This is a genomic window from Nonomuraea sp. NPDC047529 (assembly GCF_040642995.1).
In the GTDB taxonomy this organism is placed as follows: domain Bacteria; phylum Actinomycetota; class Actinomycetes; order Streptosporangiales; family Streptosporangiaceae; genus Nonomuraea.
Genome location: NZ_JBEYTJ010000015.1, coordinates 57672 through 113678 on the forward strand (window position 1 = coordinate 57672; position 56007 = coordinate 113678).

The window sequence follows — 56007 nt, forward strand, 5'->3', positions numbered from 1 at the left end:
GCAGACCGAAGATCGCCGCCTTGACGCCGGTGAAGCCGGTCGACCACGCCAGGTAGACCACATCGCCGAAGGCCATCACCAGCGACATCACCAGCTTCGCCGCCATCGCCGACCACACCACCGCACCCCAGACCAGCAGCGCCGTACGTAGCGGGGCACGTCCGCGCGCGACCGTCCACGCGAGCACTCCGACCCCCGTCAGCAGCAGCGGCACATAGACGGCCGGCGCGGCCAGCTGCCAGAGCCCGGCGACGGGCAGCAGATCGGCGCCGGTCCAGGTGTACGGCGCGGCCAGCCCTGACGGATCGAACGCCGCCCCCACCGCGATGACGGCGGCCAGCACCACGACGGCGATCGGTGACAACCAGCGGTTCCTCATAGTGTCGGCGACCATACATGAGCATTGCTCATAAAAGAAGGGCTGAGAACCACGACGGCACCGGGTCGTGCTCGGCGGTGATGTCCGCGCCGGTCTCGCGCATGCTCCTGATCGCCGTGTCGAGCGACACGATGTGCTGCCCGTTTCCCCGGACGGCCATCCGCGCGGCCGTCACCGCCTTGACGGCCGCGACGGCGTTCCGTTCGATGCACGGGATCTGCACGAGACCGCCGACCGGGTCGCAGGTCATGCCGAGATGGTGTTCCAGCGCCTTCTCGGCGGCGTCCTCGGCCTGGCCCGCGGTGCCGCCCATCGCCTCGGCCAGCCCGGCGGCGGCGGCCACGCCATCGCCTTCGACGCACTGACCTACCTCCTCGCCGCGGGATGCCTTGCCCGCCTGTCCCTCACCGCGGCGCCGGCCTCGCCCGCCTCCGGGATCCTGGCCGACATCCGCGACGGCTGGACCGAGTTCCGCCGCATCCGCTGGGTGTGGACGGTGTCCGTGTGCTTCTGCGTGGTCAACCTGGTTCAGGTCGGCACCTGGCAGATCCTGGGGCCTGTCCTGACCAGGCGGCTCAGCGGCGAGGAGACGTGGGGGTTCGTGCTCAGCGCCCGCGGCGTCGGCATGCTGGTCATGAGCGCGCTGGTCTACCGGCTGGTGGTCAGGCACCTGCTGCGGCTGGGCCAGCTGATGAGCGCGCTCGGCGCCGTCCCCCTGCTCGCACTCGGCGCGCACCTGGACGCCCTCTGGCTGATCGCGATCCCCATCGGCCAGCTGGGCGTGGGACTGCTCGCCGACAGGTTCGACGGCTACCAGGTGGCCGCGACCGCCGGCATCGTCTACGCCGCGGCGGCCGTGCTCCCGCTGGCCTCCGCCGCCGTACGCCGGCTCCCGCACGCCCAGGACGACCATGCCCTCAGCAGTCGCTAGAACACGGCTCGGTGTGCCGGCAGAACACAACCGACTCGGCCCGGGTTCGGTGGAGACCACACGCGAGCCCCGGCTCTCGCGGTGGGTTCGGAGGGGTTCCGATCTCAGCCGTGCGCCTCGCCGGCGGGGATGAGCAGGGTCTTGCCGGGTTCATTGGACGCGTGGGACAGGCCCGTCATCGTGGAGCGTGACCCGCCGGCGCTTTGCAGGCCGTCGGGACGGATCGGGGCACCGCAGGGTCACGCCAGACCGTCGGATCAGCCGGGGACGAGGCCCGCGTAGCGAGGGTCTCGGGCGCCCGCATAGACAACGACCATCGTCAAGTGGGCCGGTTCCGGGCCTTGGCTGCTGTAGGCGTGCGGGCGGTCGCCTCGCATCCGGAGTGCGTCTCCCGCGGCGAGTTGAAAGAGTGCCCCGCCGACGGTGACCGTAACCCTGCCCGAGTGGAGCTGCAACAGTTCCCGGGTGCCGGGCGGATGCGCGGGCGTGGAGATCTTGTCGCCGGCAGGCAGCCGGAACTCCCAGAGCTCGGTGAAAGGCGGCTGGCTGTCGTTGATCAAAAGCCTGGTGCGGCCTTCGGAGCGAACCACGGCGTCGGCGGCACGGGAGACGCGGCCGAGCTCCTCCGGGGGCTCCACCAACTCGCCGATCGAAACACCGAGCGTGGCGCTGATCCGAGCGAGCGTCGCGATGCTGGGGTTGGTGCGCATGGTCTCGATCTGCTGGAGCATGCCGCGGCTGACGCCGGACCGTGTGGCCAGCTCTTCCAGCCGCCAGCCTCGGTCTTGACGTGCGGCGCGCAGGTTTGCGGCGAGGGTGTGGCCTACGGCCTCGGCGGGATCGGTCATGGCGCAATGCTCCCCTAGAGTGCAAAATAGTGCGACTATGACACAAGATACTGGTCGCACCGAGCGTCGAGCGGTGCGGCGGCTGCTCGGCGCCAGCTTCGTGGACTTCCTTGGCTCAGGGCTCTTCCTGGCCTTCTCGGCCGTCTACTTCACCGGCGTGGTCGGGCTCGCCGCAGGCCAGGTCGGGCTGGGCATGAGCATCGCGGGGGCCGCGGCCATAGCCGCCGCGATACCGCTGGGCCGGGCGGCCGACCGCTACGGTGTCCGGCGGGCACTGGTGCTGGTGCATGCCCTGCGCGCTGCCGGAACCGCCGCTTACGCCTTCGTCGGAGACTGGTGGGGGTACCTCGTGGTCGTCACGATCATCACGGTCGCCGACCAGATCGCGACTGCGCTGACCCAGGCGTACGTGGCGGAGATCGTCGAAGGAGACAGCCGGGTAAGGGTGCTGGCCTCGTATCGGACGGTGATCAATCTGGCGATCAGCGTCGGCGGTCCACTCGGGGGGCTGCTGGCCGGCACCGGTCTCTTCCGGACCATCATCCTGGCCAACGCGGCAGCCTATCTGCTGGTCACCGCGGCCTTCGCCACCCTGCCCCAACCGGTTCGAACCGAAGAGCCCGCCCCGGTCCGGCGAGGCTTGGGCGTGCTACGTGACCTGCGGCTACTCTCGCTGGCTGGTGTGGATGGCGTACTGCAGCTCTGGCAACCGATCCTCAACCTCGCCTTTCCGCTGTGGCTCGCCCAAGCGACCACATTGCCGGACGGCTTACTCGGGGTGCTGTACGCCATCAACACAGTCCTCGCGCTCGCCTTTCAAGCTCTCATTGCACGCCACATCACGAGCCTCAGAGCTGCGCGGCGATGTCAGCCCGTCGCTGCGGCATTCGCCGCGGCTGCCTGTCTGTTGTTCTGGTACGCGGCCCAGTCGATACCTCTTGCACTCTTCTGTGCTGCGCTGGTGATGCTCACCGCGGCGGAATTGATCGCTGTCCCCGCGTCCTGGACATTGTCGTACGCCTTCGCTCCGGATGATCAGAGAGGCGAGTACCTGGCGGCGTTCGGCATGGGTCGCTCGGTCAGCCGCTACGTTCTCGGCCCCGTCCTGATCACCGGCATGCTCCAACTGGTGGGCGGTTGGACCTGGGGCGTCCTGGCGCTGCTCTTCGTCGTCGCAGGCATCATCGCACCCCTGGCCATCAGGTACGCAGATGCAACGCGGCCGGCCGCAAGCTGACCGATCTCTGCCCGGCCGTACGGCCGGCAGGCCGGCCATGCCTTTCGCGGAGACGTCGACATGTGATCCGTCCTGCCCCCTGAACGGTTGCGACGATCGCTCGCCCATAGACAGATGACCGGCATATATTGATCACATGAGGCAGATGCAGGAGCCGACCTTCCTGATCCTGACCGCGCTGGCCGCCGGTCCACAACACGGGTACGGCGTCATCACCGACGTGGAGCGCATCTCCGAGGGCCAGGTTCGCCTGCGCGCCGGCACCTTGTACGCCGCTTTCGACCGGCTCCAGGAAGAGGGCCTGATCACCGAGGACCGAGAGGAGATCGTCGACGGCCGGGTACGCCGCTACTACCGGCTGACCGGCGACGGCGCGGCGAGACTGGCGGCGGAGGCCGAGCGGATGCGCAGGCACGCCAAAGCTGCCACCGCACGCCTGCGCGCGATCGGCTCGGGAGGCGCGGCATGAGCCCGCTCGAATCCCGCTACCGGCGGCTGCTGGCCTGTTATCCCCGCGACCACCGGGCGCGGCACGAAGCGGAGATGATGGGCGTGCTGCAGGCAGGGGCACGGCCCGGACAGACCCGCCCGGACCTGGCTGACGTGGCCGACCTGCTGCGGGGCGCGGCGCTGGTGCACGCCCGGCGGGCCTTCGGGCCGGTCTCGGCGGGCGCCTGGCGCGACGGGCCGGCCGTCGCCGTGGCGCTGTGGCCGTTCCTGATGCTGGTCTCCGAGGTGGCGACCGTGTCGCTGCGGGTCGCCGAGTCCCTCCGTCACGGCGCGGCCTTTCTGGAGCAACCAAGCTCGATCCGTTTCCTGACCGAGCCGGCCCTGGTCGCGGCCCTGCCCGCGCTGGCCGTGCTGTTCGGCCGCCGGTGGATCGCCGTGCTCGCCGTGGTCGCGTTCGCGCTGCGTCAGGCCGGCCACCCGGGCCCTGAACTGAATCTGGACCTGCTGTTCCTCCCGAACCACGGTCCCCTTCTGGTGGCCGAGGTGATGGCGCTGGTCATCGCCTTCATGCCGGTGGCCTACCGTGCGGTCGGGCTGATCCCCCGGGGCGCCTTCCTGTTGTGGGGGCCGCTCGCCCTGGTGGGGCTCATCGCCGGCAAGGCCGTCGTGCGCGCGCGCTGGGTGGACGCGATCGCCGACCACCTCAGCACGAGCTGGAAGCCGGTGCCGTGGCTGATCGTGGTCGCGCTGGCGGCAGGGTACGCGTGCCGGTCGACCGTGGGTCGGCGGGCGGCGCTGCTGCTGTTCCTGCCCGCAGCGGCCCTGGGCGACCTCGGGGACCTGCCGTCGGTGCCCACCTCCACGGCCCTTGCCCAGCTCGGGTGTGCGGTCCTGGCCTTCGCCGCCGCGGCTGCCCTGACCCGGCGGCGGAGCGGCCAGAGACGAGCCCCGGCCACGTGAGGAAGAACGTCCAGCGCATCAACGACCAGGCAGCCTGGAACGGCCCTCACCTTGTACGGCCCGCCGGCCACCCCGCTGCCCTCGGTCGTCACGATCAGCCCTTCACCGCGCAGGGCCTGCCGTACGGCCATCGGCCCGACCCCCTGGATCTGCTGGAGCCGCGTCTCCGACGGGATCCTGTCCCCGGGCTTCAACCGTCCGGCCTTGATGTCGGCGCGGATGATGTCGGCCGGCTGCCCGTGAAGCGGCCGGTCCGCCCCGAAGTCGATCACGACATCCTGGGCACCTCCCCCATCTACCTGGTCTGCTCCCATTCCGGGGCAAGAATCGAATGCACGACGGAGTCCCGCCAACCGGATGCGAGTTTCAGGTGCCCGCGGATGACGCCCTCCTCGACCATCCCCAGCTTGCTCATGACCCGCCCGGACGCCTCGTTGACCGGGCTTCGCGCGCCCCAGATGCGGTGGACGTCGAGCTGCTCGAACCCGAGCCGCAGGAGCAGGCGTACGACTTCGGCGCCCAGCCCCTGCCGCCACCGGTCCGAGCGCAGCGCGAACCCGATCTGGGCGCTGTTCTGGAGCGGATGGCCGAGGTCGATCGAGAGGCGCGCGTACGCGACCAGCTCGCCGCCGTCCGGCAGCACCGCGGCGAGGGAGTAGTCCGTCCGCGGTTCGTTCCGGGCCGACTCGACCACGCCGGCGATGGCGCCTTCGACCTGCTCACGGTTCCGGGGCTCGAAGCTCATGTGCTCGGTGACCCGCGGGTCGCCGTAGATGGCCAGAAGCCCGTCAACGTCTGTCGGGACGAATTCCCGGAGGGTGAGCCTCGGGGAGGAGAACGTTACCGGGTACATGGACGCCGACCCTACTGGCCGGCCTGCACGGGCACCCGGGCGAACTCCTGGATCTCTTGCTGTAGGTGCCTGGCAGCGATGGTCATCTTGGCCGATCAAGCCGGTTCAGCGCTGGACGCCTTCCCTGAAACGTTCCGTCTTGGACGTACCAGCTGGCTGCTGCGGGGCGCCGGCACGCGAGGGCAGCAGCACGGCGATGAGTACGGCGCCGAGCGCCACGCAGACCGCGCCCGCCATGAGCCCGCCTGAGTAGCCCATGACGGCCAACGCGGCCACCCCGATGGCACCGCCGATCTGCTGGACGGAGGTGAACAGGGCCGAGCCGAGACCGGCGTCCTCCTCGGTGGTGCCGTCGACCGCGGCCACCGCCATGACGGGCAGGCTCAGCCCGTTGCCCACGCTCAGTATGAGCATGCCGGGCAGGACGTGGGCGATGTAGGAGTCGCCCGCCGCCACGCCGGACAGCAGCAGCAGGCCGGCGATGTTGACCAGGAACGCCAGCAGGAGCGCCCAGCGTGTCCCGATCCTGAGTGAGACGCGGGAGGACAGCCACATGCCCGCCAGGATGCCGGCGCCGTAGGGCAGGTAGGCGAGGCCGGCCAGGAGCGGGCTGTAGCCCAGAACGGTCTGCACCTGGATCATCAGCAGGAACGACATCGCGTACATCGCCATCGAGAACAGCAGGGTCGCGCCGCCCGCGACCGCCCGCGTCCGCGAGGCCAGGAACGATGCGGGCACCAGCGGTGCCGCCGCCCGCGACTCGGCCACCAGGAACGCCGTCCCCAAGGCAGCGGACAGCACGACGGCGCCGATGGCGATCGGGTCGCTCCAGCCGGTCTCTCCGGCCCGCAGCAGCCCGTACACCAGCGACACCGCGGCGCCGGTGACCAGGACCGCGCCGGGAACGTCGAGGCGGCGCCGGCCGGGCGCGCGGGACTCGGGGACCAGCCGGGGGAGCAGCGCCAGGGCCACGGCGACGACGGGCAGGTTGATCAGGAAGATCCCGCGCCAGGACACCAGATCGGTCAGCGCCCCGGACAGCACCAGGCCCGAGGTCCCGCCCAGGGCCGCGATACCGCCCCAGATGCCCAGAGCCTTGGTTCGCTCCGCCGGCCCCGGATACAGCAACGTGATCATCGACATCGCCGCCGGGCCGGCCATCGCAGCACCGCCGCCCTGCACGAACCGCCCGATCACGAGCTGCCACGGTTCCTGCGCGAGCCCGCAGGCCAGGCTGGCCACCCCGAACAGCGCCACCCCGATGAGGAAGACGCGGCGACGGCCGAGCAGATCAGCCAGCCGGCCGCACAGCAGCAGCAGCCCGCCGAAGGCCAGGAAGTAGGCATTGACGACCCAGGGCAAGCCGGACGCGCTGAAGCCCAGCTCATAGCGGATGCTGGGCAGGGCCACGTTCACGACGGTGTCATCGAGCACGAGCATGAACTGAACAAGACACAACACAATCATCGGCACCCGACGACGCTATGACCCGCCACATTTGGCCACAATCCGCGATGAGGCCAGACTATGTCGCATGGAGGACATGAGCGCGATCATCGTCGGCCACTTCCCGCTCGCCTCGGGGGAGTGGATCCCCCCGCACAGCCACACCCACCACCAGCTCGCCTGGACCCGGCGCGGCGTCCTGAGCGTCGGCGTGGGCGAGGTGTACTGGGTCCTGCCTCCCACCAGGGCGCTGTGGCTGCCCGCGGGTGTCACCCATGCCACCGGTGCGACCCGCGACGCGGTGTTGTGCAGCCTGTACCTGGCGCCGGAGCGCTGCCCGCTGGACTGGCCCGAGCCGACGGCGGTCGGCGTCGACGGCTTGCTCGCCGAACTGATCGGGTACCTGGCCCGCACCGATCTCCCCGACGACGCGCGGCTGCGCGCCGAGGCGGTGCTGCCCGACCTGCTGCGCCCGCTGCCCACCCGGCCCATCGACGTGCCGCAGCCCACCGACGAGCGCGTCCAGGTGGTGGCGGCCTCCCTGCTGGCGCACCCGGCCGACCCGCGCAGCCTGGAGGCTCACGCCCGTGCGGCCGGCGTCAGCAGGCGGACGTTGACGCGGCTGTTCGCGCGCGACACGGGCATGAGCTTCGACCAATGGCGCACGCAGGTACGGCTACGCGCCGCCCTGCCGCTGCTGGCCGAGGGGCAGCCGGTGTCCCGGGTGGCGCACGACGTCGGATACGCCACGGCGAGCGCGTTCCTGGCGGCCTTCCGCCGTACGGTCGGCACCACGCCCCGGCGCTACCTGCTCAGTCGTTGACCTTGATCTCCCTCCTCGCCGGCCCGGTCTGGCGAACTTGGGCGGATCGCTGCATGCCTGTCTGCCAAGTGCTGCGGATTCGCGCTGCCCGGGAGGCCTGGACCCGGTGCTCAGCGCAAGTCGGAGAGAATGGCCTTCGTGCTGTCTCCCCGTGCGTCCCTGCTTCGCCGAACGAGGACTCTGGCAGTTCTGGAGTTCGTCAACATTCCGCTGATCGCCGGGGTGCTGACCGGTTTGCTGGGCATGCCCCTGACCGTAGCCAACTCGGCAGGACTTGTGCTGGTCCTGGTCGTCCTGGCTGAGGGCGGTGTGTACTGGTGGTTGAAGTTCGCCCAGCTCTCTTCGCGAGCACCCGTTCCGGCAGGGATGGCGATGTATCGCATGATTTCTCGGATCAATGTCTGCCTGCTGGTGGCGGGGGCCGTCGTGGTGGGTGCCGGCCTGGTCATGGGCGGTTCCGGCGCGCAGGTCTGGCCGGGGGCGGCGCTGGTGGTGTTCGCGCTGCTTGAGCACGTGAACTACTTCCATCTGCAGCTCATGCATGACACTCGCGCTGACCTGGGCCACTTGGTGAGGACCGGCCGCCTGCGCCGCTCGCATCTGGCTCTCGACATAGCCCGCGCTTCCAGGGAGCCAGGGGTTGGGAGCCTCCGACAATGAGGGTCATCCCAGCCAGCCGTTCCCCGGACATCGCCGGGCCGGATCCGGGTCAGACGAAGTGATGGTAGCCGGCGGCTTCGGCCTCCTTCTCCTTGCAGTAGAACCTGTGGTCGAACGGTGTCACCGAGTAGTACTCATCGCCGGGGACGCCCCCGTAGCGCGAGGATCAGCGCGACCAAGCCCAGCGCGGGCAGGCCCATGACGTACGCGGCAAGCCACGCGCTCGCGCGTTGAAATGACCTCATGCGTGGTGTGACGATCAGGATCGTGGGTTGGTTCTCAGGCAGGACCAGAGGATTCCCAGCGAGGTCGCCTTCGGCCGGCACACCACCCTGACCCGTAGCGCCCGATGCCGGCGGCTCACGTCGTCGCGGGCGAGCGCCGCACCTCTGCCTTGGAGGGGATGGGACAACTCGGATGTTCCGCCGCCTACGCGGGGAAGGCCACCAGAGCTGCGGCAACGGGGAGCACGGCCAGGGCTCGATATCAGTGATGCGCAAATAGGTATTTTGGGCGGAACTTCGTCCGTGATGAGCGCATCAAACCCAGCGTGTTGATCGAAGGAGACCCTCAGCGGCTCGGTCGTTACTGGCTGGCCGGGCGGCTCGGCGCCGGCGGCCAGGGCGTGGTGTACGAGGCCTACGCCGAGGACGGCCGCCGGGTGGCGATCAAGGTGCTGCACGGTGATCAGGTGGCCCAGCTCGGCCGGGAGGCGGCGGCCGCCCAGCGGGTGGCCTCGTTCTGCACCGCGCCGATCATCGAGGCCAAGCTGGAGGGCCCGCGCCCCTACATCGTCAGCGAGTACGTGGAAGGCCCGAGCCTGCGCACGGCGGGCAGGACCTTCGCGGGCGACGACCTGCACCGCCTGGCCACCGCCATCGCGACGGCGCTGACCGCCATCCACGACGCCGGGGTGATCCACCGCGACCTCAAGCCCGACAACGTGCTGCTGGGCCCGGACGGTCCCCGCGTGATCGACTTCGGTATCGCCAGGACCGCCGAGATGTCGCTCACCGCGACCGGCGTGGTGAGCGGCACGCCCACCTACATGGCCCCCGAGGTGTTCATCGGCCAGCGGGCGGACGCCTCGGCGGACGTGTTCGCCTGGGGAGCCGTCATCGTCTTCGCCGCCACCGGCCGTGATCCGTTCCACGCCGAGAACCTGGGAAGCGTCATGCACCAGGTGTTGTCCGCCACTCCCGACCTGTCCGCGCTGCCCAGGACGCTGCGCCGGCTGGTCTCCTCGGCACTGTCCAAGGAGCCGGCCCAGCGGCCGACCGCCCGCGAGCTGCTGCTGGCGCTGGTCAGCGGCGACGGCGACCTCGACACCGCCCGTCTGCTCGCCCAGGGCGGCCACCGGGCCGCCGGGATCGGCGCGCAGGGGCACGATCCCGCGCTCGGCACGCTGGCCGAGCAGGCGTACACGATGCTCGATCCGGCCGAGCGCGAGCTGGTCCCCGAGGTGTTCCTGCGGCTGGTGACCGTGGACGAGGCGGGCGAGCTGTCGGCCCGGCACGCCGAGCTGGCCGAGCTCGTCGAGGGGCGGGGGCCGCACGAGGTGGCCGCCGTGCGGAGGATCCTCGCCGTGTTCGGCTACCTCCTGGCCAGGCAGGACGGCGGCGTACGGCTGGCCAGGCCGGCGCTGCCCCAGGCCTGGCCGCGTTACCGCCGGTGGATCGAGACCAACCGCGACGGCCTGGCCGTACACCGGCAGATCCTCGCCGCGGCGCGACGCTGGGAGACGGCGGGACGCCGGGACGGCGACCTGTTCCAGGGCAGCAGCCTGGAGAACGCGTTGGAGTGGGCGGCCACCGCCCGCCGCGACATCACCCTGTCGCCCGTCGAACGCGATTTCCTGTCCGCGGCGGCCGTCCTGACCAGGCGCAGGGCCAGGCGGGCCCGGCTGACGTCGCTGAGCCTGGGCGGGCTGCTGGTGATCGCGCTGGTGGCCGGCGGGCTGGCCGTCCAGCAGAGCGCGGTGGCCGACGACCGGGCCGAGCAGATCGCCGGGCAGCTGACCAGGTCGGAGGCGGCCAGGCTGGCGGGGGTGGCGACCGCGACGCGCGGGAGCGACCCGCACCAGGCGATGCTGGCGAGCCTGGTGGCCTGGCGGCTGGACCGGACGCCGGCCACCAGGGCGGCCCTGGTGGCCTCGCTGGCGCAGCGCGAGACGGCGATGTTCCGCGACCCGTCGACCGCGGGCGACACGGTACGCACGCTCGGCGCCGACGGCCGCACGCTGATCAGCGCCGATTCCACCGCCACGCGCGTGTGGGACGTGCGCAACGGCCGGCGCCTGCGGACGCTCGGCATCCGGCCGGCCGAGCCGATGGACAGCGTGACGCTGAGCCCGTCGGGCAAGGTGCTGGTGACCGTGACGGCCAGGCGCGCCACCGCGGTGGACCTCGTCAGCGGCAGGCCGATCGGCGACCACGCCTTTCCCACTGCCAAGGACTTCACGAACGAGTGGGTCGACGTGACGTTCGAGCGGGACGATTCCGTCCTGCTCCAGGAGGCTGACCGGCGTACCCGCTGGGACCTGCGAACCGGCGCGGCCGAGGCGCTCGGGCCCGCCCCCGCGGGCACGTTCAGCCGGGACGGGGTCTGGCGGGCCGCACGGCGCGGTCGGCTGCTGGAGCTGACCAACCTGCGGACCGGGGCGAAGGACTTCATCGGCGACACGGACGGCGCCGGCACCCAGGGCAGGTGGAACGGCGGCGCGGCCGTGTTCGGCCCCGGCCTCGTCGCGACGGTGACCTCGCGATCCATCCAGTTCTGGCGCAGGTCGGACACGCATCTGCTCACCACGGTCCAGGTACGGGGGGACCAGGAGACAGCGCAGGGCGCCTTCGACGGAAGCACGTTCCGCTACCTGGTGGGCGACCAGGTTTTCTCGGTGGACGTGGCCGACCTGACCACCGAGAACGACGATCACCTTGTGGGCATGGCGGCGCTGAGCGGCGACGGGCGGCTCGTGGTCCGCGACGGCGAGCTGTCGGCCGTCGGCGGGAGGAAGATCGGCGCGGTGCCGGAGGCGGAGTACGCGGTATTCAGCCCGGACTCCCGTTTCGTCGCCACGTTGGGTCCCGGGGTGCGGATCGTGGACACTGCCTCGGCCGCCGTCCAGGGCACGTTGCGCACGTCGGCCGTCCAGGCGGCCTTCTCTCCCGACGGCACCAGGCTGGCCGTGGTCACCGAGAAGGGCGGGGTCGAGCTGTGGGACCGGCAGACCAGGCGGCGCTTGTGGTCGGCCGAGGCGGGCGCGGCGAAGTACGCGGCCTTCTCCTCCGACGGGCGGACGCTGGTGGTGGCGGGCGACCGCATTCACCTGCTGGAGACGGCCGGCGGCAAGGCTACGGGGCCGGCGTTCGGTGGCGGCGGCAGGGACGCCGAGGGGGTGCGCGCGTATTTCACCCGCTCCGGCAAGGCGGTCGTGGTGCTCGACGCGCGGCGCCGGATGACGGTCTGGGACGTGGCCACGCGCCGCAGGCTCGCCACCGCGCGAGGGTTCGGCGACCCCGCCGCCTACTCGCCGCGCGAGGACCTGCTCGCCACCCTCCAGGTGGGGGGCAGGGTGCGGCTCGTGGACGTGATGTCGGGCACGGACCTGGGCGCGCTGCTCGACGAGGGCGGCGGGCAGGACCCGGAGATCGGGCAGCCGCTCGACGTGGCGTTCACCGCCGACGGGTCGGCGGTGCTGACCGTGGACGGCAACGGCGTCGTCAGGCGGCACGCCGTGGGCGGGGAGGCGTTGGCGGCTGCGGTGTGCGCGAAGGCGGGCGGGCTGAGCGCGGCCCAGTGGCGGGTGATCGTACCCACGCTGCCGTACAGAAAGGCGTGTCCCTAGCGTCGGTGTCCGGCTGGCAAGGCCCGGCACAGCGGACGTGCTGACCTGCCGATGTCACAGCGGTAGACGCTCGGCCCCGAAGACGAGCCTCGCCCGGTCCGCGTGAGGACCAGGCGAGGACTCCGCGTGGTACCCGTCATCAGGCGGCGGCCAGCTCCACCAGCGCCTCCAAGGACGCCAGCTCGAAGGGCATCCCCACCGGGACCCGGCCCGCACGCGCGTCCTCGGCCTCGCCGGCCCAGTGACGCAGCGCCCGCAGCGGGGTCATGCCGTTGGCCTTGGCCCAGCGCAGGCGCTGCGTCCAGGCGACGGCGGCGTCGAAGGCGGCGTCACCGGCCTGCCCGCGCGGCACGTACCGGGCCGCGTCGTCCGTGGTCGCGGCCCACAGGTAGCCGATGACGACCCCGTTCTTGAGGATCGGGACGTAGCGGACCGCGGCGGACGTCGTGCGCGGATAGGAGTCCGGCGCCCGGACGGTCCGGAAGACGGGCTGGTCCTTCAGTGACAAGAGGTCGTCTCCTCCATCAGCGGCCGGTCTCCTCCGGCGTCAGCACCCGGGCGTAGATGTGCCATTCGCCGCGACGCAGCCGTACGTCCTCCCCGAACCACGGCAGGCCCGGGCCCAGCAGCAGTTCCTCCTCGTCCGGGATCTTGCTGATCAGCTTCAGGAAGAAGGCCGGGGTGCCCGCGGGCACCCGCAGGTGCAGGTGCACGTCCCCCAGGTACTTCGCCTCGTCGCCGAGGCTGGTCGAGAGGAATCCCGGCTCGCGTTGCACGGTTCCGACGAGCTCCTCGATGGGCACGCCGAACAGGTCCGGATGGAAGGTCAGCATCCGGATCACGTCGATCGTCTCGGGGACCGGCTGACGTTGCACGAGCGAGGTCAGCATCTCGACCTGCTCGATGGTCCGCGCCCGCTCCGCCGGGATCTCGTGTTCGGCGAAGTGCTGGAAGGCGTCGTCGCCCATGCGCAGGAACCGGTTGATCAAGCTGTGCCTGCCCGAGGCGAAGCGCCGGGCCGTGTCCAGCTCGGCCGGCGACATGTCGTCGCGGACTCCCGTCCAGACCACGTCCCCGAACGTGGGGCTGACGAATCGGCTGCCGAAGGGCGCGTCCAGCGGGACGTGCGGGGCGGGCGCGGTGTAGTACAGGCCCGACCCGGATCGGCGGATGGTCTGCCCCAGGCCCGGATGCCCCGACCCCGGCCCGGTGTGCGCGGCGGGGGGCGCGCCCCCGTCGTCGTGGAAGCGGGCCAGCAGGTCGGGGAGGGCCCTGGCCAGGGCCGGGTGCAGGTCGCCCTGGTTCGCCATCGCGGCGAGCTCCTTGAGCGTGAACCACTTGGCGCCACTGACCTCGAACGAGTCGAGCCTCGGGGTGAACATCGGCCCGTCGGCGGCCAGGTTGGTGTACCTCCAGCCGGTGTCGCCGACCTCCGTCGCGTGCTCGCCCCTGAGCTTCAGCCGGTCGAGGTAGCGCTGGCCGACGCCCAGTTCCTCACTGAGCTCGCGGGCGGCGGCGTGCACGGGACGTTCGAGGCTGTCGAGGGCTCCGCCGGGCAGTTGCCACTTGCCGGGGTTGGAGACGTGCTGGCTCTGCTGCATGAGCAGGTACCGCGGCTGCCCCTGCTCGTCCATGCCCCTGATCAGGACGCCTGCCGCGCCGTACCTGCCCCACAGGTTCCCGTTCACGTAACCGTCGCCGGGCCGGCCGGAGTACTCCAGGAGCTGGAACGGGCTGTGGCCGGACAGCGTGGTGTCGCCCGCGTGGGAGGAACCGGGCCGCTCCATGCTCCGGGAGCCGTTGATCAGGGCGTCGACGCCGGCTTCGCTCCTGAACGACACGTCCTGCCTGGCCCCGGCGTCGGCGAGCGTGGTGCCGTCACCGTCAGCTCTCCCGTGGACCCGCGGGCCGGAGTTCTCCGGGCGCGGATGCCCGACCGGCCCCGGGCCCGGCTTGCCCTGCGCGAACGGGCTCCAGCTCGCCCAGTGGGCGTCCGCGCCGCCCAGCACGCCCGAGGTGAAGCTCTTCAACAGCCTGTCCAGGTCGAGCGGCTGCCCGCTGCTGAGCTGCGTGGTCAGGTCGGCGGCGCTGCTCGCCAGGCCGGACCGGCCCATCAGCCCCCACATGGACCGGGCGGGCACGATCCCCGTGAAGCCTGTCAGAAAGGCGCCCAGGAGTGCGCCCGTGCCGGCCGACGCCATGATCTGTTCCCAGTCGAGATGGTCGCGCCGGGACTGGGACGCCTGCACCGCGAGGTCCATGCCGCCCATCAGGCCGCCGAACAGGGCGATGTTGATCAGCAGCCGCTTGGCGAGCTGGGCGATGGCCAGCCGGGTCAGCTGCACCCGGGCGCCGACCATGGCCGCGGCCGCCGGTCCCCAGGGGCCTGCGGTGGCGGCCAGCAACCACATGATCTGGAAGATCAGGAACCAGACCGAGACCTCGATCATCCGCTTGGTGTACTGGACCTGGACGCCGAGATCGTTGTACCGGAGCGCAGCCGAGACGAGCTGCTCGATCAGCTTGACCAGCGCCGGGTCCGACACCGACCGGACCCGCGTGACGAACTCCTTCAGCGCGTCGCCGTCCCAGTCGTCGCCGAGCCGGGTGAAGTCCGCCAGGCCCCAGCCGTCCAGGACGTCCTGCGCGGTGGCCGCGCACGCGTCGGCGAGCCGGAAACAGCCGTCCTCGTCACCCTCGGGCCAGTCCATGCCGACGGCGTAGCCGACGAACGGTTTGGCCCAGTCGGGCACGAGGAAACCGTCGAATCCCACGGCGGCTCACCCGCCCCGCGGGTAGGCCGGGCCGTCACCGGTGGCGTACCCGGGATCCCCGTAGCCCTCGGCGGCCTGGTAGTTGGTCGCGCTGGCCCGTAATCCGTCGCGCAGGTCCTCCAGTTCGGCGATGTACTCGTCGAAGGCCACGAGGATGCCGTTCTCGATGATCCACTGGTTCTTCTCCAGCTCCGCGCCGTACTGGTCGTCGCCGAGCGGGTTGCCCTCGCGGGCGAAGACGGCGGACAGCCGGTCCTTCAGCTCCCACGCGTGCTCGACGCTGTCGTCCAACTGCGCGGACCGTGACCGCAGGCCGCTGAAGACGGCCAGGTAGCCGCCGGCGCGGGTGTCACCCACGCACGTTCCCGTCCTCGGCCGGCAGCTCCACCGGCCGGGGCAGGAACGCGTCGATGCTCGCCCCCTCGCCCAGGACCTCCTCCAGAGGCAGCCCCTCCGGCATGAACGGCGCCATGAGCTCCTTCGTCCGCTCGGCGACCTGTTCCGTGGCGGCGCCGATCTGCTGCATGATCTCGCGGGAGAGTTGCGACGGCGCGAGCTTGCGGTACACCCGGGGGTCGAGTTCGATCTCCTGCACCTGACCGCGCGGGCCCACCGTCACGCGGACCAGGCGGTCTGCGGACTCGGCGGTCCCCGTCAGCTCGGAGAGCCTGCCGTAGGCCGCGCGCAGCTCTCCGGCCTGCCGGTTGTACTCCTTGGCCAACCCTTCGATGGTCAGCCGGAACTCGTCGTTCAAGCAGCGCGCCTCTCGTCACCTGAGCATCATGCGTTGCATTTTGTCACTTCCGTTACGCAGACGACATACCGTACTAAATCTGCGTAACGGGCAGCGGCCGGTGACCGGAAGACGCCACGGCGCCTGCCGACCGGTCAGCCGGCGAACGCCGGATACGACGGCAGGGCGGGGCAGTCCCACTTCTCCGTCGCGGCGAGCAGGCCGCGCATGGCCTCTGCGACGGCGGAGCCGGGCGGGAGGTCGGCCAGGAGGGCCTGCCAGCGGTGGCGCAACAGCTGACGCATGCTCGGAGCCCGCCGCGTGGGATGCAGCGGCCGGTCCCCGGTCAGCACGCGCGGCACCAGCGTCGTCATCTGCACCGTGAGCGCGATCGTGCCCAGCCGCATGCCCGCCCGCCACACCTCGTCGTCGAGCAGGTCGGGGTGGCCCTTCGCCACCTCGGACCGGTACGCGGACTCGATCTCCTCCTGGATCGCCGGGGGCAGCCGGAAGACGCACCAGCAGGTGGAGAACGGCATGCGGGTGTAGACGGCGTCGAGGAACACGGAGTGGAAGCCGGCGCCCTCGAAGTCCAGCAGACGCATGCCGTCCGGGAAGATGAGGTTGTTGTCCGGGCAGATGTCGCCGGGGGAGTAGACCGGGTAGGGGCCCTTGTCCAGATCGGCGATCGGTGCCAACTCCGCGGCCAGACCGGGCGGGGTGGTCACGCCGAGCGCGTCGAGCACGGCGGGCAGCGCCTCGGCCGCCGCGCGGAGCTCGGGGTCCTCGCCCCACTGCTGCTCTCCCCGGTCGTAGCGGGCGCGCAGCGCGGCGAGCTCGTCCTCGCGCCCGGTGGTCTCGGCGGCGAGCCGGCCGTAGGCGATCGCCCAGGCGAGCAGGGCCGCGCGGGCGGTTTCGGGGCTCTCCCCGAGCAGCGCGTCGGCCAGGCTCGGCGCCTCGCCGAGGTCCTCCATGACGAGCAGCGGGTACTCGGTGTCCACCGCGAGCAACCTCGGGCCCGAGCCCGCGCCGAGCGCCAGCCCGGCGGCCTCCGCGGTGAAAGACCGAAAGGCGTCCGGTTTGTACGCCTTGATCACCACGTTCCGCCCGTCACCCGTACGGCACCGGATCACCGTGGACCGCGAAGAACCCCCCAGATCGACCGCCTCCGAGAGCGGCACACCCAATGACTCCGACGCTTTACGAAGAATCACATCCATGGCTGTCATCTCACCACGAACCAGAAAAACGGCGTGTACGGCCTACCAGGGCAGCGCGGAGAAGTCGATCGGCCGGGGCGCGAGTGCCGCCGTGCGGACGGCCAGGTCACGCATCCGGCGGGCGAACTCCCCGGCGGGCAGCCGCCTGCGGTCGCCGTGGCCGGGCAGCAGCCACTCGAAGCGGATCCGCGGCGCCGTACGGGCCAGCGACGCGGCCAGTTCGGTGATGGAGTACCAGGTGACCGACTCCGCGACGGCGAGGTCGCCGAGGGTCCGGGACCAGTAGAAACTGTCGCCGCTGAAGCAGTACGTCTCGTCGGCGACGTACAGCGCGCTGCCCTCGGTGTGTCCGGGCAGCGGGTGGGCTGTCACGCCGTCGGCGATCTCGACCGGCTCGTCGCCCCGGAGAACGCGGTCGGCGTCCGGGGCGGCGGACAGGTCTCCCTCATGGATCCACAGACGGGCGCCGAAACGGTCGGCGTACTGGCGGCCGTGCGCGGCGTGGTCGCGATGGGTGAGCAGCACGTCGCTGATCGGGCCGAGCGCGGCGTATTTGGCGGCCAGGGTGCTGCTCCAGCGCGGCGTGTCGATCATCATCAGGTTCCCGGCCGGACGGCGCAGCAAATAGGCGTTCGCGCCGGCGGTGTGCGGCGAATTGTGCCCGCACAGGTGCACGTGCTCGGCGAGCGGCAGCGGAAAAGGATCGAGCGCGGGGTCCGGCCCGCGGGTGCCGCGCCGGATCGATCGGGTGTGGCAGGCGAACGCCGCGGCGTACATCGCCTTTTCCTCCGCCTCTGTGCGCGGCTGGCGGACGACCGAGGAACGTCCGCCGACCTCGGCGAGGAGTTCCGGGGCCAGCTGCCGGGCGGTGTCGCAGTTGGTGCAGCGGCGATCGACCTGCCAGGCGGCGTGGGGCGACGGCTCGTTCATGGCGTGGTCCTTCCGGGAATGGCAGGGATTGACGCCAATTTTGATATCACGCATTACGGGGAGAGGCCAAACGAAAAGTGTTGTTGACTTTTATGGGGATCGCTGCTCTGAAATTCAGAGCAAATGTGTGAGTTTTGTAGATGGCCATTTCGGAACATTGTCAAGCCGAACCCGAAAAGTAGCCGTCCGCCCTCAACAGAGGTGGAAGTGCGGAAGGATGGGGGATATGACCACCAACAAGGTGCTGGACGGCGCGGTGCTCGCCGTTCGACGCGACATGGAGGCGACCGGTGTCCCCGGGCGGCTCGGTTTCGACTCCCCGGAGTGGGACGACCTGGGCCACCTGCGCGTCGAGTACAAGGGGCAGTACTCCAGCGACGGGCTGCGTGAGGACGAAGCGTACGAGCCGGTCGCCACCCTCGTGCTGATCGCCGATCTCGCGCAGGGGGTGATCGCCGAGCAGGAGGGCGAGATCTGGCCGACCTGCCCGGCGCACTCCTTCGGGTTGCATCCGGAGCGGGCGGGTGGGGCGGCGCTGTGGACGTGCAAGGCCGCGGGCGGCCACACCGTGGCCGCGATCGGAGCCCTGGCGGACGGCTCCTGACCACGAGAGACGCGCCTCGGGCGTCCTGAGCGAACAGGGCACGCCCCGAGGCCGCCCTTCTTCGGGAACGCCCGAGTCGGACGTCGGACGTGCGCTACGACGACAGCCGGGCAAGCATCGTGGTGACCTCATCGGCGAGTGACTCGTCGACAGGCGCGTGGCGGTTCATCAACCGGTACCACATCGCGCCGAACACCATGTCGACCGCCAGCTCCAGATCCACGTCCGCCGACAGCGTCCTGACGAGCACGGCACGCAGCGCCTGCCGGCGGGAGTCTATGAACCCGCGCATGTGCACGGCGAACGCCTCGTCGCTCTGCGCGTCGGCCATCAGGCCCACGACCACGCCGCCCATCGCGCCGCCGCTCAGCCGGAAGGTCTCCAGGAGGAACGTGCGCAGGTCCTCGCTGCCTGTGGGCGCCTCGACGAACGCGGTCAGCGCTTCAAGCATCACCTCCGCCTTGGTCGGCCACCAGCGGTAGACGGTCTGTCTGCCGGTGCCCGCGGCCTGCGCGATGCCCTTCAGCGTGACGTTCTGATACCCGTCGCGCTCACACAGATCCAGGGCCGCGCGCAGGATCGCGCGCCTGGACGCCTCGCTTCTCGGTCTGCCTGCCATGGCCCCCACTTTACAAGACACAATGTCTCGATTTATGATTTCGAGGCAAGGTGACTCGAAAGAAGGTCTGAACAATGCGTACTGTGATCATTGGCGGAACCACCGGCGTGGGCCTGGCCACCGCGAAGCTGCTGAGCGAGCAGGGCCATGAAGTGATCGTCACCGGGCGCACTCCCGAACGGGTGGAGCAGGCGGCCAAGGAGACCGATGGCACGGGTTACGTCGTGGACGCCAGAGACGAGCAGGCCACACGCGACTTCTTCGACCGGATCGGCCCGGTTGACAACGTGGTGATCAATGTCAGCGGGCGCGGCCAGGCCGCCGGGCCGCTCTCCGCGATCACCGCGGACGCGCTGCGCCAGGCCGTTGAAGACAAGCTGATCCCGCACTTCCTGACCGCGAAGGCGGCGGCGACGGCATTGTCGGAGCGCGGCTCGATCACCTTCATCGCCGCCGCCTCGGCGGGCGCGGCCTTCCCCGGGTCCAGCGGGCTGGCCGCGATCAACGGTGCGATCGAGGCCATCGTCCCCGGCCTGGCCGTGGAACTGGCGCCGGTCAGGGTGAACGCGGTCTCGCCGGGGGTGGTGGACACCGAGTGGTGGAGCTGGCTGGACGAGGCGGTCAGGGCCGAGGCCATGAAGGGCTTCGCCGCCGCCTCACCACTCAACCGCGTGGCCGAGCCGGCTGACATCGCCTCCGCGATCGCGTTCGTGGTCGGCAACGCCTTCACCACGGGGACAGTCCTCACCGTCGACGGCGGAGGGAAGCTGAAGGCATGAGGACGATCCTGGCCACCGGTGCGACCTCCGGTCTCGGGCCGGAGCCGGCCGACCGGCCTCAGGCTGCACCGTGCAGAGAATCTCGGAGCGCCGGCGCGTCGCCCTGACCGTCCAGTCGCCTGGCCACTGTGTCGAGTGTCGGCCACGGAGGACCCTCGCGCAGCAGGCGCAGCAACTCCTCCCCGAATCGCCTCCCGTTCGGAAACTGGTCGCCGAGTTCCCAACGCCACGCGGCGACCATCGCGATGACGAGCTGCCGGCACTCGTCCAGAAGCCCTTGGTCAAGGCTCGGGTAGTGCTCGCAGACCGCCTCGGGAACATGGGCGAGATCGAACTCGACGGGGCCGCGGCAGCACGTCTCAAGGTCGATGAACAAAGGGCCGTTCTTCGTGCTGAGCACATTGCCCGGATGTGGCTCGCCGTGGAGCAGCTGCTCCACGGCGCCGCGGTCGTCGATCGCCCGGCGCAGGCCTGCCAGCCTGCCGCTGAGGAACCCGCGGTCCGCGTCGGCGAGCTCCGGCGAGCGATCCGGGTCGGCGACGATCTCCTCCGCCTCCGTGATCCGGTCCGTGAACCTCGGGCTCGGCACATCGACCTTGCGCATGCCGGCGTGCAGCTGCTCCAGCGCCGTGGCGTAGTCGACCGGTGAGGTGTGAGGTGTCACGGGCTCGTAGTAGGTCCACAGTGTCACGGCGAAGCCATCGCGCGTGTACACACGCGGGTCCGCACGAGGCTCCAGGGGGCACACCGGGCATCCGGCCTCGGCGAGCCGCTGAGCGAGCTGGACCTCGAACTGTGCGACCTCCTGGCCCACCGGGGCGACCCGGGCGAAGACGTCGCATGGCGTCAGCCGAAGTGCCAGCTTGTTCGAGTTGTGGACAACGATCGCGTCGTCGGCCGGCAGGTCGAGCGAGTCGGCGACCGCGATCGCAGCCGAGATCGCGCGCGTGACATCGGTCATCTCCACTCTCGCAATCCTGGCATGGATGAGGTGCTTGATCCACTTGGGCGGGGATCAGTAGGTTGGGCGCTTTCCTCCTCACCCCGTCCCGGAGTGCCTCATGCGCCGCCATCGTTTCGGCCGGCTCGCCGCCGGATTCGCGGCCCTCTACCTGGCCGTCGTGATCGTCCTCGCCGTCGTCGGACTGGTCACCGGCGACCTCGTCCCTCTGTGGAGAGTCGTCGCGGACCCGGGCGGACACTCGGCGGACGAGATCCGGGCGTGGCCGTGGCTGCCCGCCCTGCTGGTGCCGATCGCGGCGGTGCAGGCGTGGGCGTACCAGGAGGTGCTGCGCGGGCGGTTGCGCGGGGAACCGGCGCTGCACGGCCGGGAGGCGCGACTGCTGCGGGTCGCTCTCTACGCCATGGTCGTGTACGTCCTGACCTGGCAGCTGCCGATCCCCTACCTGTGGTGGATGTCGCTGGTCGCCGATGTGATCGAGCTCGTGGTGATATGGCTGTTCTTCCGCGTGCTGCGGGGGAGCGGTCGCCGATGGCCGCAGGTGCTCATGCTCGTGACCGGCACGCTCAGCGTGATGCATGACGCCGTCACCACCATCGCGTACCAGACGGGCGACTACCGCTTCGCCATGCAGAACTGGACGTGGGCGCTGGACGTCCTGTGGTCGGTGTGGCTGGCGTCGCTGCTGGTGGCGCAGGCGCGGGATCCGCGCTGGAGCGGCGCGACGGTACGGGTCGGCGTGATCGCGGTCCTCTTCTCCCTCCTCTCGTCCGGCTCGGTCTCGATCGTGGCGTTCGGTGGCGCGGACGAGGTGGCGTGGAAGCTGCTGATGCCCTCGCTCCTGGGCGCGGTTTCGGTCTTCTCGCTGGTCTGGTGGGCGAGGTCCGCACACGACCTGGGCACGCTCCAGCCTCCCGCGCCCCGGACGCAGCCCGTGCGGGTGCGCGTCAGGTGGTGGCCGCTGCCGACCCTGGCGATCGTGCTCCCGCTGGTCCCCGCGGCCGTCAACCTCGCGCGGGGGGTGCCGTTCTGGCTCGGACCGAAGAACGTGCTGGGCGACGCGGTACGCGACTACACCGGCTCGGAGGCCACCGCGTACTGGTTCGTGCTCGACCTCCTCGTCGGCGTCGGCGCGCCGGCGGTGCTGATCCTGGTGGCCGTGCGGCGGCGGAGGCTCACGTTATTGCGCGCCACGACGCTGAGCCTGTTCCTGCTGGGCGGGATCGGCGCCGTGAGCGCGTTCACTTCGGAGCACTCCACCTTCTTCGGGGAGCTGTGGCTCTACCCGGAAAGCCTCTACGTCGAGCGGGGCGCCGTCGTCCCCTACGACGGCACCGAGCTCCTGTCTCCCGGCATCTCCCCCCTCTGGTACGCCCTCGCGCTCACCGCCTCCGGCCTCATCCTGCTCCTTCTGTACGGCGCCCCGCCCGATCACCGCGTCCGCCACCACGTCCTCCTGGCGGGGCTCGCCTCGGCCGTGGCCCTGTGCCTGCTGCCCGCGGCGGACATGGCCCGCGGCCCCGTCACGGACTGCGAACTGCCCGAGCCGTGGGAGATCGACACGGGCCAGGCCGAGCCGCGCGAGCTGACGGCCGAGCAGAAGTTCGTGTGCTCCCTGCGCGGCGACCGCGGCGCACGGAGCCTGCACGCGTTCCCCGACACCACGCCCGACCAGGTCGTGCTCGCCTACGGGCGCCACCTGTGCGGCGTCCACACCCGCGACGACCCACGGGAGCTGGCCCGGTTGAAGGTCGACCGCGATTCCCTCACCTATCCTCTGGCCGGCATCTGTCCCAGCGCCACCACCATCGTCCAGGCCGCGAAGGCCAAGCAGGACCAGGAGATCGCGGCGATGCGGGCCGACTCCCAAGCCATGTGCGACGCCACGCCGCGCCACCGCCCGCGCACCAGGCCGGTCCGGGCCATCCGGATGAAGGAGCCGCAGTGGACCGACTACGGGGTGCTGCAGACGTACGAGGGGGAAGGCGAGGAGGAGACCGAGCCGGACTTGGACCCCGGCAACGGGCTGGTCTCCTCCGCGCGCGGCATCCTGGCCGTCATGACCCACTCCGACTTCGACCTCTGCGTCACCCTGGAGACCTACACCCGCCGGCCGCCCGTCGAGACCAAGGGCTGGGACAAGGTGGTCGAGGTCGGCTACTACAGCCCGGGCGGCCAGATCGTGCTCTTCGACAACCTCAGCGGCACCGAGCTGCCCAACCTCGCTCTCGACGGGCGCAAGGGGCACTACCGCATCCGCGTGCACTACGCCTGGTTCCCCTGGAAGGGCGAGGCGCAGAGCGGGCAGCGGCTGCTGATCATGGCGTATCCGGGCAAGGGCGACAGGGAGATCGTCCACCGGAACCGTAAGTGACCTGTTTCTCCTGCTGCCGAAAGGTCTCCGCCGCAGTGCTCAGGTTCTGACGCCTGTGGCCAGGACGCGTCCGACGAGGAGGTCGGTGAACCTGTCCGGCTGCTCGAACAGCGACCGGTGCCCGGCGCCGGGCAGGACGGCGCGTTCCTTGTGGGGCGCCAGGAGGGTGGCGTACCAGTCGTCCAGCAGCCGGCTGCGTGCCGGGACCTCGTCGGCGCCGTCGATGAAGTAGGCGGGGACGGCGAGCCGCGGGACACGGGCCCGCAGGTCGAGGTCGCGGGCCCGCGGGTAGTAGCGATCGTAGGCGTCGAGGAAGCCGGTGACGAGGTGCACTTTGTCCAGCAAGGAGTATTCGGGCGCCGCCAGGCTCTCGTCGAGGCCGCCCTGGCCGTTCCCGGTCGCGTAGACCTTGCTCTCGGCGAGCAGCATCGGCTCGTAGCCGTACATGCCGGCATAGGGCGGGGGGCCGACGGCTTCCAGCGCGGCGGCGAGGTCGCGGTCCCGGTGGCCGCGCGCCCAGGCGAGGGTGTCGGCGTACTGGACGCGGTCGGCGGCGCCGGTGTTCACTGCTTGACCGACGCCGACGTAGGCGTGGAACAGCTCGGGCCGCCGTTGCACGGCGAGCACCGCGGGCAGGGTGCCCCCGGAGTGTGCCAGGAGGTAGATGCGGTCCTTGCCGAATCGGGTTCTGAGGTAGTTCGCGGCGGCGAGGATGTCGCCGGTCTCGCTCGCCGGGGTCAGCGTGGCGGTGGGTTCGAGCGTCGGGTAGGAGCTGCCGCCGCCGCGTCGGTCGAGGGTGGCGACGACGACGTGGTCCTCCAGTGCGGACAGGTGCCTGCGCACCGCTCCGCGTTCGGCCGCGCCGGGCGCGCCGGGGACGAACAACAGGACCGGCTTGGCCGTGTCCCGGCCGCGGATCATCAGCCCGAGCCGGTGGGAGCCGCTCGGGATGGCCGTCAGCTCGGCGACGGCCCGCTCACCGGTGATCGGGGCGGTGCTCGCGGGCAGCGCGACGCCGATCGCCAGCAGGGCGACGATCATCGCGAGCACGCCGATCAGCGTCCGGCCGAGCAGGCGCCGGACGCGGCCCGCTACCGAGCCTGATCGGGCAAGGCCGGCTCCCTGTCCTGATCGGGCAAGGCCGGTTTCCTGTCCTGATCGGGCAAGGCCGGCTCCGCAGGCGGCGCCGACGAGCATCGGAAGCAACGCGAGCAGCCCGTGCACGCCCCGCCCGGCGAGGAACGCGAGCACTCCGAACAGCCCGCCCTGCGGCGCGTCGACGCTCGGCCCTTCCGCGCCGGTCCGGACGATCTCGAAGACCATGGCGAACACCGCCGGCGCCGCGATCATCGCCCATCGCGACCTGGCGAGGTATCCGGCGACCCCGCCCACGACCAGGCTGAGCCCGATGCTGGTCAGCGCCGCTGCCGGGGTCAGCGGCCCGCGCGGCGTGCTCACCCCCGCGACCGCACCCCACATCAGCGGTGCGAGCACGGGCGCCATCCTGTTCCCCATCATCGCCGCCCCCTTCGCATGTAGCAGTCGCTACATGCCTATGAATGTAGCATGCGCTACATATGCGGGGGAGGCTGCTACGGTCGAGCCATGGATCGTCGTGCCGAGCTGGCCGAGCAAGTGCTGGACTACGTGCTCGAACACGGTCTCATCGGGTTGTCGCTGCGTCCGCTGGCCGCCGCCCTGAACACCAGCGACCGCATGCTGATCTACCACTTCGGCAGCAAGGAACGGCTCGTCGGCGCCGCCCTCGCGCTCGCGCAGCAGCGGCTGGCCGCGGCGGCCGAACCTCCTGGCGAGGCGGTGCGCAGCGTCGCCGACCTCGTCAGGCATCTGTGGTCCAGCCTCGCGCACCCGAGCGGCACGCAGACCACCCGGCTCTATCTTGACCTTTCCGTCCTCGCCACCAAGGAACCCGAACGCTGGAGGGCCGCCGTCGAACAACTGCGCGGGCCGTGGCGCGAGCCGTTGCGGGGCGGCCTCCTCGCCCTGGGGGTCGCGGCGGGCGAGGCGGAGCCGCTCGCCGACCTCATCCTCGCCACACTCGACGGCCTGGCGCTCGACCGTATGGTCGCCGCGGACCCGGCGCGCGCCGACAACGCGGCGGCGGCCTTCGCCGACCTGCTCGACCGCCACCCCGGCTGCCCGCCGCCCTCACACTCGCGAGGGCGGGCACAGGCGCCTGACCCGGTCAACAGCTCTGACCAGCACGCGAATCGAGGCTAGCCGTTCATGAGCAGGGTCAGGCGGTCCCAAGCGGGGGATGAGGCTCCAGGCTGGGATCGCGCGGCCAGCCGAGCGATGGCGGGGTTGGGGACGCGACGGGTCTCGGAGCAGCCGTGGTGGTTGGTGAACCACTTCCGGGTCCGGTCCGCGAGCGCGGGAAGGCGGGGATCGTCCTCGGTCCAGTCGTAGGCGGCGTCGTGTTCGAGGTAGAGGGCGCGGAACTCGGGATCAGCCATGAGCTCGCGCTTCTCGGCGACCCACAAGGAGGCGTCCTCGGGGGAGGCGGTCTGCATGAGGATCCAGCCGCCGCGCTCCAGGTGTATCTGGCGCTCGCTCACACCGAGTTGACGCAGACCGTCCAGGTAGTCGGCGACTTCCTGGGAGACGAAGAGCCGGTCGCCGCCGCGCAGCTGGGCCAGTTGATCGCGGGTTCGCAGCAGCTGCGCGATGCGGTCTTCGAGGTTGTGGTCGATCTCGGCGATGGCTGCCGCGAGCGCGTCCGGGTCGGCGTCGAGAAGGTCCTTGACGCGGGCCAGTGGCACGCCCGCACGGGCCAGGGTCCTGATCTTGACGAGGTCGACGGCGTCGTCGGCGGTGTAGCGCCGGTAACCGGAGGAGTCGCGGTCGGGCTCGGCGAGCAAACCGCGTTCGTGGTAGTGACGGATGGCTTTTGTGGTCACCCCGGCGTACTCCGCGAGCTGGCCGATCGTGAGCATGCTGGACATCCTTCCACCCAGGCGGGGAGGGGTCAGACCCGGCGGGTCAGGCGGCCGCCGCCGTTGCGGAAGCGCGCCTGGCCGTCGCGGACGTCGTGGTAGGAGACGAGCAGCAGTCGCAGGTACCCGTCGAACGTCTCCCACGGGTAGCCGGCGGGCGCGAAGAGGCCCGGCCGGATGGGCACGTAGCGCTGCGGCGGGGCGGAGGTCGTGCCGCCGGCGAACTCGGTGAAGATCCGCTCCTGCGTTTCGTCCGCCGGTTCGTAGGTCGTCCGTTCCTCAAGCTGGCCGTCGACGATGCTGACCTCGATGCGGAGCTGGTCGGAGCGGTAGGTGCCCACGTACGGGGTGAGGTCGACGTCCTCCGATCCGGTGACCAGAGCCGGGATCCGGACGCCGAGATGCTCGCTCAGCAGCCAATGCAGGATCCGGTCCTGCAGCATGATCGCCCCCGGGCTGTTGCCGAAGGCCGTGAAGACCAGGTCGTGCTCGGGCAGGACACACAAGATGGACACGCCGCCGGGCGACGCGCCGGACATGGCCAGGACGGTGGTGTCGCCGAACGGGTACAGCACCCAGCCCAGGCCCATCGGCGGAGTGTTCGGGGACGCCATGTCGTACGAGACCTGCCGCATGAGGGCGGTCGACTCGGCCGACAGCACACGTGTGCCGGAAGGCGACACCCCGCCCGCGAGGTGGGTGCGTCCGAAGGCGAGCAGGTCGGCGACGGTGCCGATCGGCGTGCCGCCGGCCGGTCCCCAGGTGTCGGGCAGCGTGAACATGGTCGTGGGCTCGGCCGTCATGGTCTCGGGGTCCAGGAAGTGGCCGACCGCCGTGCTGCGCAGGATGGCCTGCTCGGCGGAGGTGCTGGAGTCCTTCATGCCGACCGGGGCGTAGATCTCGCGTGCGAGCAGGTCGGGGAAGGGCGTGCCGGTCACCACTTCCAGCAGGCGGCCTGCGACGATCATGCCCCCGTTGGAGTAGCTGAGCTGCTCGCCGGGCTCGAACAGGGTGCCGCAGTCGCTCGCGAGGCCGGTGAGGTAGGTCTTCAAGGCGTCGCGGCCCCGGGCGTCGGGGAAGAACAGGTCCGCGTCGATGCCGTTGGTGTGGGAGAGCAGGTGCCGGACCAGGATCTTGTCCGCGGCGCCCGGCGCGGACAGGGCGAATTCGGGAAGGTACGTCACCACCGGGGTGTCAAGGTCCAGCAGTCCGCGGTCGACCTGCCGCATGACCAGCGTGGTGGTCAGGACCTTGGTGACGGAGCCGAAGAGGAAACCGGTGTCTTCGCGCATGGGTGCGCCGGTGGCACGGTTCGCGGTGCCGTGGGCGACGACGATCTGCTCGCCGGCGTGGTGGACGCCGGCGACGAATCCGGGGATGCCGCCGGACTCGCAGGAGGTGGCGGCCTGCTCGCGGATCCGGGCTTCGACGGTGCGCAGTGCGTTGTTCATGCGGAACATCGTGGAGCCTTGCCCTAGGGGCAGGGTCAAGCCGGAACGGGAAATCGGTTCGTCACCGGCCGGCGCGGCTCGGAGGAGCGGGAACGCCTACATGATCGCGGTGCGATCGGTGGCACCGCCGGGGACTTGCGCCGATGCGTCCCGTGCGGTGGCCGCGTCCCTTACAGGCCCAGGCGGGCGGCGATGCCGTCGAGGACGCAGTCGAGGCCGGATTCGAACTGCCATTGGGTGTCGTCCTTGCGGGCGGCCGTGTGCAGGTACCGCTGAAAAGTGGGATAACGGCCGGTTCGCATGTGCCACATCATCAACGGGGCGAGGGTGTCGCGCAGTTCGTCCCCGTCGGACAGGTTCTGTTCGGCGATCAGGGTGCTGACGGCACTCTCGTAGTTCATGGAGCCGTGCACATAGGCGTCCACGGTACGGAAGGCGCTCATCATCGCGTCGGCGTCGAGCCCCAGGCCGTCGAGGGCCGCCAGGGCCTTCTCGGCCACGGCCATCCGGCGAGGTGTGAGGGAGAGCTTGGCCTGCGGGGGCAACTGGGCGAGCCATCGGTGGTCGAGCATCAGCCGGCGCGTGCGCACGGCAAGCGTTCGCAGGTTCTCGCGCCAGCCGAGGCCGTCGGGCAGGCTCAGGTCGGCGTAGACGTGATCGACCATCAGCTCCAGCAAGTCGTCCTTGCCGGACACGTGGCGGTAAGGCGCCATGGGGGCGACGCTCAGCTCGGCCGCGAGACGGCGCATGGTGACCGCCTCCAGACCCTCGGCGTCGGCGATCGCGACGGCGGCCGTGGCGATGCGCTGCGGCGACAGCACCTGGCGGGGCGTGGGGGCGGGCCGCGCCAGCCGTTCCCACAGCGACACGTTCTCATCCGTGGCCACAGTCAGGGCCTCCCTTCCCGTCGCGACAGATACAACGTATCAGAAGTGGACAGCGTACACAGTGATGCGTACATTGTCTCTCGCGAATACGTTGTACACATTGGGGAACGACATGCTCAACATCGCCGTCCTTCTCGGCAGCACCCGTGACGGCCGCTTCGGCCCCGCCGTAGCCGGCTGGATCATGGACCACCTGGCCCAGCGGGAGGACATGAACGCCGACCTGATCGACCTGGTCGAGACCCCGCTGCCGACCGTCTACCCCGTACTCGGGCAGCCGCCCGCCACGCAGGAGGCCAAGGACCTGCTGGCGGCCGTGTCACCGCGGATGGCGGCGGCCGACGCCTTCGTCATCGTGACGCCCGAGTACAACCACAGCTTCCCGGCGGCGCTGAAGAACGCCATCGACTGGCACAACACCGAGTGGCACGCCAAGCCCGTCGCGTTCGTCTCCTACGGCGCCTTCTCCGCCGGGCTGCGCGCCGTGGAGCAACTGCGGCTCGTCCTGGCCGAACTGCACGCCGTCACCATCCGCGACAGCGTCGGCCTGCAGCACCCCTGGGCGCAGTTCGACGGCGACGGCAAGGCCGTCGACCCGGCCGCCGACGCCGCGGCCAAGGTCATGCTGGACCGTCTCGCCTGGTGGGCGCACTCGCTGCGCGAGGCCAGGACCGCCCGCCCTTACGCCGCCTGAACCGCCATGACCCGTCCCGGTATCTTCGGGCCGATCCCTGCGACATGGGCGCCGCCAACGGCACTCTCACCCTGGCGCGCACCGTCGGCGGATCGCTCGGCATCGCCCTGCTGGGCAGCCTGTACGCCGCCCGGATGGGGGACGGTCTGGCCGCCCGCCTGGGCCCGGCCGAAGCCGAGACCCCGCTGCGTTCCGGCGTTCCCGACGCTCCACCCCAGCCGGGCGCGACGGAGCCGTCGGGCCGATCCGCCGGGCAGCGCCCGACGCGCCTGGCGCAGGGCGCTCCTCAGCCGACCTGCTGGGCGATCAGTCGGCCGGTGGCGTCAGGCAAGGCGTACGGGTCCGGTGGACTCACGCTCGATCAACGCCGGCTGTGACACCCACTCCCGTGCCTCCGTGCGCACCTTGATCCGCTCCAGTGCCAGGCCGGCCGCGACGCGGCCCATGGCGGTGCCGTACTGGGCGACGGTGGTGAGCGAGAAGCGCGGGTGCGAGGCGAACTGGGTGTCGTCGTAGCCCACGACGGAGACGTCATCGGGCACGCGCAGCCCACGCTCCGACAGCGCCCGCAGGCTCCCGAAGGCCCCCTGGTCGGACCCGACGAACAGCGCGGTCGGCGGATCCCCCCGGTCGAGCAGCGCCGCCGTGGCCCGGTAGGTCTCGGCCTCGCTGCCGCCGCACGTCACCACCGACAGGGACGCGTCGAGCCCCAGCCGTTGCATCGCTTCGCGGTAGCCGGCCTCGCGTACGGCATGCGGGCTCAGCGTGCCGGGCCCTGAGACGTTGTGCGAGAGGTGAGTGATCCGCCGGTGACCCAGCGCCGCCAGGTGCTCGACGGCCAGGGCCGCGCCCGCTCGGTCGTCGTTGACGACGCGGTCGTAATGGTCGCTCGCGTCGTGCCTGGCCACCACCACCGTCGGCAGCCGCTGGGCGAAGGAGTCGAGCCAGGAGGCGCGCACCTTCGGCGAGACGACGATGACCGCTTCCACCTCGCGGTCCCACAGCGACTCCATGCCGGGGTTGCGCTCGCTGGTCTCGTGGTCGAAGGGCGAGACGAGCATCCGGTAGGGGCCGGTGTCGAGCTCGTCGTAGACGCCGTCGAGGATGTCGGCGAAGAACTGGCCACGCAGCAAGGGGACGGCCACCCCGATGGTGCGGGTGGCGGTGCGCATGGCGCGGGCGGCCTCCCGGGGGCGGTAACCGAGCTCGGCGATGGCCCGCTCGACGCGTTCGCGCATGCGCGGGCTCACGCCATAGGCGTCGCGCAGGACTTTCGACACGGCAGCCCGTGACACTCCTGCCGCGGCGGCGACGTCGGAGATCGTGGGGCGCGAGGAACTCATGGCAGCAACATAGCGGTCCGGAACTTCCCTCTTGAAAAATGTAGATCGATCCACAATAGTCGCTTCACACAACGCGGACCGGCGGCGTGCGGGCCGTGGAACCCCCTACACGAGGTATCGACGCAGATGACACAGACGACGGCCAGGCGTGCCTGGAGGACGGCCGCGCTCGGCGGCATGGCCTCCTACATGGACGCGGCCACCATCGTGGGGACCGGCACCGCGCTGGTTCTGTACAAGCAGCAGCTCGGGCTGAGCCCGTGGATGATCGGCACGGCGTCGTCCGTCCTGACGCTGGGCCTGGCCCTTGGAGCCGTGTTCGGCGGACGGCTCGGGGACCTGCTGGGCAGGCGCAGGGTGTTCACGTACGACCTGGTCGTCTTCGTCGCCGGTCTCCTGCTGCTCGCCTTCGCCGTCCAGCCGTGGATGATCTTCGTCGGTGTGGCCGTCACCGGTCTGGCGATGGGCGCCGACATTCCGACCTCCTTGGCGCTGGTGGCCGAGGAGGCGCCGGAAGGCCGGCGTGCCAGGCTTGTCGCCTTTTCGCAGGTGCTCTGGAGTTGTGGCGGATTCGCTGCCTACCTCATCGCGTTCCTGGTCTCGGGGAGCGGAACGATCGGCGCGCGGATCATCTACCTGCACGTGATCGTCGTGGCCTTGGTGGTGCTCGTGCTACGCCGGAGGCTGGGGGAGTCGGAGGAGTGGGTACGCGAGCGCGACCGGCAGCAGGCCGGCCCGGCCGAGGGCGTGCGCGGCGACTCCTGGCGCGTGCTGACGTCCAGGCCGCTCCTCGGTGCCGTCGTCGGGCTCGGCCTCTTCTACGCCGTCGGCAACCTGGTCGCCAACACGTTCGGCCAGTTCCAGACGTTCCTGTTCACCGAAGTGGCCGGGGCGCAGGTGTCGACGGCCACCCTCGTGGGGATGCTGGCCTATCCGCTCGGATTCCTCACCATCCTGCTCTTCATGAAGTACGTGGACGGGCCCGCCCGGATGCTGCTCTACACGATCGGTGTCGCGATCATGGCGATCGGAGCGGCGATCCCGCTGGTCGTGGGGCTGAACACGGTGACGCTGATCATCCTGAAGTTCGCCATCACGATCGGCGCGAGCTTCGCCGGCGAGGTCATCTTCAAGGTGTGGTCGCAGGAGTTCTTCCCCACCCTGATCAGAGGCACCGCGCAAGGCGTCGCCATAGCCTTCACCCGCTTCGTGGCGGCGGGCTTCGCGCTGGTCACCCCCGCGATCGCCGACGCCAGCCCCCAGGCGTTGATGGTGGTGCTGCTCGCCGCCGTGCTCATCGCCGCTTTGATCGCCTGGACGTGGATCTTCCCGTTGCGCCGCCGCATGCAGGCCACCGCCGACCCCGTGGCGGTCCGGTGAGCGTCGACCTGCGGCTGCACGGCATGCCGGCGCCGCGACCGCGTCTGTCCTGGCGGACCACGGAGCCGTTCGACGCCTATCGCATCGAGCTCACCCTCGCCGGCGGGCAGCCCGTCGTCCACACGGCGGAGGGCGCCGAACAGCTCGGAGTGCGATGGCCGTTCGCCCCACTGGACTCCCGCGCCACCGGAACGCTGCGCGTCAGCGTCGGCAGCCGAGGCCGCTGGGGCGCCTGGAGCCGGCCGCTGGCCTTCGAGACGCCGCTCTTCGGCGCCGGGGACTGGAGCGCGCGCTTCGTCTCGCCGCGGACCCTCGGCGGGGTGCTCACCGCCGCACCGCTGCTGAGCCGTACCGTGCAGCTGCCCGCGGCGGTGACCCGCGCCCGCCTGCACGTCACCGCGCTCGGGCTGCACGTGACGCGGATCAACGGCGAGCGCGTCACCGACGAGGAACTGGCGCCCGGCTGGACCAGTTACGGCCGGCGGCTGCGTTACCGCACCCACGACGTGACCGCCCTGCTCAGGCCGGGCGAGAACGAGGTCACCGCGCTGCTCGGCAACGGCTGGTACCGCGGCAGGCTCTACTGGCGCGGCGAGCGAGCCCTGTACGGCGACCGGCTCGCGCTGCTGGCGCAACTGGAGATCGAGTGCGCCGACGGAAGCACGCACCTGGTGGTGACCGACGAGAGCTGGCAGGCGCACACCACGGGCGTCCTCGCCGACGACCTCTACGACGGACAGACCACCGACCTGCGGATCGGGCGCGGCGCGGGCGAACCGGTGGAGGTGCTCGACGAGCCGCTCGACCAGCTCTTTCCCGGCGACTCTCCGCCCGTCCGGCCGGTCGCCGCAGTGCCGGGCGACATGCGGTACGCGGCCCCGTCGGGGGAGCTGCTGGTGGACTTCGGGGAGAACCTGGTGGGCTGGGTACGGCTGCGCGTGCGCGGGCGTGCCGGGCAGGAGGTCGTCGTCCGGCACGCCGAAGTGCTGGAGGACGGTGAACTGGGCATCCGCCCTCTGCGCAGTGCCCAAGCCACCGACCGCTATGTGCTGGCCGGTGGGCGGACCGAGGTGCTGGAGCCGTCGCTGACCTTCCACGGCTTCAGGTACGCGGGGCTGCGTGGCGTGGCTCCTGAGGAGATCGAGTCGGTCGAAGCGGTCGTTCTCAGCTCCGACCTGCGTCCCACAGGGCATTTCCGCTGCTCGGACCCCGATGTGCAACAGCTCCACGACAACGTGGTGCGCAGCATGCGCGGCAACTTCCTCGACGTGCCGACCGACTGCCCCCAGCGGGACGAGCGGCTCGGCTGGACGGGCGACATCCAGGTCTTCGCCCCCGCGGCCGCCTTCCTGGCCGACTGCTCGTCCTTCCTGTCCTCGTGGTTGCGGGATCTGGCGGCGGAGCAGTTCGAGGACGGCTGCGTGCCGTTCGTGGTGCCGAACATCCACCACAACATCCTTCCCGCCGCCGCCGCATGGGGAGATGCGGCCACGATCGTGCCGTGGACTCTCTACGAGCGTTACGGCGACGCCGAGGTGCTGCGCGAGCAGTATCCGAGCATGCGGGCGTGGGTGGAACGGCTGTACGCCTTCGCGGGGGAGGACGGCCTGTGGGCCGGCCGGTTCCAGTTCGGCGACTGGCTGGACCCGGCCGCCCCGCCGGACGCGCCCGGTGACTCCCGTACGGACAAGGACCTGGTCGCCACCGCGCACTACATCCGCAGCACCGACCTGCTGGCCAGGACCGCCGCCGTGCTCGGCCTGAGCGAGGACGCGCGACGCTACCGGGACCTGGCGGCGGAGGTGAGGCGGGCGTTCGCCTCCGCCTACGTCACAGAGCGCGGGCTGATGGTCAGCGACACTCCCACGGCCTATGCGATGGCCCTTCAGTGGGACCTGCTGCCGACGCCGGAGCAGCGGGAAGCGGCCGGATCGAGGCTGGCCGACCTGGTGCGGGCCAACGGCTTCCGGGTGGCGACCGGATTCGTCGGCACGCCGCTGATCACGGACGCGCTCACCGAGGCGGGATACCCGCACCTGGCGTTCCGATTGCTCCTGGAGCGCTCCTGCCCGTCGTGGCTCTACCCGGTGACGATGGGGGCGACGACGATCTGGGAACGCTGGGACAGCATGCTGCCCGACGGCTCGATCAACCCCGGCCAGATGACCTCGTTCAACCACTATGCGCTGGGCGCGGTCGCCGACTGGCTGCACCGGCGGGTGGCCGGCCTCGCGCCCGCCGCCCCCGGCTACCGGCGGATCGAGGTCCGCCCGCTGCCGGGACATGGGCTGACCTGGGCAGAGGCCGACCTGGAGACTCCGTTCGGCGAGGCGGGGGTGGCGTGGCGGATCAGCGACGGCACCCTCGTCCTCGAAGCGCGGGTCCCGCCGGGGACCGAGGCGATCGTGCACCTGCCGGGGCGGGAACCGTTCCTGACCGGACCTGGCGATCATCAGTGGAAGGCCGAGCTGCCGCCGCCGGCGTCGCCGGAAGTGATCGCGGACGCCGTCGACGACGCTCGGTTGTGGGAGCGCCTGACACCGGTGATGACCGCCCATGGCGTGATCGGCGATCCGGCGGCCCTGGCCGCTCGCGGGTTGCGCCTGCCGCTGTCCGAGCTGGCCTCCGTGGTCGCCCCACGTGCCACACCGGAACAGGTCGCGCGGCTGCGGTCGGCCCTGGACGAGCAACTGCGGGGTTGAGCGCGGAAACGGGCGACGAGTAGCCGTCCTCGCCGCCCGCGGCCCCTGTGAAAGGTCTCGGACCTGAGGTACGGTCACGGGGATCTGGTGAGTTTGCACCAGCTCGGGCCTGGAACGGGGGCGAGCGACTGTCTTCCCCTCTGCTGCGGGCCGGCCCCCGCGACGGCCCGCAGCACCGCGCCGGCCGCCTTCACACCGGACCGGCGCTTTCCGCGCACCACCTTCCTGAGGAAGGACCTGCCATGACTCTTCCGCCTGTCTCACCCGATGGGGGCTACTACGGCGGCTACGGCACGCGGGAACCGGACGGTCCTGCCGAGGCGCAGCAGCCCTGGCGGTGGCTGGGCCGGCTGGGCCGTCGGCTGAGATCGGAACGCCGCACCGGGGGAGCGGACGAGGCAAGCGAGGTGCCGACTCCTCTTCTCAACCCTTCTGATCCGGCCGGACGGGATACGCTCCCGCCTTCGCGGCGGCGATAGCGGCCGCGGCGGCCTGTTCGGCGACGGTCTCGTCGATGGGTTCATGGCTGACGAGCATCCGGTAGTAGAACGGCGCGCCGACCGATCGGATCACCTGGACCGGGTCGGTGTCGGGCGGGAGGTCGCCGCGTTCGATCGCGTGCCGCACCGACTCGGCGGCCATGTCGTTGCGGGTCCGGAAAAAGTCGTGCAACGCCTGCGCCGCCCTCGGGTCCAGCGCTGCCGCCGTGATCAGTCCGAGCATCGCCGGGCGCCAGACCGGGTCGCTGTAGAAGCGGTGGATGCCCACCGCGAGCCCGCGCAGGTCCACCTCGATCGACCCGGTGTCCAGGAGCGGCACCTCGGAGCTGGTCAGGTCGGTGATGAGCTCGACCAGCAGGCCCACCGGGTCGCGCCATCGCCGGTACACCGTGCTCTTGGCGACGCCCGCGAGCTCGGCCACGCGTTCCATGCTCAGCTCCGCGTACCCATGGGCCTCCAGCTCGGCACGGGTGGCGGCCAGGACGGCGGCGCGCACCCGTTCGGTACGCCCGCGTGGTCGCATCGTCCCCGGTGCCGGGCGGTCCTCGGACAAGACATGGCTCCTCTGCTCGCCTGATTGCCATCCTGCCTGGACGCCAGTTTAACGCAACCTCAGTCCCCTTTAAACGCCGAAATGGGCAGCTAAGAAAACCGGGGTTGTATTAGCGAGGCGGCACGGCTACGTTGAGGAGCAATTAACGAGATCCCAGTTTTATTTGTCGCGACTCTCGTAAGGAGGGCACCCATCGTGTCCGAGACCGCCATCCGCAGGTACGCCGGCCTGTCCGGCCTGGCCGCCAGCCTCCTGATCATCATCCAGGTCCCGCTGTACTTCATCTACGAGACCCCGCCGGACTGGGACGTCCTGACCCGCAGCCTGCTCGGCATCACCGGCTGCACCGTCTACATCGTCTACTTCGTCGGGCTCCGCCAGCTCATCCGCCACGTCGACCCGGCCTACGACTGGGTCGCCGGCATCGTCCAGAACGCCGGCCTGCTGTGGGTGGCCATGGTGTTCGTCCCGCAGTCCATGGAGGTGGGCGCGGCGATCACGGTGGACCACGACATCGACACCACCATGGAAGGACCCTTCGCCGGCGCCCAATACCTCATGCAGGGCGCCGTCTCCAGGCTCCTCATGGGCCTCTTCCTGATCGCCCTGGGGATCGCGGTATCCCGGCTCGGTCTGCTCCCGCGCTGGGTGGCACGCTCCGCCTACGTCCTCGCTGCGGTCAACCTCGCCTTCCTGCCCGCCGTGTACTTCGGCGACGACGCCGCCGACTTCTACAGCGCGCAAGGCTGGGGCACCACCGCCAGCATGGGCGCCCTCTGGAGTCTGTGGACCCTCGCCGTCAGCGTCAGCCTGCTCCGCGGCGCTCGCCGTACCGCCCCCGCGGCCCCCGGCACCGGAACGGCCGCGGTCGTGGCACCTGCGCAATAGGCCGGAAACGCATGCGCCGAGCAGCGGCGCGCAAGGCTGCGCCGCCGCTCCAAGAAACCGGAGACTTTCAGGTCGTACGCCATGCGGCGCGACCCCGTTTAAGTGATCGGGTCTCCGGTCTCCTGAGCCAGGACTCTCCCGTCTCACCCACATTGAGGAATCCCATGAGAAACGTCCTCCGGACGCCCATGACCGTGCTCGCCTGCCTGGTCACCGCGCTCGCCGCAGCCTCACCGGCGACGGCCGCGGGCCGCCGGGCCGGTGATGATCCGGCGGTGGTCCACACCGAGACGGGCCTCGTCCGCGGCGCGTTACGCGACGAATACCGGCTCTTCCAGGGCATCCCGTACGCGGCGCCGCCCGTGGGGCCGCTGAGATGGGGATCGCCGCGACCCGCCGCCGGGTGGAGGGGGGTGCGTGCCGCGACCCGTCCCGGCCCCGCGTGCGCCCAGGTCATGGACTTCATCGGCGACAAGCCGAGCACCGCCGAGGACTGCCTGTACCTCAACGTCACCACGCCGAGGCGCACCACCGGGAAGCTGCCCGTCATGGTGTGGATCCACGGCGGCGGCTTCCTGGGCGGCTCCGGAGCGATCTACGGCGCCGAACGGCTGGCCGCCAAGGGCGACGTCATGGTGGTGACCTTCAACTACCGTCTCAACGCACTCGGATTCCTGGCGCACCCCGCGCTGAACGGCGGCCCGGCCCGGCACGGGTCCGGCAACTTCGGGATCGAGGACCAGCAGGCGGTGCTGCGCTGGGTGCGGACGAACGCGGCGGCGTTCGGCGGCGATCCGCACAACGTCACGCTCTTCGGAGAGTCCGCCGGCGGGATGTCGAGCTGCGTCCACCTGACCGCCCCGGGGTCGCGGGGGCTGTTCCAGCGCGTCATCATGCAGAGCGGGCCGTGCACCCTGCGCTGGCCGTGGGCCCCGAGCACGGCCGGACCGGACGCGGAGACCTGGCGTCCCAAGCCGCGGGCGCAGGCGGAGAGGCAGGCCATCGAGATCGCCACCGCGGCCGGCTGCGCCGACCTTCGCACGGCGGCTGCCTGCCTGCGTTCCAAGCCCGTGTCCGTCCTGCTGAAGGCCGTCGGTCCGCGCGGGCTCGCGCCGGCCTACGGCGCCGGAGTGCTTCCCCGGGATCCGGTACGCCAGCTCAGGTCCGGCGAGTTCGCGAAGGTGCCGGTCATGCACGGCATCACCCGGGATGAGCACGTCACCTTCCAGGTCGGCTTCGACGCCGAGGCGGGCGGCCCGATCGCCCCCAAGGACTACCCCGCGGTGCTCGGCACGTTCCTGGGCCTGGACGGCAAGCAGACCGCGAAGGTGATCCGCCGCTACCCACTGAGCGACTACAAGGGCTCGACGAGCTGGGCGATGGCCGGCACGCTCACCGACTGGGCCTGGGCCTGCCCCGCGGTCGAGATGAACGACCTGCTGGGCCGGTACGTGCCCACCCTCGCCTACGAATTCTCCGACCGGACGGCGCCGTGGTTCAAGGACGCCGCCCCACAGAGCTATCCGACAGGCGCCTACCACGCCGGGGAACTCCAGTACCTGTTCTCGCGCGCGTACGCCGGCCATGACCTGTCACCGGAGCAGCGGCGGCTCTCCGACGAGATGATCGGCTACTGGACCCGCTTCGCCCACTCCGGCGACCCCAACGGCGACGGGGCGACCGGCTGGCCGCCCTACGACGCGCCCGGAGGCCAGGTGCTGTCGCTCGCCACCGGCCAGAACGGGATCGGCGAGGTGAACCTCGCCCGCGAGCACCGCTGCGACTTCTGGAAACCCCTGACCTGAGGGGAGACATCGGGTCGGCCGAGCGGGCGGCAGGCTGACCGGAACGGCGAAGACGAGCGCCCCCGGCGAGCGCTTCACCGCCACGACGCCGAGCACGCAACCGGCTGGTGCCGACAACGCCTCGTCGTGTATCCATGCGCGCCGAGGCCGGACGCGAGCCGCACGACCGCGCCCTGCGGACCTCGTCGGTGAGCTGTCCACGCTCAGCACCGAGTTCCGCCGCCAGTGGGCCGTGGCATCCGCAGATCGGCGACCTGGAGCTGACCTACCAGTCTCTCGACCTGCCCGTGTCCAGCCGGACGGTGTACGGCCTCACCGTCTACACCGCCGAACCGGGCAGCACCTCCGAAGGGCGGCCCAAGCTCCTGGCCAGCCTGGCGGCCATCCAGCGGGCACACCCCACCAGCCAGCCGCGTTGAAGCGCGCCGACCTGCCCGCAGCGCAGCGACGGCGTGCCGGCGGGTTTGCTCGGCCCTGCGTTCGCTGATCATTCATCGGGCGAGGCCGTCGACGTGGTGTCGGGGCCGAACGGGCGTGTCGGCTCGATGAGGTGCTGAATCCAGTCGGCCCCGCGCAGAGGCCAGGGCTTTCAAGGGCATCAGCATGCCTGATCCTTCGCGTCGGGCGCGCGGCCGAGCAGTCGCAGGATGTCGTCGGACAGAAGTTCGTCCGGGCCCTTGAGAGCGTTCGCGAGTTTCGTGTCGGTGCAGAAGATCATCTCTGCGGCGATGTTGTCCTGCACGATCCGGGCGACGTTGTCCAGGGCGACGGGGATCGGCTTGGAGGGGATCTCGGCCGTGGATAGGTCGATCAGGTGGGTGTCGGCCTGTGCCGGGTCCATGAACTTCTTGATGATGACGGAGTTCTGGTTCCGGGAGGATGTGGTCCAGATCGTGAAGACGACGACGTACAGGCATTTCCAGGCGTCATCGCCGAGTTGTCGGCGCCAGCGGGTCATGATGTCCGCGACGCCTTCGATCTGCACTTTGCACGCCCAGTGCATGTTGGTGCGGATGTTCGGGTACACGCTGCCCGAGTAGTCCTCGAAGGACTTCATGTCGAAGGAGCGGCTTCGTGCGGTGTCCGCGATGAACTCGCGTGATCTGTCGAGGATGTTTGCGCACGACTGCTGAAGGTCGAGTGGGAGTCTCGCCTCGTCGAGTTGCCGTCGGGCCGTGGCTATCGTGGCGGAGGCGTCCTTGAGTGGCTCGACCCAGCCGTCCCCCGGCCCCTTGAACGCGACCATGTCCAGGTCGTGCGGATCGATTCTGGAGTTCTGGAAAGCCGGGACCTGCTTGGGCAGGTATGGGGCGATGACTGTGAAGATGCCCAGCGGGAGGTGGGCGATCGACTTCGCCAGCTCGAAGATCTCGTCGACCGGGTGCAGCGACTCCAGTGCCTGCCCGTTCGAGACGAGGCTGTACAGACCGCCCCGATGGTCGTTCTGGACGACGATGACCGGGCTCAGCTGGTTGACGAGGTCGGCTTTCAGCGCGGCGTAGTTCCGCCGCGTGTCGGCGTTGACCGCACGGATCGCGTCGCGGGCCGGTCGTTGTCCGGCCGCGTGCGACGGGGATGTGCCGGTACGTGCGGCGGGGAGTACGTTGCCGCCGAGCAGCGTCGTGGCGCCGGCTGCGGTGGCGGTGCCGAGGAATGTTCTGCGTGTGACCACTGTCTGACCTGCCTCTCGAAAGCCGCAGAGCCGACGAGATCGTCCGCCGACCCCAGGCCCTTCGCCGCACCGTCACTCCCACTCCGGCCCAAGCTGTGCTGGGCCGGAAAGTTGACTTGATGTTTGTGTATGGTAACGGTAAGTAGTGGGCCTGCGGATTCTCAGGTTCGGGGCAAGCGACTGCGTCGTAGGCAGGAGAGGGCATGTCAATCCTCAAGGGCGTTCCGCCGCTCGTGTCCACCTCACGCGGGCCTCGGTTCGCCGGGATGGCGATCGGCGGCCTTGCGCTGCTCGTCGCCATGCTCGTCCCGGTCGCGACCGGCGCACGCGCCGCGATCGGGTTGACCAAGTGCACCGGTTCCCAGACGGTGACCTACACCCCCGGCCTCACCGATCAGCCCCGGGAGGTCACGGTCAGCGGGACGGCCCCCCCTGATCGAGTGCGTCTCCAGCAGTGATCCCACCATTTCCCGGGCCACGTCCACCTTCTCCGCCACAGGGACGTTCTCCTGCACCTCTGGCACGAGGGCGGGCAGCCGGAGGATCACGTGGAACAACGGCAACACCAGCACGCTGTCCTCCACTTCCGCCGTCTCACTCAACGGCGCGGAAAGCCTCGTTCTGATCAAGGGTGTGGTGGTCGACGGCGAGTTCAAGGGAACGCGGTGGACCGGCACGTTCCCCATGTTCAGCACGAAGCCTCAGGCCTGTCTCACCGAGCAAGGGCTTGCCGGCGTCTCCGGTCTGCTCACCCTGAGCATCGGTTCACTGTGAACCGGCCCGACTTCGATGGACGCCTTGCTGTCGGCCGCTGTCCCGGCGTTCCTCTGCCCTGCCCTCCACTATGGCGCGGTGTCTCGGAGGTCGCGCTCGACGTTGTGACGCAGTATGTCGCCGCCGTGCCGTTGGCCGCGTTGGGCAGGGTGACACCTCACCCGGCCGGCGATGGTCCAGGCGCTCAAGTTCGGCGTACGGACTGGAGAACGGCTGGCCGACGAATGGCGTGCTCAGTGCAAGAGTGCGTTCGACGTGCGAAAACGACTACCTCCATGTTCAGGGGGTCAAGAGGGCGCAGGCCCTGTCGTCCCGACGGCTGCGAAAGGCCGATCGACTGGATGTCAGCCCAGATCGATCGGCCTTGTCTGTTCGCAACCGAGCCGCGTGACGACCCCGTCCCAATGCGTCGCGTCGCGGAGGGCGCCGAGAACCGGGCCCTTCCGGACTACGGGTGTCCCGGCATGTCGGTCAGCTGCCAGACCGGGGTGCCCGAGCACGGCACCAGTTCGAGGACGGCTCCCGTGGCGGTGCTCCGGTCCTTGACGGCGACGCATCTGGAGTTGCTGAGGGACACGATCTGCTGCCCGTCCCCCGACGGACGCAGCTCGAACTGGTAGTCGGTGAGCAAGGGCGCGCACGAGCCGCGGGTCAGGGTGTCCTGGATCCCCGCCCTCGGGATCCCCACCTTGAGGCACTTGTCTCCGGACGGGTCGGAGATCTGGTAGGTCTTCGTCGCCACGCGGCGGAACAGCAGCCGCTGGTCGGTCCCGCACGCCGCCTGGACGACCTGCGTGCCGGAGAAGGACAGGCACTTCTCGGAGTGGCTGGCGACGGCGGTCGAGGTGAAGTCCCGTTCCGTCAGCCCGGAGCGTAGCTGGAGATAGGCGGGCTTCTTGGCCAGCTTCTCGTCCAGAGGGTGGGCCGCACCCCAGCCGGGAACCCCGGACGGCACCCACGAGTACTTGTCGGTGAGGCCCCACATGGTCAGGGACACGCAGCGGGCGACGGCGAGGCACGCCTCGGCGGCCCGGCGGTAGACCTCGCCCTGGGCGGCCAGCTTGTCCGCGTCCACCGGCAGCTTGAGCCGGACGTCCAGCTCGGTGACGGCCACGTCGACGCCCAGCTCGGCGAACAACTTCAGAGTGCTCTTGAGCTGCGTCAGCGGCAGCGTGGCGGGCATCGGGTCGGCGATCATGGCGTGGGTCTGGAAGCCGACGCCGTCGATCGGCACGCCCTGGGCCCGCAGGTCGTGTACGAGGTTGTAGAGGCCGTCCCGCTTGCGGTTGCTCCACTCGGCGTTGAAGTCGTTGATGTAGAGCTTGGCCGCGGGGTCGGCGGCGTGGGCCCAGCGGAAGGCGTCGGCGATGTAGCCGGGGCCCAGGCGCTTGAGCCAGATGGATTGCCTGAGGGTGCCGTCCTCGGCGAGGACCTCGTTGACGACGTCCCACACGGCGACCCGGCCGGCGTAACGCTTGACGGTGGTCTCGATGTGCTGTTGGAGCGCGGCGCGCAGTTGCTGGTCACTGAGTGAGCCGTCGCTGACCCACGTGGGGAGACCGCCGTGCCAGACGAGGGTGTGACCGCGGACCATCTGCTTGTTCTCCTGGGCGAAGGAGACGACGGCGTCCGCCTTGGCCCAAGTGTGCACGCCGGATTCGGGCTCCACGTTCACCCATTTCATGGCGTTCTCGGGGGTCACGCTGTTGAACTCGTACTTGAGCTTGTCGCGGTAGCCGTTGTCGGTCTCCAGGGCGCGGTCGTTGACGGCCGTCCCGATGCGCAGGTTTCGGGCCGCCGCCACGGTACGCAGGGTCTCCTCGGCGGCGGCGGCGGCGGAGGAGGCGGGGATGACGGCCGTCGCCGCGACGCCGAGCAGAACGGCGCCCATACCGGCGAGGGACAAAAGGGAAAGTTTCATCTCTTCTTTCGTAATCGGATCACGAGCCGGGAGCTCGTTGTGTGTGGCAGGAGGCCGGGCGCCGGAACAGGGAGAACACGCCGGCCCAGCAAGCGGGTCCGAAGACGGCCCCGGCGCCGCCCGCCGCCAGAAGAACGGGGCAGAACGAGGGATGGGTGACCGGGGCGTCCACCGGCTTGTGCCCGCCCGTGTTCGAGGCGCTGTAGATGTCGACGCCCGGAGCGGCGATCGTGATGTACGAGCGCACCTGGGAGAAGTCCGCCCGCCTCCCCGTCCGGCCCCGTCGCGGCCACGCCGGTTGCTCCGGGAAAGGCGGCCGGGGACGACGCGACGTTGTCGGCGTCGGTGGCCAGGGAGCCCGTCGATTCTCCGTTGCCCGAGCCGGCGAGCAGGAGTGCGCGCTTACCTACGGCATGGTCCACCGCGGCGGCTTCCTCTTCGTGCGGCGCGAAGTCGGCCCATGCGTCGGTGCCGAGCGACATCGAGATCATCTTAGCGCCCCTGCCGGCCGCGGACCGGATGCCCTTGGCCGGCGCCGGCGGCCGGGGGAGCGACGTCCGCGACGTGTCTCTCAGCGGCTCGTCGGGTTCTCGGCGAGCAGTGGTTCGAGGGCGCCAAGGGCCGCGCCGACGCAGATGTCGCGTAGCTGATCGCGCGTGCAGGTCTCGCGGGTGAGCCAGTCGACGCACAGGACCTGGACGAAGACCAGCCAGCTCTTCAGAACCCCGGAGACGGCCTCGCGAACGTCGTCGCCCGCGAGCGGAAGGACCGCCAGCAGCCTCGCCCGGAGTGCGTCCAGCTCGTTCGACATGATCGTCTGGATCACCGGATCGCCCGCGAGGACCCGGTTCGCGGCGAGGACGGCGTTGCGGTTGGCCACGAAGTAGTCGAGATGGACGTCCATGCCCTGCGCGAGCTGCTCCCGCAGTGAGTGGGCGGGGTCGAGCCGCGTCTCGGCGAGCAACTGGTCCGCGGCCTGCTGGTACACGGCGGCGAAGAGGGCCTGCTTGCTCGGGAAGTGCCGGTAGAGCAGAGCTCGTGACACGCCGGCCTGCTCGGCGACCTCTTCCATCAGCACGTCGGCGTAGGGGTGAGCGGCGAAGAGCCGGGCGCCGACGGCGAGGAGCTGGGCGTGGCGCCCGTCAGGGGTGAGTCGCTGGCGTGGAGGCATGGACCAAGCCTAGTTGACACACGTCTACTAGCGCGGGCACCGTAGTAGACACATGTCAACTAAGGCGGGAGAAATCATGGTCAAGGCGCTCCGTACGCTCGCTCAGTTGATGGGGTGGGCCTGCGCGCTGATCGGCCTGCTCCACGTGGCGCTCGGCAACGCGGCGATCCCCGGCGCCGCTTCCGCGGGGCCGACGATCGACAGCTGGGGCCGGTTCATGGGGGCCGCCTTCGTCGGCTACGGGCTGGCATGGGTGTGGGCGGCGCGGCAGCGCCCGATCCCGGCGACGGTGGTGCGGTGGCTGGCCGCCGTCTTCCTGCTGGGCGGCGTGGGCCGGCTGCTCTCGCTCGCCGTGTCCGGCCGGCCGCACGGGTTCCAGCTCGTACTGGCGGTCATCGAACTCGTTCTGCCGCCGATCTTCTTCTGGCTTGCCGACAAGGAGGAGCGCGCCTACTCGGCCTGAGCGGCACGGCGGAGGCGCTCGCGGGCGCCACTTCACCGTGCCGGGCGCCACCCGCGGGAAGTCCGGTACTCCTTCCAGGTCGTGGAGTGCCGGGATCGCGCGGCGCTGATCACCACTGCCGCCACGGCCGTTCTCGTACCTGCTCTGTCTCGCCTTGGTCGCGAGCGCCGCGACCGGCGGGCTCAGCTCCAGGTCGCCCGCTTGAGAATCGTGCCGAGCCGGCTGTCGCTCCACTGGTCGAAGATGAGGATCTTCGACTTGGGCAGGTGCCAGATCCGCTCCTCATAGGAGACGCCGGTCCGCTTGGCCGACTGCGTCGTGCAGCCGACGCGCCAGACGCGGTAGGTGGCCTGGTGTCCCGCGCCGACCGGGCGGAGACCGCGGGCGACGAGCTTGCCGGGGAAGTCCTCCACGTAGCGCTTGTCGGGGGCGCAGGCCGCGAGGCCGTTGCCCGGGTGGTACGGCTCCTCGGCGTCGTAGGGGTTGCCGTGGCGGGCCAGGGAGATGCCCTCCGGCCCGACGAGGTAGAACCCACGGCACTCGACGGCGAGCCGGTCGCAGCCGCCGGTCTTGACGTGGACGCCCCACCTGTCTGCTTTCCCGACTTTCCAGGTACTGGGGATCTGGAGCGTCATGCCGCGGAAGGTCAGCGGCTTGGTCGCCGCGCTCTGTGCGGGTGCGCCGGTGAACAGGAGGGAGGCGGTCACAACCAGGGTCGTCAACATGATCCCGAGGCTAGGGAAGCCCACTTGTGGCTCGGCTGCAACGCTCTTGTAGCGCGCTCGAACGGGCTGCCGGGCGAGCTCTCGGTGGACGACCAGCCCGACGACGCTCCGCCGGAACGCCCATGCGGCCCGCCAGCTAATTTGACTTCCATCTAAGCAGTGACGGATGATGACTCCTGATTAGATGAACTTCTATCCAAAGAGGTGCGTCATGCGTGGCTTCACACGTCGACAAGGCCACCTCGCGGGTGTGCGACCTCGACTGCCGCGCCGATGCCCGCCTCTGCGTCACGTCTCCGTCCTTCCGCTGAGCCCTCTCGCCACCTGGAGAAACAGTCATGAGTGACAGTTGCTGCGGCCCCACCATGATCGCGATCGAGCAGGTCACGACCCCTCGGCAGGCCACCTCAGGGCGGCGGGACGACCTGCCCGTGGTCGTGATCGGCGCGGGCCCCGTCGGCCTGGCCGCCGCCGCGCACCTGGCCGAACGCGGCATCGACTTCCTGGTCCTGGAGGCCGGCGAGCGGATCGCCGCGTCGATCGCGCAGTGGGGACACGTGCGGGTGTTCAGCCCGTGGAAGTACGACATCGACGCCGCCGCCCGCCGCCTGCTGGAGGCCGACGGCTGGAGCGCCCCCGACCCCGAATGGCTGCCGACCGGCGCCGAGATCATCGATGACTATCTCGCCCCGCTGGCCGAGCTGTTCGGTGACCGGGTGCGTACCGACGCCCGAGTGACCGCCGTCAGCCGCCTCGGCTACGACCGGGTGCGCACGGCAGGCCGCGAGCAGGCCCCCTTCCTGGTCCGCCTGGCCGACGGCGGCGAGTTGCAGGCAGGCGCGATCATCGACGCCTCCGGCACCTGGACCACCCCGAACGCCCTGGGCGCCTCCGGCCTGCCCGCCCATGGCGAGAACGAGGTGTCCATCGACCACGCCCTGCCCGACGTCCTCGGCACCGACCGCCACCGCTACGAGGGCCGGCACGTTCTGGTCGTCGGCGCCGGCCACTCGGCCGCCACCACACTGCTCGCCCTGGCCCAACTGGACGACACCCCGATCACCTGGGCCATCCGCGCAGGCAACGCCGGCCGCGCCTACGGGGGCGGCGACGCCGACGCCCTCCCGGCCCGCGGCGCGCTCGGCACCCGCCTGCACGCCCTCGTCACCTCCGGTCGCATCCAGCTCCTGACCGGCTTCTTCACCCACCAGGTACGTGCCACCGGCGACGGCGTCGAAGTCACCAGCCGCACCCCCTCCGGCACCGAGCGGACGATCACCGTGGACCGGATCGTCGGCGCGACCGGCTACCGCCCCGACCACTCCATCGCCGCCGAACTACGCCTCGACCTCGACCCCGTCCTCGGCTCCACCCGCGCCCTGGCCCCGCTCATCGACCCCAACCGTCCCCCCACACGGCGTGGACGAGCTGGCCCACCCCGAGCCCGGCTACTACGCCATCGGCGTCAAGAGCTACGGCCGCGCCCCCACCTTCCTGCTCGCCACCGGATACGAGCAGGCCCGTTCGGTCGTCGCCGCGCTGGCCGGCGACTGGGAGGCCGCCCGCGACGTGCAGCTCGACCTGCCCGAGACCGGGGTGTGCTCCTCCGGCCTGGCCGAGGACCAGGAGCAGCGGGTCGGCCTGGCCGGCGGCATCAGCGGCGGCCTGCTCTCCGCCCCGCTGCCCCTGGCCGCCGTCTCCACCGGGTCCTGCTGCGGCTGACACGTCCGAAGCCCCTGGAAGGACGGTCCGAGGAATACCCCACGGCGGCCCAGCGAGAGGCGCTCCGCCTGCGATCACGGCCCGCTGGACCCGCCCCGACCCGGCGAGCGCCTGCTCGCCGGCCTCGGGCGGACCACCCAGGACGGGCGGGCGACGATCGGCTTCGGGGTGGGCGCCATCACGCTGGCTCACCTGCCGGCCGAGCGCTACGGCACCACCGCCTTCGTCGGCCTGTCGGTACGGGTGGGTGACGAGCGCGGTGGTCGTGGCGTTCGCCTACCACCGCCTATAATTTAGACCGGCATCGAATTAAGGAGTCGCGTCATGGCAGCCCCCGCCACCACCCAGTGCTGTGCGCCGATCGCCCGCGAGCCGCTCGGCGAGGTCGACGCCGCCGAGCTGGCCACGCTGCTCAAGGCCGTGGCCGACCCGGTGCGGCTGCGCCTGCTGTCGATGATCGGCTCCCACCCCGGCGGCGAGGCGTGCGTGTGCGACCTGACCGGCGTGTTCGACCTGACCGCCCCCACGATCTCCCACCACCTGAAGGTGCTGCGCACCGCCGGGCTGATCGACGGCGAACGCCGCGGCACCTGGGTCTACTACCGGATCATCCCCGAGACGGTGAACAAGCTGGGCGCGCTGTTCGCCCCGCTCGCCGCCCCCGCCAAGGCGCAGAACGGCCCGGTGGACGTGGAACTCCTCACCGTATGACTGACGCGGCACGCCTGGCCGATGTCGTGGTCATCGGCGCCGGGCAGGCCGGGCTGGCGGCCGGCTACCACCTGCGGCGGGCAGGCGTCGACTTCGTCATCCTGGACGCCCAGCAGACGCCCGGCGGAGCCTGGCAACATGCCTGGCCGTCCCTGCGGCTGTTCTCGCCCGCGCAGTACAGCTCCCTGCCCGGCCGCATGATGCCGATCCCGGCCGACGGCGGCTACCCGGACGCCGCCCACGTCGTCGCCTACCTCACCGACTACGAGCAGCGTTACCGGCTGCCGATCGTCCGTCCCGCCGCCGTGCGGGCCGTGCGGCGCGCCGGCCCGCGCCTGGCCGTGGACAGCAGCGCCGGCACCTGGCACGCCCGGATCGTGGTCAGCGCCACGGGCACCTGGTGGCGTCCCTACGTGCCGCACTACCCCGGCATCGGTGACTTCCGCGGCGAGCAACTGCACACCGCCGGCTACCGCGGCCCCGAGCCCTTCCACGACCGTCGGGTGCTGGTCGTGGGCGGCGGCAACTCCGCCGCGCAGATCCTCGCCGAGCTCTCCCGGGTCGCCCCGACCACCTGGGCGACACTGCGCCCGCCCCGGCTGCTGCCCGACGAGATCGACGGCCGCGCCCTGTTCGACCTGGCCACCCGCCGCCACCGGGCCGCCCTGACCGGACAGAACGCCGAGAGCATCGCCGACCTGGGCGACATCGTCGCCGTCGCGCCCGTACGCGAGGCCCGAGACCGGGGCGCCCTCAAGGCCGAGCCCATGTTCTCCCGCATCACCCCCGACGGGGTGGCATGGGCCGACGGCAGTACGGCGGCGTACGACGTGATCGTGTGGTGCACCGGCTTCCGTCCCACCCTGGCTCACCTGTCCCCGCTACGGCTGCGCGGCCCCGGCGGCGCGATCCCCACCGACGGCACCCGCGCCCTGGCCGAACCGCGCCTGCACCTGCTCGGCTACGGCGACTGGACCGGCCCCGCCTCGGCCACCCTCATCGGCGCCGGCCGCACCGCCCGGCAACTGGCCGCGGAGATCACCGCCCAGCTCTAGTGCCGTGGCCCGGCTTCGCCGTCCTGGCTCTTCACCTGGTGCCCTGCTTCCTCAAGGACGGTGATGGCCTGCTGTTTCCTCGGCTCGGGAACCAGAACCAGGTCGGCATGGAAAGTCGAGGCCACGAATACCGGGATCGCCGCCTCCGCCAGCGGCTTGACGATCGCGGACAGCATTCCGGGAATGTCCAGGCCGTGTGCTGTGGCACCTCCGTAGAAGCCGATCCACTGCTCCGCCGTGTCCGCACCTCTGGCCTCACGGACCACGGTCAGCCCTTCCGGAGCGCGGACGAGCACCAGCCAATCGTCCTCGGGCACCCCGTCCTGCGGCAGCTGCTCGACGGCGAATGCGGGAGACATGATGCTGAGATGCTGAGCGGTGGATGCGTCCATGGGCATGTGTCTACCGTAGGACCGCCGTTCGCGCGGACCTCGGCCTGATCAGGCCCATGGCCTAACCGGTGACGTCGAGTTCGGCGTACATGCCGGCCGCGTAGTGGCCCGGGAAGTTGCACAGCAGCTCGTATCGGCCCGGCCGCAGTGTCAACGTGGTCCAGCTCGTGGATCCGGGAGCTATGCCGTTCCCGGCGCCCGCCCCACACGTACGAGACGCCTCGCCGAGGCTGCCCGCCTCGCTGACGCGCCCGTCCGAACCGGTCGCCCGCTGCCCCGGCGCGTGCCCCGCCGGGAGCGGCAGCACGACGACCTCGTGGGCGAGGGTCCCCTCGTTGTACGCACGCAGCGAAACCTTGCCGGCGGGGACGCTTGAAGGCGTGGCCGTCAGTCTCATCCGCGTGCCGTGCGGCCCTGAGCCGTACGGGCCTTGAGTGCCGGGCATCATGCCACCCGGACCGGGAGTTCCGTACGGTCCGGAATCATGGGGGCCAGGGCTCATCATGCCTGACACAGTGTCGGCGAGGGCCACATCCACCACACGCCCTTGAAGCGGTGGCGCAGTGCACGCAGGTTGCTGATGCGGCTTGACCACCGCTCCTCCCAAGCCGATGGCCGCGTACATGACGGCGCTCATCGCTGCGTAACTCATCCTGGGCAGCCACATGCTCGGCACCTCCGTCGCTCCGCCTCCGTTCGAGGCCGGCCGTCCTGAGGTTCTGGGTGAGGACGCCTCACCCAGGCCCCCTGCCCGAACGGAGCCAGGGCATGCCACGCCCACCTCCACCTCGCGACCCACCGGATGCGAGAGGTGGGATCGGATCGATGGCGGCGGACTACCTCGTCGCCGCTGACGGGCACCGCAGTGGGGTGCGTACGGCGCCAGGCGTCGATCGGCACGGTCCTGGCAGCCTCGGGCACAACGTCAGCATCATTTTCGACGCCGACCTCGGCGATCTGGCCGACCCCGCGATGCCCAGCACATCCTGTTCAACGACCAGGGCAGTGGCCTGTTCACCACCATCGACCACACGATTGACCGACACCTGTACAGCGTCACCTACGACCCGGCCACCGGGGCCTCACCCGAGGACTTCCCCACCGAGCGTTGTACCGGACTGATCCGCCTGATCCCCGCACTGCCGGACCTCGAACCGCGGATCAAGGCGGTGGCGCCGTGGGAGATGGCGGCCATGGTGGCGGATCGGTTTCGGGTGGGGCGGGTGCTGCTGGCCGGGGATGCGGCGAAAGTCACCCCACCCAGTGGCGGGATGGGCGGCAACACCGCGATCGGTGACGCCTACGACCTGGCCTGGAAGCTCGACTCGACGGCCAGGCCGGGACTGCTGGACCGCTATGACGGCGAGGGCGGTGCCGGGGCCTTGGCCGCGGATGGGATCCGGCATCTTGCGCTGCTCGAGCACGAGGATCTTGAGCGGCCGGCCCCGGCGGGCCTGGCTGAGGAGTTCCAGGGTTTCGGGCGCCTCCCAGGCGGTCGGGTGCCGCCGGACGCGTCGGCCCGCGAGGCGGTGCATATGACGGACAGTTCCGGAGCGTGCACTTAGCGCATGTCAAGGTGCTGAGGGTATTGCCGAAGCGTCCTGTTATAGCCCCCTTGGGCGCTCTTGTTGTGCCCTCGCCTTGACGTTTGGATCACCTAGGAGTGCTCTTCCGTGCCGCCGCCTGTTCTGCCAGGAGAAGGAGTCGCGACCTTGACCATGCTGACCTACACCCTCATCACGGACCCGGCACCCTTGGCGGCGTCCGAGGCCGGGCGGCAGTCCAAGTCCACGGGGACGGTGTACCTGCTCGTCACGAACACCGGGCAGACGGCGTACGCAACGATCAAGGTGACGGTTCCCGTCGGCACCGGCGCCGGCCACCTCACCGACGACTTCACCACGATCACGCCCAAAGGCGAGCACACCGACGTCAAGACCGGCCGCACCCGTGCGGTGACCGTCCAGGGGCAGAGCTTCGCCTTCCAGGTCAGCGATCAGGGCAGCGCGATCACCTTCGGTCCCGGTGACCACATGGTGGTGACGCTGGAGAACGTCGCTGTCGCTCCCCAAGCCGGGCTGGCTGTGCTGCGGGTGACCGAGGCCGCCGGCAGAAGCAAGAGTGGGGGACTGCGCAACAGTGACACGGCGGTGGCGGTGGTGAAGACCGCGCCGAAGGAGATACCGGCGCCGCACGGCTTCCGCGCGGACAACGTCGTGGTGGACGCCGGAACAACGGTCACGCTGAACTGGGAGGGATCCGACGACTTCACGTACGAGATCTTGTTCCCGGGTGGCCGGAAGCCCGTTCCCAAGGTCGAGCACACCGGGTCGCACGGCCCGTACTCCTTGGTGCTGGACGCCGCCGACGCCCCGAAGCGCGACACCACCTACACCCTCGTCGCCGGCTTCGGCACCCGGCGGCACACCGTCACCACGACCGTTCAGGTGCGCGATCCCATCCTGGGAACCCTCACCGCCGTCGATGGCGTCACCACCCCGCGGTTGGAGGGATCGACCAAGGGCGACGGAAGCATCACCCTCCTCCCAGGCGGGGTGAAAGTCTGGAGCACAGGCAGCTCCAACGCGCCGGGCACCGTGTTCGCCGACAAGGCCGACCTCAACGGCGTCAACACCACCTGGGTGCAGGGCAGAAGCACTGACGACGGATGGATCGCCTTCTCCAGGTTCGGTCTGCAGGTGTACACGGGCGGGACGGGCACCGCCACCCCTGGCTCCGTGTACGCCGACTCCATACGCGCGAAGGACGCCCCCTATGGGCAGGGTGGCGGGTGGATCAACCTCCACGACGAAGGGATGACCGTCTACCTGTCGAAGGACGGGAGCAACGGACTGGGGAGCGTGACGGCCCGCGACTTCAACCGCTGACCTCGACTCCTTGCGATCGCCTCCCAGGCCACCGCCCGCCTGCCGGTCGATGGCCTGTCTCGTTCGCGGTGGATCGACAGGGGCGGGGTTCAGTCGTGGAAGCGGCCCTCACGCGTGTACGTGCAGGACAGGCAGTTGGGGTCGGAGCCCCAGGTGTCGTCCTGGATGATCCTGCGGTAGCGGTTGATGATGCCCTTTTCGACGTGCTGCTCCTGCCCCGGGTACACCAAGGTGTCACTTTGCTCCGCCCACTTGCTGAGGGCGTTGTTGAAGTAGAAGAGCCGATGGTGGGCGGCGATCTGGGGCGGGTTGCCGGCCGAAAGACAATTGATGAGCCAGCTGTCGGCGTTCACGTACTTGCCGCCGTAGCTGGAGGAGTAGGAGTCCCTGGGCAGCATGCCGGGGTGGCCCACGTCACGCCAGTGGTACCAGGGGTAGTAGGTCTTGTTGCAGTTGACCGCGCCGGACATGGTCGGGACCGCGGGGGTGGCGAGGCCGTCGACCTCCACCAGTTCCTTGGTGACCGTCCGGCGCTGCAGCTCGGCCGGCAGGGGCTTGGTGCCATGGGCCTCCACCAGCCGCTGCGGGACCGCGACCGAGGCCGGGGTGATCTTCAGGTACGTCTCGAGGAAGCTGTCGCCACTGTCGCGGGCGAACAGACGGGCGCGGCCGATGAAGGCGGTCTGGACGAGGCCCACGTCGCCGGACGGCCGGCTGTCGTTGAACTCCACGGTCAGCCCGTTGCCGTAGCGGAGCAGCGCGAGCTTGACCTCGGCGTCCGCCTCTTCGGCGATCGGCGCCGCCCTCAGTTCTTCCGCTGTGGGCTCGCTCATGGCCTTCGTCGAGGCGGTGGCCGGAGCGTTGAGCAGGAGAATGCCGGCGCTCGCCGCGAGCAGGGCTGGAATGACTCTCACGATCTTCTCCTCGTCGTTCGGGACTGAGAACGACGGTAGGAACGGAGCTTTCAGTTGCCTTAAAGTCCAGCCCGGCAGATACTTCTCGCTGTGACGGCGACCGAGCCTCTGCTGCCACGAGGGCAACTCACCGCCCTTTTCGATCAGATCCCGCGACACCGGCTCACCGTGGTGACCGGTGGCCCGGGCGGCGGTAAGACCTCGGCCGTACGCGGCTGGACGCGGGCCCGGCCTGATCATCCGGTGGCATGGCTGACCTGGGCTGACGATGCCACCCTGATCGAAGAGAGCTGCCAGGCCCTGGGCGCGCCGGCCGGGTGGATCCGCTCCGCCGGACTCGCCACCGAGCTGGCCGCCGCCGTCTCCCGGCCGACCGTCCTCGTCATCGACGAGGTGGAGCGGATCGAGCCGGGCACCCCTGGGGCGCGCCTGCTCGAAGAGTTCTGTCACCACGGCGGCGACGACCTTCACCTGGTGTTGATCTCACGCTCCGCCGTGCCCTTCCCGATCCAGCGCCTGCGCGGCCTGGGCCATGTCTTCCAGGTGTCGGCGGAACAGCTGGCCTTCACCCCTGCCGAGACCCGCTCACTCTCCTCGATCGTTCTGGGGTCGGACGACCTGGCGGAGGAGGTTCACGAGCTCACCAAAGGGTGGCCGGTCGCCGTACGGCTGACGCTGAGCTGGCTGAGCGGCCTGCCCCTGTCGGACCGTGCCAGACGGATCGCTGCCACGCCGCTGTTCGACTATCTGGTCGAGGAGGTGGTGAAGGACGAGCACGAGGAATTCCTCCGCGCGACCGCTCGGCTGCCGTGGTTCACCGACGAGCTGTGCCAGGCGATGGGGGTCGCCGTCTCCCGCGAGGAGCTCCGCGCTCTGGCCGCTCAGCACATCCTGATCACGCCCTGCGATCAGGGCTATGTGGTGTCGACCTTGGTCCGGGAGTTCATGGGTGAGGTCGGCCGGGTGCCGGCGGCGGCCCATTGGTATGAGTCGCATGGGTTCGTCCGGGAGGCGCTGGCGGTTTGCGACGAGCCCGGCCATCGGGTGGCGATGATCGAACGGTGGCATGCGTCGCTGCTGGCCGAGGGGCACGCGGCTGAGCTCGTCCGGGCTTGCGTCGCCGTACCGGAGAAAGCGCGGACGTGTGCCGTGGACATGGCCGAGGGACAGGCCCGCCAGGTTCAGGGGGACTGGGCCGGCGCGCTGGAGTGCCTGCGCCGTGTCGATGCCACTGACCCCGCGGTGGCCTGGCGGATGGGGATGATCTATTACCAGCGGGGGGACTACAAGGCGGCGTTGTCGACGTTCGAGCCGGCCGGCGGCTTCGACGGCTCGGCGTTTCCGCTGCCCTCCTCAAGCTCCTCCGACCGGGCGATGTTGCTCGCCTGGTCCGCCAGCGCTCGCTGGCTGGTCGGCGAAAGCGCGGAGGCGACCCAGTTGGCCGAACAGGCCCTGGCGATGGCCACCCTCTGCCAGGACGAACGCGCTGCCGCCTGCGCCCACACCGCGCTGGCCATGGTCACCCACGACGCCGGCGACGGGGCCGGCAGCGAACGGCACAGCGCCCTCGCCCTCGCCGCCGCGGAGAGCTCAGGAGACCTGTTGTTGTCCGCCCGCATCCTGGCCAACCGCGCCGCGAGCCGCGCGGAGGAGGCCCGCTACGACGAGGCCATCGCCGACTCCGACCTCTCGGTACGGCGAGCGGACCTGGTCGGGGATCCCGTCCAGACCGCGATCGCCCTGCACAACCGCGCCGATGCGCTCATGGGCCTGGGCAGACTCGACGAAGCCCTGGCCGACTTCCAGCGGGCACGCGACATCTTCAGCCGGGTGGGCAGCGACAAGCTCGGCCACCCGCTGGCGGGGCTCGGCAAGGTCTATCTGGAGCGCGGGGAGCTGATGCATGCCCGAATCAGCTTCGAAAACTCCCTGAAGCATGCCGAACAACTCCAGAACGCCCATCTGACCCAGACAGCCCTGGCCGGACTGGCCTGCGTCCACGCGGTCGACGATCCCGCGCTGGCCGTACGACTGGCCGAACGCGCGGTCGCGGCAGGCGGCGGCTCCAGCCGGGTGGACGCGCTCCTGGCCGCCGGCTGGGTCTGGGCAGAGACCGGCGACCGGACCAAAGCCGGCGCCTACGCCCGGTCCGCCCACGAGGCGGCCGTCAGCCGCCGCGACCGGGCCAAGATGGCGGAAGCCCTGGAACTGTCGGCCTTCACCGTGGCCGAATCCCCTGGCGGGCGAGCGGACCTGCTGGCGTCCGCAGCGGAGATCTGGGCACAGATCGGCAGCCCGGTGAACATCGCGCGTAACGCGTTCGCCCGGGCGCGGCTCAACGGCTCCGGCCTCGACGCGGCGGAGCAGGAGCTCCGCCGCGTCGGCCTCCGCGGGCCGCACAGCTCCGGCGCCGGCCTGCTCCGCGCGATCACGCTCCTCGACCATGACGCCGTGCGGTTCTGCATGCTGGGTGGAGTACGGCTCAGCCGCTGCGGCAGCGCTGTCGAATGGCAGTCCCGAAAGGCACGCGACCTGCTGACCTGGCTGGCGTGCCAACGCGGCCGCATTGTCGCCCGGGAAGCGGTGATGGAGATCCTTTGGCCGGGGGAGGAGCCCGCGTCCTGCTCCAACCGGCTTTCGGTCGCTCTGTCCACGGTGCGCTCGGTCCTGGACCCGCAACGGAAGTTCGGCCCCGGGGAGTTCGTCCGCGCCGACAGGTACAGCATCCAGCTGGTCGGACTCCGTACCGATGTCGAGGAGTTCCTCTCCGCCGCCGCCGAGGCGCTCGCCTCCGGAGACGAGGACCTCCTTGTCGCGGCTGAGGCTCGCTACACCGGGGACGTCTGCGAGGACTCTCCCTACGCCGAGTGGCTGGAGCCTCTGCGTGAAGAGGCTCGCGCCGTACACCAGGCCCTGCTCCGCGAACTGGCCTCACTCGCGGAGGCGGCCGACGACCCCGACAGAGCGGTTCGCTACCTGCTCCGCCTGCTCGAACGGGACGCCTACGACGA

Annotated in this window: 53 protein-coding genes and 4 pseudogenes (2 of these 57 running past the window's edge); 29 read left to right on the top strand and 28 right to left on the bottom strand. The window is 70.5% G+C overall.

Annotated features, from left to right (window positions below; all coding sequences use genetic code 11):
* Positions 1-379, bottom strand: the 5' portion of a protein-coding gene (locus tag ABZ815_RS24050; protein WP_357701424.1) for a cellulase family glycosylhydrolase. The gene continues 2093 nt to the left of window position 1, outside the view; the window shows 379 of its 2472 coding nt (coding positions 1-379); it begins with the start codon at positions 377-379; its stop codon lies beyond the left edge, outside the window.
* A 28-nt stretch (positions 380-407) separates the two neighbouring features.
* Positions 408-716: pseudogene (locus ABZ815_RS24055) on the bottom strand (L-serine ammonia-lyase, iron-sulfur-dependent, subunit alpha); the annotation flags it as partial.
* Here ABZ815_RS24055 and ABZ815_RS24060 point away from each other — a divergent pair.
* The gene (locus tag ABZ815_RS24060) at positions 636-1310 is read left to right on the top strand and encodes a hypothetical protein (protein ID WP_357701659.1); all 675 of its coding nucleotides are present in this window, start codon (positions 636-638) and stop codon (positions 1308-1310) included. The pseudogene ABZ815_RS24055 and the gene ABZ815_RS24060 overlap by 81 nt on opposite strands.
* Positions 1311-1567: 257 nt before the next feature.
* Here ABZ815_RS24060 and ABZ815_RS24065 read toward each other — a convergent pair whose 3' ends face one another.
* Complete coding sequence (locus ABZ815_RS24065) at positions 1568-2158, bottom strand: XRE family transcriptional regulator (RefSeq protein WP_357701426.1); 591 nt, start codon at positions 2156-2158, stop codon at positions 1568-1570.
* A 73-nt stretch (positions 2159-2231) separates the two neighbouring features.
* On the opposite strand from ABZ815_RS24065, the gene ABZ815_RS24070 reads away from it, so the two are divergent.
* The 3 genes from ABZ815_RS24070 (at position 2232) to ABZ815_RS24080 (ending at position 4805) form a co-directional block, all read left to right on the top strand.
* Positions 2232-3395, top strand: a complete 1164-nt coding sequence (locus tag ABZ815_RS24070) for an MFS transporter (protein WP_357701428.1) — start codon at positions 2232-2234, stop codon at positions 3393-3395.
* A gap of 136 nt (positions 3396-3531) precedes the next feature.
* A complete protein-coding gene (locus ABZ815_RS24075; RefSeq protein ID WP_357701430.1) occupies positions 3532-3864 on the top strand; it encodes a helix-turn-helix transcriptional regulator in 333 nt (110 codons plus the stop codon).
* Complete coding sequence (locus tag ABZ815_RS24080; RefSeq protein ID WP_357701661.1) at positions 3861-4805, top strand: hypothetical protein; 945 nt, start codon at positions 3861-3863, stop codon at positions 4803-4805. The genes ABZ815_RS24075 and ABZ815_RS24080 overlap by 4 nt, the downstream gene beginning before the upstream one ends.
* A gap of 128 nt (positions 4806-4933) precedes the next feature.
* Here the strand turns inward: ABZ815_RS24080 and ABZ815_RS24085 are convergent.
* The 3 genes and pseudogenes from ABZ815_RS24085 to ABZ815_RS24095 form a co-directional block, all read right to left on the bottom strand.
* Positions 4934-5119, bottom strand: a pseudogene (locus tag ABZ815_RS24085) (GntR family transcriptional regulator); the annotation flags it as partial.
* Positions 5101-5658 (bottom strand): GNAT family protein, encoded by a 558-nt coding sequence (locus ABZ815_RS24090; protein WP_357701432.1) that lies wholly within the window; start codon positions 5656-5658, stop codon positions 5101-5103. The pseudogene ABZ815_RS24085 and the gene ABZ815_RS24090, both read right to left, overlap by 19 nt.
* Before the next feature lie 105 nt (positions 5659-5763).
* Entirely contained in the window at positions 5764-7125 is a 1362-nt protein-coding gene (locus ABZ815_RS24095; RefSeq protein WP_357701647.1) for an MFS transporter, read from the bottom strand.
* A gap of 67 nt (positions 7126-7192) precedes the next feature.
* Between ABZ815_RS24095 and ABZ815_RS24100 the strand changes: the two genes are divergently transcribed.
* From ABZ815_RS24100 to ABZ815_RS24110, 3 genes are all read left to right on the top strand, one after another.
* Positions 7193-7927: a helix-turn-helix transcriptional regulator gene (locus tag ABZ815_RS24100; RefSeq protein ID WP_357701434.1), complete on the top strand. Its 735-nt coding sequence runs from the start codon at positions 7193-7195 to the stop codon at positions 7925-7927.
* Positions 7928-8056: 129 nt separating this feature from the next.
* On the top strand, positions 8057-8587 hold the full coding sequence (locus ABZ815_RS24105) for a hypothetical protein (RefSeq protein ID WP_357701436.1): 531 nt from the start codon (positions 8057-8059) through the stop codon (positions 8585-8587).
* Positions 8588-9137: 550 nt separating this feature from the next.
* Complete coding sequence (locus tag ABZ815_RS24110; protein WP_357701438.1) at positions 9138-12434, top strand: WD40 repeat domain-containing serine/threonine protein kinase; 3297 nt, start codon at positions 9138-9140, stop codon at positions 12432-12434.
* Positions 12435-12573: 139 nt separating this feature from the next.
* On the opposite strand, the gene ABZ815_RS24115 is transcribed toward ABZ815_RS24110, so the two are convergent.
* From ABZ815_RS24115 to ABZ815_RS24140, 6 genes are all read right to left on the bottom strand, one after another.
* Positions 12574-12942, bottom strand: a complete 369-nt coding sequence (locus tag ABZ815_RS24115) for a hypothetical protein (RefSeq protein WP_357701440.1) — start codon at positions 12940-12942, stop codon at positions 12574-12576.
* Between the two features lie 16 nt (positions 12943-12958).
* Positions 12959-15208, bottom strand: coding sequence for an NUDIX domain-containing protein (locus ABZ815_RS24120; RefSeq protein ID WP_357701442.1), 2250 nt, complete (start codon positions 15206-15208; stop codon positions 12959-12961).
* Between the two features lie 6 nt (positions 15209-15214).
* Positions 15215-15565 (bottom strand): hypothetical protein, encoded by a 351-nt coding sequence (locus ABZ815_RS24125; RefSeq protein WP_357701443.1) that lies wholly within the window; start codon positions 15563-15565, stop codon positions 15215-15217.
* On the bottom strand, positions 15558-15962 hold the full coding sequence (locus ABZ815_RS24130; protein WP_357701445.1) for a YbaB/EbfC family nucleoid-associated protein: 405 nt from the start codon (positions 15960-15962) through the stop codon (positions 15558-15560). The genes ABZ815_RS24125 and ABZ815_RS24130 overlap by 8 nt, the downstream gene beginning before the upstream one ends.
* A 134-nt stretch (positions 15963-16096) precedes the next feature.
* Entirely contained in the window at positions 16097-17041 is a 945-nt protein-coding gene (locus ABZ815_RS24135; RefSeq protein ID WP_357701446.1) for a hypothetical protein, read from the bottom strand.
* A 162-nt stretch (positions 17042-17203) separates the two neighbouring features.
* Positions 17204-18091 carry an MBL fold metallo-hydrolase gene (locus tag ABZ815_RS24140; protein ID WP_357701448.1) on the bottom strand — a complete coding sequence of 296 codons (888 nt, stop codon included), beginning with the start codon at positions 18089-18091 and terminating at the stop codon, positions 17204-17206.
* A 226-nt stretch (positions 18092-18317) separates the two neighbouring features.
* On the opposite strand from ABZ815_RS24140, the gene ABZ815_RS24145 reads away from it, so the two are divergent.
* Positions 18318-18695 carry a hypothetical protein gene (locus ABZ815_RS24145; RefSeq protein ID WP_357701450.1) on the top strand — a complete coding sequence of 126 codons (378 nt, stop codon included), beginning with the start codon at positions 18318-18320 and terminating at the stop codon, positions 18693-18695.
* 94 nt (positions 18696-18789) lie between these two features.
* On the opposite strand, the gene ABZ815_RS24150 is transcribed toward ABZ815_RS24145, so the two are convergent.
* Entirely contained in the window at positions 18790-19314 is a 525-nt protein-coding gene (locus ABZ815_RS24150) for a TetR/AcrR family transcriptional regulator (protein ID WP_357701451.1), read from the bottom strand.
* Between the two features lie 83 nt (positions 19315-19397).
* Between ABZ815_RS24150 and ABZ815_RS24155 the strand changes: the two genes are divergently transcribed.
* The gene (locus ABZ815_RS24155; RefSeq protein WP_357701453.1) at positions 19398-20093 is read left to right on the top strand and encodes an SDR family oxidoreductase; all 696 of its coding nucleotides are present in this window, start codon (positions 19398-19400) and stop codon (positions 20091-20093) included.
* A gap of 58 nt (positions 20094-20151) precedes the next feature.
* On the opposite strand, the gene ABZ815_RS24160 is transcribed toward ABZ815_RS24155, so the two are convergent.
* A complete protein-coding gene (locus ABZ815_RS24160; RefSeq protein ID WP_357701649.1) occupies positions 20152-21054 on the bottom strand; it encodes an aminoglycoside phosphotransferase family protein in 903 nt (300 codons plus the stop codon).
* Between the two features lie 100 nt (positions 21055-21154).
* Between ABZ815_RS24160 and ABZ815_RS24165 the strand changes: the two genes are divergently transcribed.
* On the top strand, positions 21155-23428 hold the full coding sequence (locus ABZ815_RS24165) for a hypothetical protein (RefSeq protein WP_357701455.1): 2274 nt from the start codon (positions 21155-21157) through the stop codon (positions 23426-23428).
* 39 nt (positions 23429-23467) lie between these two features.
* Here the strand turns inward: ABZ815_RS24165 and ABZ815_RS24170 are convergent, their stop codons facing one another.
* On the bottom strand, positions 23468-24922 hold the full coding sequence (locus ABZ815_RS24170) for an alpha/beta hydrolase (protein ID WP_357701457.1): 1455 nt from the start codon (positions 24920-24922) through the stop codon (positions 23468-23470).
* A 111-nt stretch (positions 24923-25033) separates the two neighbouring features.
* On the opposite strand from ABZ815_RS24170, the gene ABZ815_RS24175 reads away from it, so the two are divergent.
* A complete protein-coding gene (locus ABZ815_RS24175) occupies positions 25034-25669 on the top strand; it encodes a TetR/AcrR family transcriptional regulator (protein WP_357701459.1) in 636 nt (211 codons plus the stop codon).
* Here the strand turns inward: ABZ815_RS24175 and ABZ815_RS24180 are convergent.
* The 3 genes from ABZ815_RS24180 to ABZ815_RS24190 all read right to left on the bottom strand — a co-directional run bounded on the left by ABZ815_RS24180 (position 25666) and on the right by ABZ815_RS24190 (position 28723).
* On the bottom strand, positions 25666-26385 hold the full coding sequence (locus ABZ815_RS24180) for a MerR family transcriptional regulator (RefSeq protein ID WP_357701461.1): 720 nt from the start codon (positions 26383-26385) through the stop codon (positions 25666-25668). The two genes, ABZ815_RS24175 and ABZ815_RS24180, sit on opposite strands and share 4 nt — an antisense overlap.
* 32 nt (positions 26386-26417) lie before the next feature.
* Positions 26418-27836, bottom strand: a complete 1419-nt coding sequence (locus tag ABZ815_RS24185) for a serine hydrolase domain-containing protein (protein WP_357701462.1) — start codon at positions 27834-27836, stop codon at positions 26418-26420.
* Between the two features lie 170 nt (positions 27837-28006).
* Positions 28007-28723, bottom strand: a complete 717-nt coding sequence (locus tag ABZ815_RS24190; protein WP_357701464.1) for a TetR/AcrR family transcriptional regulator C-terminal domain-containing protein — start codon at positions 28721-28723, stop codon at positions 28007-28009.
* A 100-nt stretch (positions 28724-28823) separates the two neighbouring features.
* Here ABZ815_RS24190 and ABZ815_RS24195 point away from each other — a divergent pair, with 100 nt between their 5' ends.
* Together ABZ815_RS24195 and ABZ815_RS24200 are read left to right on the top strand one after the other, a co-directional pair.
* A complete protein-coding gene (locus ABZ815_RS24195) occupies positions 28824-29417 on the top strand; it encodes an NAD(P)H-dependent oxidoreductase (RefSeq protein ID WP_357701466.1) in 594 nt (197 codons plus the stop codon).
* Between the two features lie 44 nt (positions 29418-29461).
* Positions 29462-29794 (top strand): hypothetical protein, encoded by a 333-nt coding sequence (locus tag ABZ815_RS24200; protein ID WP_357701468.1) that lies wholly within the window; start codon positions 29462-29464, stop codon positions 29792-29794.
* Here the strand turns inward: ABZ815_RS24200 and ABZ815_RS24205 are convergent.
* Complete coding sequence (locus tag ABZ815_RS24205; protein WP_357701470.1) at positions 29741-30760, bottom strand: LacI family DNA-binding transcriptional regulator; 1020 nt, start codon at positions 30758-30760, stop codon at positions 29741-29743. The genes ABZ815_RS24200 and ABZ815_RS24205 overlap by 54 nt on opposite strands.
* Positions 30761-30886: 126 nt before the next feature.
* On the opposite strand from ABZ815_RS24205, the gene ABZ815_RS24210 reads away from it, so the two are divergent.
* Both ABZ815_RS24210 and ABZ815_RS24215 read left to right on the top strand, forming a co-directional pair.
* Positions 30887-32140 carry an MFS transporter gene (locus ABZ815_RS24210; protein WP_357701472.1) on the top strand — a complete coding sequence of 418 codons (1254 nt, stop codon included), beginning with the start codon at positions 30887-30889 and terminating at the stop codon, positions 32138-32140.
* Positions 32137-34842, top strand: a complete 2706-nt coding sequence (locus ABZ815_RS24215) for a family 78 glycoside hydrolase catalytic domain (protein WP_357701474.1) — start codon at positions 32137-32139, stop codon at positions 34840-34842. The genes ABZ815_RS24210 and ABZ815_RS24215 overlap by 4 nt, the downstream gene beginning before the upstream one ends.
* A 423-nt stretch (positions 34843-35265) precedes the next feature.
* Here the strand turns inward: ABZ815_RS24215 and ABZ815_RS24220 are convergent, their stop codons facing one another.
* The gene (locus ABZ815_RS24220; protein ID WP_357701476.1) at positions 35266-35895 is read right to left on the bottom strand and encodes a TetR/AcrR family transcriptional regulator; all 630 of its coding nucleotides are present in this window, start codon (positions 35893-35895) and stop codon (positions 35266-35268) included.
* Between the two features lie 195 nt (positions 35896-36090).
* Here ABZ815_RS24220 and ABZ815_RS24225 point away from each other — a divergent pair, with 195 nt between their 5' ends.
* The 3 genes from ABZ815_RS24225 to ABZ815_RS24235 all read left to right on the top strand — a co-directional run bounded on the left by ABZ815_RS24225 (position 36091) and on the right by ABZ815_RS24235 (position 39007).
* Positions 36091-36783: a hypothetical protein gene (locus tag ABZ815_RS24225; RefSeq protein ID WP_357701478.1), complete on the top strand. Its 693-nt coding sequence runs from the start codon at positions 36091-36093 to the stop codon at positions 36781-36783.
* Between the two features lie 164 nt (positions 36784-36947).
* Positions 36948-38588 (top strand): carboxylesterase family protein, encoded by a 1641-nt coding sequence (locus ABZ815_RS24230; RefSeq protein WP_357701480.1) that lies wholly within the window; start codon positions 36948-36950, stop codon positions 38586-38588.
* A gap of 134 nt (positions 38589-38722) precedes the next feature.
* Positions 38723-39007, top strand: a complete 285-nt coding sequence (locus tag ABZ815_RS24235; protein ID WP_357701482.1) for a hypothetical protein — start codon at positions 38723-38725, stop codon at positions 39005-39007.
* Positions 39008-39186: 179 nt separating this feature from the next.
* Here ABZ815_RS24235 and ABZ815_RS24240 read toward each other — a convergent pair whose 3' ends face one another.
* Positions 39187-40260, bottom strand: coding sequence for a twin-arginine translocation signal domain-containing protein (locus ABZ815_RS24240; RefSeq protein WP_357701484.1), 1074 nt, complete (start codon positions 40258-40260; stop codon positions 39187-39189).
* Between the two features lie 203 nt (positions 40261-40463).
* On the opposite strand from ABZ815_RS24240, the gene ABZ815_RS24245 reads away from it, so the two are divergent.
* The gene (locus ABZ815_RS24245; RefSeq protein WP_357701486.1) at positions 40464-40718 is read left to right on the top strand and encodes a hypothetical protein; all 255 of its coding nucleotides are present in this window, start codon (positions 40464-40466) and stop codon (positions 40716-40718) included.
* A gap of 175 nt (positions 40719-40893) precedes the next feature.
* The gene (locus tag ABZ815_RS24250) at positions 40894-41034 is read left to right on the top strand and encodes a hypothetical protein (protein ID WP_357701488.1); all 141 of its coding nucleotides are present in this window, start codon (positions 40894-40896) and stop codon (positions 41032-41034) included.
* 448 nt (positions 41035-41482) lie between these two features.
* Here ABZ815_RS24250 and ABZ815_RS24255 read toward each other — a convergent pair whose 3' ends face one another.
* From ABZ815_RS24255 to ABZ815_RS24265, 3 genes are all read right to left on the bottom strand, one after another.
* A complete protein-coding gene (locus ABZ815_RS24255) occupies positions 41483-42955 on the bottom strand; it encodes an endo-1,4-beta-xylanase (RefSeq protein WP_357701490.1) in 1473 nt (490 codons plus the stop codon).
* 19 nt (positions 42956-42974) lie between these two features.
* Complete coding sequence (locus tag ABZ815_RS24260) at positions 42975-43202, bottom strand: hypothetical protein (protein ID WP_357701492.1); 228 nt, start codon at positions 43200-43202, stop codon at positions 42975-42977.
* Positions 43203-43526: 324 nt separating this feature from the next.
* Positions 43527-44126 (bottom strand): helix-turn-helix domain-containing protein, encoded by a 600-nt coding sequence (locus ABZ815_RS24265; RefSeq protein ID WP_357701494.1) that lies wholly within the window; start codon positions 44124-44126, stop codon positions 43527-43529.
* A gap of 76 nt (positions 44127-44202) precedes the next feature.
* On the opposite strand from ABZ815_RS24265, the gene ABZ815_RS24270 reads away from it, so the two are divergent.
* Positions 44203-44589, top strand: a complete 387-nt coding sequence (locus tag ABZ815_RS24270; protein ID WP_357701496.1) for a DUF4345 domain-containing protein — start codon at positions 44203-44205, stop codon at positions 44587-44589.
* A 182-nt stretch (positions 44590-44771) separates the two neighbouring features.
* Here ABZ815_RS24270 and ABZ815_RS24275 read toward each other — a convergent pair whose 3' ends face one another.
* Entirely contained in the window at positions 44772-45314 is a 543-nt protein-coding gene (locus tag ABZ815_RS24275) for a hypothetical protein (protein WP_357701498.1), read from the bottom strand.
* 365 nt (positions 45315-45679) lie between these two features.
* Between ABZ815_RS24275 and ABZ815_RS24280 the strand changes: the two are divergent.
* The 4 genes and pseudogenes from ABZ815_RS24280 to ABZ815_RS24295 all read left to right on the top strand — a co-directional run.
* Positions 45680-46588, top strand: a pseudogene (locus ABZ815_RS24280) (FAD-dependent oxidoreductase); the annotation flags it as partial.
* 145 nt (positions 46589-46733) lie between these two features.
* Positions 46734-47036 (top strand): hypothetical protein, encoded by a 303-nt coding sequence (locus ABZ815_RS24285; RefSeq protein ID WP_357701663.1) that lies wholly within the window; start codon positions 46734-46736, stop codon positions 47034-47036.
* 324 nt (positions 47037-47360) lie between these two features.
* Positions 47361-47747, top strand: coding sequence for a metalloregulator ArsR/SmtB family transcription factor (locus tag ABZ815_RS24290; protein WP_357701500.1), 387 nt, complete (start codon positions 47361-47363; stop codon positions 47745-47747).
* On the top strand, positions 47744-48802 hold the full coding sequence (locus ABZ815_RS24295; protein ID WP_357701502.1) for an ArsO family NAD(P)H-dependent flavin-containing monooxygenase: 1059 nt from the start codon (positions 47744-47746) through the stop codon (positions 48800-48802). The genes ABZ815_RS24290 and ABZ815_RS24295 overlap by 4 nt, the downstream gene beginning before the upstream one ends.
* Here ABZ815_RS24295 and ABZ815_RS24300 read toward each other — a convergent pair.
* Together ABZ815_RS24300 and ABZ815_RS24305 are read right to left on the bottom strand one after the other, a co-directional pair.
* Positions 48799-49194, bottom strand: a complete 396-nt coding sequence (locus tag ABZ815_RS24300) for an ACT domain-containing protein (RefSeq protein WP_357701504.1) — start codon at positions 49192-49194, stop codon at positions 48799-48801. The genes ABZ815_RS24295 and ABZ815_RS24300 overlap by 4 nt on opposite strands.
* A 61-nt stretch (positions 49195-49255) precedes the next feature.
* The gene (locus tag ABZ815_RS24305) at positions 49256-49591 is read right to left on the bottom strand and encodes a sulfocyanin-like copper-binding protein (protein WP_357701506.1); all 336 of its coding nucleotides are present in this window, start codon (positions 49589-49591) and stop codon (positions 49256-49258) included.
* Positions 49592-50019: 428 nt separating this feature from the next.
* On the opposite strand from ABZ815_RS24305, the pseudogene ABZ815_RS24310 reads away from it, so the two are divergent.
* The 3 genes and pseudogenes from ABZ815_RS24310 to ABZ815_RS24320 form a co-directional block, all read left to right on the top strand.
* A pseudogene (locus ABZ815_RS24310) lies at positions 50020-50154 on the top strand (FAD-dependent monooxygenase); the annotation flags it as partial.
* Between the two features lie 26 nt (positions 50155-50180).
* Complete coding sequence (locus ABZ815_RS24315; RefSeq protein ID WP_357701651.1) at positions 50181-50759, top strand: FAD-dependent monooxygenase; 579 nt, start codon at positions 50181-50183, stop codon at positions 50757-50759.
* 147 nt (positions 50760-50906) lie between these two features.
* On the top strand, positions 50907-52082 hold the full coding sequence (locus ABZ815_RS24320; RefSeq protein ID WP_357701508.1) for a hypothetical protein: 1176 nt from the start codon (positions 50907-50909) through the stop codon (positions 52080-52082).
* A gap of 89 nt (positions 52083-52171) precedes the next feature.
* Here the strand turns inward: ABZ815_RS24320 and ABZ815_RS24325 are convergent, their stop codons facing one another.
* A complete protein-coding gene (locus tag ABZ815_RS24325; RefSeq protein ID WP_357701510.1) occupies positions 52172-52996 on the bottom strand; it encodes a hypothetical protein in 825 nt (274 codons plus the stop codon).
* 90 nt (positions 52997-53086) lie between these two features.
* Here ABZ815_RS24325 and ABZ815_RS24330 point away from each other — a divergent pair, with 90 nt between their 5' ends.
* A protein-coding gene (locus tag ABZ815_RS24330) for a tetratricopeptide repeat protein (protein ID WP_357701512.1) crosses the window boundary here: on the top strand, positions 53087-56007 show its 5' portion. Its footprint extends 133 nt past the window's final position; the window shows 2921 of its 3054 coding nt (coding positions 1-2921); its start codon is at positions 53087-53089; its stop codon lies beyond the right edge, outside the window.

What these genes read in the sequence shown, in the direction of transcription:
- ABZ815_RS24060 (WP_357701659.1), top strand. Translation starts at nt 636, where the DNA reads ATGGTGTTCCAGCGCCTTCTCGGCGGCGTCCTCGGCCTGGCCCGCGGT.
- ABZ815_RS24065 (WP_357701426.1), bottom strand. Translation starts at nt 2,158, where the DNA reads ATGACCGATCCCGCCGAGGCCGTAGGCCACACCCTCGCCGCAAACCTG.
- ABZ815_RS24075 (WP_357701430.1), top strand. Translation starts at nt 3,532, where the DNA reads ATGAGGCAGATGCAGGAGCCGACCTTCCTGATCCTGACCGCGCTGGCC.
- ABZ815_RS24080 (WP_357701661.1), top strand. Translation starts at nt 3,861, where the DNA reads ATGAGCCCGCTCGAATCCCGCTACCGGCGGCTGCTGGCCTGTTATCCC.
- ABZ815_RS24090 (WP_357701432.1), bottom strand. Translation starts at nt 5,658, where the DNA reads ATGTACCCGGTAACGTTCTCCTCCCCGAGGCTCACCCTCCGGGAATTC.
- ABZ815_RS24095 (WP_357701647.1), bottom strand. Translation starts at nt 7,125, where the DNA reads ATGATTGTGTTGTGTCTTGTTCAGTTCATGCTCGTGCTCGATGACACC.
- ABZ815_RS24100 (WP_357701434.1), top strand. Translation starts at nt 7,193, where the DNA reads ATGGAGGACATGAGCGCGATCATCGTCGGCCACTTCCCGCTCGCCTCG.
- ABZ815_RS24105 (WP_357701436.1), top strand. Translation starts at nt 8,057, where the DNA reads ATGGCCTTCGTGCTGTCTCCCCGTGCGTCCCTGCTTCGCCGAACGAGG.
- ABZ815_RS24140 (WP_357701448.1), bottom strand. Translation starts at nt 18,091, where the DNA reads ATGAACGAGCCGTCGCCCCACGCCGCCTGGCAGGTCGATCGCCGCTGC.
- ABZ815_RS24145 (WP_357701450.1), top strand. Translation starts at nt 18,318, where the DNA reads ATGACCACCAACAAGGTGCTGGACGGCGCGGTGCTCGCCGTTCGACGC.
- ABZ815_RS24150 (WP_357701451.1), bottom strand. Translation starts at nt 19,314, where the DNA reads ATGGCAGGCAGACCGAGAAGCGAGGCGTCCAGGCGCGCGATCCTGCGC.
- ABZ815_RS24160 (WP_357701649.1), bottom strand. Translation starts at nt 21,054, where the DNA reads ATGACCGATGTCACGCGCGCGATCTCGGCTGCGATCGCGGTCGCCGAC.
- ABZ815_RS24165 (WP_357701455.1), top strand. Translation starts at nt 21,155, where the DNA reads ATGCGCCGCCATCGTTTCGGCCGGCTCGCCGCCGGATTCGCGGCCCTC.
- ABZ815_RS24175 (WP_357701459.1), top strand. Translation starts at nt 25,034, where the DNA reads ATGGATCGTCGTGCCGAGCTGGCCGAGCAAGTGCTGGACTACGTGCTC.
- ABZ815_RS24180 (WP_357701461.1), bottom strand. Translation starts at nt 26,385, where the DNA reads ATGCTCACGATCGGCCAGCTCGCGGAGTACGCCGGGGTGACCACAAAA.
- ABZ815_RS24185 (WP_357701462.1), bottom strand. Translation starts at nt 27,836, where the DNA reads ATGAACAACGCACTGCGCACCGTCGAAGCCCGGATCCGCGAGCAGGCC.
- ABZ815_RS24200 (WP_357701468.1), top strand. Translation starts at nt 29,462, where the DNA reads ATGGGCGCCGCCAACGGCACTCTCACCCTGGCGCGCACCGTCGGCGGA.
- ABZ815_RS24205 (WP_357701470.1), bottom strand. Translation starts at nt 30,760, where the DNA reads ATGAGTTCCTCGCGCCCCACGATCTCCGACGTCGCCGCCGCGGCAGGA.
- ABZ815_RS24210 (WP_357701472.1), top strand. Translation starts at nt 30,887, where the DNA reads ATGACACAGACGACGGCCAGGCGTGCCTGGAGGACGGCCGCGCTCGGC.
- ABZ815_RS24230 (WP_357701480.1), top strand. Translation starts at nt 36,948, where the DNA reads ATGAGAAACGTCCTCCGGACGCCCATGACCGTGCTCGCCTGCCTGGTC.
- ABZ815_RS24235 (WP_357701482.1), top strand. Translation starts at nt 38,723, where the DNA reads ATGCGCGCCGAGGCCGGACGCGAGCCGCACGACCGCGCCCTGCGGACC.
- ABZ815_RS24245 (WP_357701486.1), top strand. Translation starts at nt 40,464, where the DNA reads ATGTCAATCCTCAAGGGCGTTCCGCCGCTCGTGTCCACCTCACGCGGG.
- ABZ815_RS24255 (WP_357701490.1), bottom strand. Translation starts at nt 42,955, where the DNA reads ATGAAACTTTCCCTTTTGTCCCTCGCCGGTATGGGCGCCGTTCTGCTC.
- ABZ815_RS24265 (WP_357701494.1), bottom strand. Translation starts at nt 44,126, where the DNA reads ATGCCTCCACGCCAGCGACTCACCCCTGACGGGCGCCACGCCCAGCTC.
- ABZ815_RS24270 (WP_357701496.1), top strand. Translation starts at nt 44,203, where the DNA reads ATGGTCAAGGCGCTCCGTACGCTCGCTCAGTTGATGGGGTGGGCCTGC.
- ABZ815_RS24275 (WP_357701498.1), bottom strand. Translation starts at nt 45,314, where the DNA reads ATGTTGACGACCCTGGTTGTGACCGCCTCCCTCCTGTTCACCGGCGCA.
- ABZ815_RS24290 (WP_357701500.1), top strand. Translation starts at nt 47,361, where the DNA reads ATGGCAGCCCCCGCCACCACCCAGTGCTGTGCGCCGATCGCCCGCGAG.
- ABZ815_RS24295 (WP_357701502.1), top strand. Translation starts at nt 47,744, where the DNA reads ATGACTGACGCGGCACGCCTGGCCGATGTCGTGGTCATCGGCGCCGGG.
- ABZ815_RS24300 (WP_357701504.1), bottom strand. Translation starts at nt 49,194, where the DNA reads ATGGACGCATCCACCGCTCAGCATCTCAGCATCATGTCTCCCGCATTC.
- ABZ815_RS24305 (WP_357701506.1), bottom strand. Translation starts at nt 49,591, where the DNA reads ATGAGACTGACGGCCACGCCTTCAAGCGTCCCCGCCGGCAAGGTTTCG.